This window comes from Verrucomicrobiia bacterium, assembly GCA_026414565.1.
Taxonomy (GTDB): Bacteria; Verrucomicrobiota; Verrucomicrobiia; order Limisphaerales; family Fontisphaeraceae; genus Fontisphaera.
The window spans coordinates 1-41,428 of record JAOAIT010000030.1; the positions used below are offsets into that span (position 1 = coordinate 1).

At 62.7% G+C, this 41,428-nt stretch carries 34 protein-coding genes; 18 read left to right on the forward strand and 16 right to left on the reverse strand.

The annotated features are described in order from the left end of the window. Window positions 1-542 precede the first annotated feature (542 nt). On the forward strand, window positions 543-1,526 hold the full coding sequence (gene cysK, locus N3J91_07780) for a cysteine synthase A (protein ID MCX8156329.1): 984 nt from the start codon (window positions 543-545) through the stop codon (window positions 1,524-1,526). A 195-nt stretch (window positions 1,527-1,721) separates the two neighbouring features. Next, entirely contained in the window at window positions 1,722-2,936 is a 1,215-nt protein-coding gene (locus tag N3J91_07785) for an aspartate kinase (GenBank protein MCX8156330.1), read from the forward strand. A gap of 24 nt (window positions 2,937-2,960) precedes the next feature. Here N3J91_07785 and pap read toward each other — a convergent pair whose 3' ends face one another. From pap to N3J91_07800, 3 genes are all read right to left on the reverse strand, one after another. Then, on the reverse strand, window positions 2,961-4,439 hold the full coding sequence (gene pap, locus N3J91_07790; GenBank protein ID MCX8156331.1) for a polyphosphate:AMP phosphotransferase: 1,479 nt from the start codon (window positions 4,437-4,439) through the stop codon (window positions 2,961-2,963). 190 nt (window positions 4,440-4,629) lie between these two features. Beyond that, entirely contained in the window at window positions 4,630-6,600 is a 1,971-nt protein-coding gene (locus N3J91_07795) for a sulfatase-like hydrolase/transferase (protein MCX8156332.1), read from the reverse strand. Between the two features lie 246 nt (window positions 6,601-6,846). Continuing rightward, complete coding sequence (locus N3J91_07800; GenBank protein ID MCX8156333.1) at window positions 6,847-7,902, reverse strand: Gfo/Idh/MocA family oxidoreductase; 1,056 nt, start codon at window positions 7,900-7,902, stop codon at window positions 6,847-6,849. Window positions 7,903-8,299: 397 nt separating this feature from the next. Here N3J91_07800 and N3J91_07805 point away from each other — a divergent pair, with 397 nt between their 5' ends. The 3 genes from N3J91_07805 to N3J91_07815 all read left to right on the forward strand — a co-directional run bounded on the left by N3J91_07805 (window position 8,300) and on the right by N3J91_07815 (window position 12,869). Then, a complete protein-coding gene (locus N3J91_07805; GenBank protein MCX8156334.1) occupies window positions 8,300-10,102 on the forward strand; it encodes an L-fucose isomerase in 1,803 nt (600 codons plus the stop codon). A gap of 510 nt (window positions 10,103-10,612) precedes the next feature. Next, window positions 10,613-12,268, forward strand: a complete 1,656-nt coding sequence (locus N3J91_07810) for a pilus assembly protein PilM (protein ID MCX8156335.1) — start codon at window positions 10,613-10,615, stop codon at window positions 12,266-12,268. Window positions 12,269-12,275: 7 nt separating this feature from the next. Next, a complete protein-coding gene (locus N3J91_07815; protein ID MCX8156336.1) occupies window positions 12,276-12,869 on the forward strand; it encodes a hypothetical protein in 594 nt (197 codons plus the stop codon). Here N3J91_07815 and larA read toward each other — a convergent pair. Continuing rightward, the gene (larA, locus tag N3J91_07820) at window positions 12,866-14,149 is read right to left on the reverse strand and encodes a nickel-dependent lactate racemase (protein ID MCX8156337.1); all 1,284 of its coding nucleotides are present in this window, start codon (window positions 14,147-14,149) and stop codon (window positions 12,866-12,868) included. The genes N3J91_07815 and larA overlap by 4 nt on opposite strands. A 104-nt stretch (window positions 14,150-14,253) precedes the next feature. Between larA and N3J91_07825 the strand changes: the two genes are divergently transcribed. Together N3J91_07825 and guaA are read left to right on the forward strand one after the other, a co-directional pair. Continuing rightward, window positions 14,254-14,616 (forward strand): hypothetical protein, encoded by a 363-nt coding sequence (locus tag N3J91_07825; protein MCX8156338.1) that lies wholly within the window; start codon window positions 14,254-14,256, stop codon window positions 14,614-14,616. A 164-nt stretch (window positions 14,617-14,780) separates the two neighbouring features. Then, window positions 14,781-16,319 carry a glutamine-hydrolyzing GMP synthase gene (gene guaA / locus N3J91_07830; GenBank protein MCX8156339.1) on the forward strand — a complete coding sequence of 513 codons (1,539 nt, stop codon included), beginning with the start codon at window positions 14,781-14,783 and terminating at the stop codon, window positions 16,317-16,319. A 12-nt stretch (window positions 16,320-16,331) separates the two neighbouring features. Here guaA and N3J91_07835 read toward each other — a convergent pair whose 3' ends face one another. Both N3J91_07835 and N3J91_07840 read right to left on the reverse strand, forming a co-directional pair. Next, on the reverse strand, window positions 16,332-18,149 hold the full coding sequence (locus tag N3J91_07835; protein MCX8156340.1) for an ABC transporter ATP-binding protein/permease: 1,818 nt from the start codon (window positions 18,147-18,149) through the stop codon (window positions 16,332-16,334). A gap of 118 nt (window positions 18,150-18,267) precedes the next feature. After that, window positions 18,268-18,435, reverse strand: a complete 168-nt coding sequence (locus N3J91_07840) for a hypothetical protein (GenBank protein ID MCX8156341.1) — start codon at window positions 18,433-18,435, stop codon at window positions 18,268-18,270. 128 nt (window positions 18,436-18,563) lie between these two features. Between N3J91_07840 and N3J91_07845 the strand changes: the two genes are divergently transcribed. From N3J91_07845 to lptE, 5 genes are read left to right on the forward strand one after another with little or no spacing between them, the layout of a single operon-like run. Further along, complete coding sequence (locus tag N3J91_07845; GenBank protein ID MCX8156342.1) at window positions 18,564-19,301, forward strand: radical SAM protein; 738 nt, start codon at window positions 18,564-18,566, stop codon at window positions 19,299-19,301. 8 nt (window positions 19,302-19,309) lie between these two features. Further along, entirely contained in the window at window positions 19,310-20,761 is a 1,452-nt protein-coding gene (locus N3J91_07850) for an aspartate aminotransferase family protein (GenBank protein MCX8156343.1), read from the forward strand. 40 nt (window positions 20,762-20,801) lie between these two features. Continuing rightward, entirely contained in the window at window positions 20,802-21,500 is a 699-nt protein-coding gene (gene can, locus N3J91_07855; protein MCX8156344.1) for a carbonate dehydratase, read from the forward strand. 17 nt (window positions 21,501-21,517) lie between these two features. After that, window positions 21,518-22,561 carry a tetratricopeptide repeat protein gene (locus tag N3J91_07860; protein ID MCX8156345.1) on the forward strand — a complete coding sequence of 348 codons (1,044 nt, stop codon included), beginning with the start codon at window positions 21,518-21,520 and terminating at the stop codon, window positions 22,559-22,561. 10 nt (window positions 22,562-22,571) lie between these two features. Continuing rightward, on the forward strand, window positions 22,572-23,093 hold the full coding sequence (gene lptE, locus N3J91_07865) for an LPS assembly lipoprotein LptE (protein MCX8156346.1): 522 nt from the start codon (window positions 22,572-22,574) through the stop codon (window positions 23,091-23,093). Window positions 23,094-23,110: 17 nt separating this feature from the next. Here lptE and N3J91_07870 read toward each other — a convergent pair whose 3' ends face one another. The 7 genes from N3J91_07870 to pyrE all read right to left on the reverse strand — a co-directional run bounded on the left by N3J91_07870 (window position 23,111) and on the right by pyrE (window position 30,951). Further along, window positions 23,111-24,280: a glycosyltransferase family 4 protein gene (locus N3J91_07870; GenBank protein MCX8156347.1), complete on the reverse strand. Its 1,170-nt coding sequence runs from the start codon at window positions 24,278-24,280 to the stop codon at window positions 23,111-23,113. Between the two features lie 16 nt (window positions 24,281-24,296). Then, window positions 24,297-25,061 (reverse strand): FkbM family methyltransferase, encoded by a 765-nt coding sequence (locus N3J91_07875; protein ID MCX8156348.1) that lies wholly within the window; start codon window positions 25,059-25,061, stop codon window positions 24,297-24,299. A gap of 21 nt (window positions 25,062-25,082) precedes the next feature. Beyond that, window positions 25,083-25,538 carry a response regulator gene (locus N3J91_07880; protein ID MCX8156349.1) on the reverse strand — a complete coding sequence of 152 codons (456 nt, stop codon included), beginning with the start codon at window positions 25,536-25,538 and terminating at the stop codon, window positions 25,083-25,085. A gap of 21 nt (window positions 25,539-25,559) precedes the next feature. Continuing rightward, complete coding sequence (locus N3J91_07885; protein ID MCX8156350.1) at window positions 25,560-27,653, reverse strand: PAS domain S-box protein; 2,094 nt, start codon at window positions 27,651-27,653, stop codon at window positions 25,560-25,562. Window positions 27,654-27,823: 170 nt separating this feature from the next. Then, window positions 27,824-29,224, reverse strand: coding sequence for a hypothetical protein (locus tag N3J91_07890; GenBank protein ID MCX8156351.1), 1,401 nt, complete (start codon window positions 29,222-29,224; stop codon window positions 27,824-27,826). Continuing rightward, on the reverse strand, window positions 29,221-30,363 hold the full coding sequence (locus tag N3J91_07895; protein MCX8156352.1) for a M20/M25/M40 family metallo-hydrolase: 1,143 nt from the start codon (window positions 30,361-30,363) through the stop codon (window positions 29,221-29,223). Before N3J91_07895 ends, N3J91_07890 begins: the two co-directional genes overlap by 4 nt. A 21-nt stretch (window positions 30,364-30,384) precedes the next feature. Next, a complete protein-coding gene (gene pyrE / locus N3J91_07900; GenBank protein ID MCX8156353.1) occupies window positions 30,385-30,951 on the reverse strand; it encodes an orotate phosphoribosyltransferase in 567 nt (188 codons plus the stop codon). Between the two features lie 156 nt (window positions 30,952-31,107). On the opposite strand from pyrE, the gene N3J91_07905 reads away from it, so the two are divergent. After that, window positions 31,108-32,859, forward strand: a complete 1,752-nt coding sequence (locus tag N3J91_07905) for a GAF domain-containing protein (protein MCX8156354.1) — start codon at window positions 31,108-31,110, stop codon at window positions 32,857-32,859. Between the two features lie 57 nt (window positions 32,860-32,916). Here the strand turns inward: N3J91_07905 and N3J91_07910 are convergent, their stop codons facing one another. Beyond that, on the reverse strand, window positions 32,917-34,542 hold the full coding sequence (locus N3J91_07910) for an AMP-binding protein (protein MCX8156355.1): 1,626 nt from the start codon (window positions 34,540-34,542) through the stop codon (window positions 32,917-32,919). Between the two features lie 184 nt (window positions 34,543-34,726). Here N3J91_07910 and rpmE point away from each other — a divergent pair, with 184 nt between their 5' ends. Both rpmE and prfA read left to right on the forward strand, forming a co-directional pair. Beyond that, a complete protein-coding gene (gene rpmE / locus N3J91_07915; GenBank protein MCX8156356.1) occupies window positions 34,727-34,975 on the forward strand; it encodes a 50S ribosomal protein L31 in 249 nt (82 codons plus the stop codon). A 61-nt stretch (window positions 34,976-35,036) separates the two neighbouring features. Then, window positions 35,037-36,113: a peptide chain release factor 1 gene (gene prfA, locus N3J91_07920; GenBank protein MCX8156357.1), complete on the forward strand. Its 1,077-nt coding sequence runs from the start codon at window positions 35,037-35,039 to the stop codon at window positions 36,111-36,113. Window positions 36,114-36,152: 39 nt separating this feature from the next. Here prfA and N3J91_07925 read toward each other — a convergent pair whose 3' ends face one another. Both N3J91_07925 and N3J91_07930 read right to left on the reverse strand, forming a co-directional pair. After that, window positions 36,153-36,491: a cupin domain-containing protein gene (locus N3J91_07925; protein ID MCX8156358.1), complete on the reverse strand. Its 339-nt coding sequence runs from the start codon at window positions 36,489-36,491 to the stop codon at window positions 36,153-36,155. An 8-nt stretch (window positions 36,492-36,499) separates the two neighbouring features. Next, window positions 36,500-36,940 (reverse strand): hypothetical protein, encoded by a 441-nt coding sequence (locus tag N3J91_07930; GenBank protein ID MCX8156359.1) that lies wholly within the window; start codon window positions 36,938-36,940, stop codon window positions 36,500-36,502. A 152-nt stretch (window positions 36,941-37,092) separates the two neighbouring features. Here N3J91_07930 and N3J91_07935 point away from each other — a divergent pair, with 152 nt between their 5' ends. The 3 genes from N3J91_07935 (at window position 37,093) to N3J91_07945 (ending at window position 40,897) form a co-directional block, all read left to right on the forward strand. Next, entirely contained in the window at window positions 37,093-39,240 is a 2,148-nt protein-coding gene (locus N3J91_07935; GenBank protein ID MCX8156360.1) for a formylglycine-generating enzyme family protein, read from the forward strand. 217 nt (window positions 39,241-39,457) lie between these two features. Next, window positions 39,458-40,384 carry an RHS repeat-associated core domain-containing protein gene (locus N3J91_07940; protein MCX8156361.1) on the forward strand — a complete coding sequence of 309 codons (927 nt, stop codon included), beginning with the start codon at window positions 39,458-39,460 and terminating at the stop codon, window positions 40,382-40,384. A gap of 339 nt (window positions 40,385-40,723) precedes the next feature. Then, complete coding sequence (locus tag N3J91_07945) at window positions 40,724-40,897, forward strand: hypothetical protein (protein ID MCX8156362.1); 174 nt, start codon at window positions 40,724-40,726, stop codon at window positions 40,895-40,897. Window positions 40,898-41,428 lie beyond the last annotated feature (531 nt).

The following is a 41,428-nucleotide window of genomic DNA, read 5'->3' on the forward strand; positions in this document are numbered from 1 at the left end:
GCCCACCACCTGGAACGTGCTGCGCGGCCTGCCCAACCGCAGCTAAGCCAGTGTTTGCGGGCAGATGGACGATCTGACGGCCCAATTGCCGTTCCCCCTGCGCGGGATCGACAGCGACTACGGCGGGGAGTTCATCAACCATCCATGGGTGACCTGGTGCGCGGGTAAGTGGACCGGCAGTTGCAGGCGATTGGAGCGGTGCGCCGCGCGCGTCCGACTTGACCTGGCCACCTGCCCTGTGGGACAAAAAACCCCCCAAGAAAAGGGAGCGAGGGAGGCCAGACTGGTCACGTCCTCCGGCGTTCGTCGTTCTCATTTTCAGGGGCAATTTGGGTAACACCCTTTTTGAGCTACCGGAACGCTTTCCGGCCCGCTCTTGGGTAACACCCCTTTTTGAGTTTAATCGAGAGGCTGGGTGGGACGTGCCGCCTGGGGTGAAGCTCAGGGTGAAAAGCTGGCGCCGCCGGGGGTAGAAATAAAGACTTGCCGGGTCGTTATTTTACGCCACTATTTTAGCGGTTAAACTGTCAACCATCATTTTTATGGGTCGCATTTACAACAACATCATTGAGACGGTGGGGCGGACGCCGCTGGTGCGGTTGAACAAAGTGACGGCCGGGCTGGAGGCCACCATTTTGCTCAAGTGCGAATTTTTCAATCCCTTGGGGAGTGTGAAGGACCGCATCGGGGTTTCGATGATTGAAGATGCGGAGAAGAAAGGCTTGATCACCAAGGACACCACCATCATTGAGCCGACCAGCGGCAATACCGGCATTGCGCTGGCCTTTGTGTGCGCCGCCAAGGGATACAAGCTGATTTTGACGATGCCGGAGACGATGTCGCTGGAGCGGCGGACGTTGCTGGCGATGTTGGGGGCCAAACTGGTGTTGACCCCGGGGGCGGAGGGCATGCGCGGGGCCATCAACCGGGCGGAACAACTGGCCAAGGAAATCCCCAATTCCTGGATACCGATGCAGTTTGAAAATGAAGCCAACCCGGAGGTGCACCGTCGCACCACCGCCCGCGAAATTTGGGAGGACACCGATGGCCAGGTGGACATCCTGGTGGCGGCGGTGGGGACGGGCGGCACGATCACGGGCTGTGTGGAAGTGATCAAGCCGCTGAAGCCCAGCTTCCAGGCGATCGCGGTGGAGCCCAAAGATTCCCCGGTCATTTCGCAAACCCTGGCGGGGCAGCCGGTGAAACCGGGCGCCCACAAAATCCAGGGCACCGGCGCGGGCTTTGTACCCAAGAATTTGCATTTGAAAGACAGCCAGGGCCGTCCGCAAATCGTCGAGTGCATCACGGTGACCAATGAAGACGCCTTTGCCATGGCGCGGCGGCTGGCCAAGGAGGAGGGACTGCTGGTGGGCATTTCCACCGGGGCCAATGTTTGGGCGGCCATTGAGGTGGCCAAACGGCCGGAGAACAAAGGCAAAATGATTGTCACCATTGCCTGCTCCACGGGCGAGCGGTACCTCAGCACGGCGCTGGCCGAGGAGGCCCGCCGCGAGGTGGGTTCGTAAGCCCGGGCGCAGAGGGAGGTTCATGGCGTTGGTGCGGGGCTGGGACGGCCGCCGCACGGCCTGATATTCTTTTATTTCGGCGCGTCCGGGCGGTCCGGGAGGAGGGGGCCGGGCAGCGCCCAGGGCTGAGCCGCTTAAAAAAGCCCGTTGCCAGAAAGGCGAATTTGTATAATATCCCGCCCGTTTAATTTTAACATGGCGCTAATTGTTCAAAAATACGGTGGCACCTCGGTGGGGAATACTGACCGCATCAAGAATGTGGCCCGGCGGGTGGCGGAGTACTACACCCGGGGTGATAAACTGGTGGTGGTGGTCTCCGCGATGAGCGGGGTGACGGACAGTTTGATCAAGCTGGCCAAGGAGATCATGCCGCTGCCCAGCGAGCGGGAGATGGATGTGCTGCTGGCGACGGGCGAGCAAACCACTATTGCGCTGACGGCGATGGCGCTGCATGCCCTGGGCATCAAGGCGGTGTCGCTGACCGGCGCGCAGGCGGGGATTGTGACCGACGGCCTGCACACCAAGGCCAAGATCATGAACATCACCCCGCGGAAAGTGCATGCGCTGTTGAATGACGGGAATGTGGTGATCGTGGCAGGCTTCCAGGGGGAAACGCCCGATGGCCAGATCACCACGCTGGGCCGCGGCGGTTCGGATTTGACCGCCATCGCGCTGGCAGCGGCGTTGAAGGCGGATTTGTGTCAGATTTACACCGATGTGGACGGGGTGTACACGTGCGATCCGCGCGTGGTGCCCACCGCCCGGAAATTGACGGAGATCGCCTACGACGAGCTGATGGAGCTGGCCGGCGCGGGCGCCAAGGTGATGCAGCTCCGCTCGGTGGAATTTGCGAAGAAATTTGGTGTGGTGTTTGAAGTCCGCTCCAGCATGAACGACAACCCCGGAACGATTGTGAAAGAGGAAACCAAAAGCATGGAAGGCGTCGTCATCCGTGGCGTCGCCCTGGACAAGAATCAGGCCAAAGTGACCGTGGTGGGAGTGCCGGACCGGCCGGGCACGGCGGCGCGGCTGTTCAAGGCGCTGGCCGAGGCGGCCATCAACGTGGACATGATCGTGCAGAACATCAGCCACGGCACCCAGACCACGGACCTGTCCTTTACGGTGGACAAGGCCGAGTTGTTGAAAGCCCGCAAGGTGATTGATGGCTTGAAGGCGGAGGTGGGCTTCAAGGATGTGCTGGCCGATGAGAAGATTGGCAAGCTCTCCATCGTGGGGGTGGGCATGCGCAGTCACTCCGGCGTGGCGGCGAAGATGTTTGACACGCTGGCGCGCGAGGGGGTCAACATCGCGATGATCTCCACCAGTGAGATCAAAATCTCGGTGGTGATTGACCTCGATTGCGCCGAGCGGGCCACGCGGGCGGTGCATGCCGCCTTCCTGGGGGCCTGACGGCCGGAGCCGGGAGGGCCGCGGTTAAAGCGCCTTTTCGAGCGCCTTGCAGAAGGTTTTGAGCACCTGGACGCGGGCGTAGTGCTTGTCATTGCCCGGGATGATGGTCCAGGGGGCCAGCTCGGTGCTGGTGCGCGTGATCATGTCGTGCACCGCCACCAGGTAGGCGTTCCATTTCTCCCGATTGCGCCAGTCTTCGTCGGTGATTTTGTGGCGTTTGTACTCGATCTGCTGCCGTTCCTTGAAGCGCCGGAGCTGTTCCTCCGGTGAGATGTGGAGCCAGAACTTGAGCAGCACGATGCCCCGCTCCACCAACTGGGCCTCAAAGTCATTGATTTCCAGATAAGCGCGGGACCATTCCTCCGGGGTGGCAAAGCCTTCGACGCGCTCGACCAGCACGCGGCCATACCAGGAGCGGTCGAAAATGGTCACCCGGCCGGCCGGCGGGATGTGCCGCCAGAAGCGCCAGAGGTAATGATGGGCGCGCTCCTCGTCGGTGGGTGCGGCGATGGAGATGACGCGCGTCAGTTTGGCGTCGGCGGCGCCAGTGACCCGGCGGATGGCCCCACCCTTGCCGGCCGCGTCCCATCCCTCAAACACGGCGACGGTGCTGACTTTTTTGCGGTGGGCCTCCCAGGTGAGGAGGTTGAGCTGGGCCTGATAGGTTTTGAGCCGGGTTTTGTATTCGCGGTCGCTGATGGTTTTGCTCAAGTCCACACGGTCCAGCACGGTGGGGGTGTCGAATTTTTTGGGCACGGGCGGCGGGCCTTTGGGCCGGGGCGGCGCCTGCCGCAGGGCGGCGAGCTTTTGTTGCAGGGCTTCGAGGAGCAGGCGGCCAGCTTCGAGTTTTTGATGGTGCGCATCGGCGCTGTCAATCAGGTGCCAGGGGGCTTCGGCCGTGTTGGTGACGCGGATGGCCTGCTCGCTGGCGCGGGCAAAGTCATCGTAGAGCTTGTGGAACTTCCAGTCCTGCGGAGTGACGCGCCAGCGGGTGGCGGGGTCTTTTTCCAGTTTTTTCAGGCGTTTGCGCTGGTCTTTTTTGGAGAGATGGAACCAGAGCTTGACGATGAGGGCCTGGTCGTCGGCCAGCATGCGCTCGAAGGCGGCGATGCGCTGCAGGGCGCGATCGTAGGCGGCGCTTTTGATTTTGCCGGTGGCGCGCTGGACGATGGGGTCGGTGTACCAGGAGCCGAAGAAGATGCCGATTTTCCCGCGCGCGGGCAGGGTGCGCCAGAAGCGCCAATATTCCGGGCGGGCCAGCTCTTCATCGGAGGGCGCCCAGAAAACGTTGGTCTCGACGCCGCGGGGATCCAGCCATTCAGTGAGGGCGTTGACGACGGCGGCCTTGCCGGCGCCCTCGACTCCCGAGACCACCACAATGACAGGCACGGGCGAATTTTTGAGCGCCTGTTGTGCCGCCAGCAGCTCGGCCCGCAGCTTGGGCAGGCGTTGCTCGTACTCCTCCTTGGACACTTTAAGTCCCAACTCGATGGATTTAAACATAAGCCGGCCTGGGTTAATGCAGTATCAACCTAGCAAAAAGAGGCGGCCTTGACCAGCATCGTTTTCGGCGGCAGAGACGGGTTGGGGGGGGCCGTGTCTTTGACCGCGGATGGGACGGCCTGCAACCTGTCAGCTCAGCGGGACCTCACGCCCGGCGAGAAGGCCTGGCCAGTTTAGTGCCCGTTCATGTTTAATGGCGCGCGGGAGGCGGGAGGCCGGCGGAAAGGCCTGAGGAGGTGGAGGCCGGGTCGGTGTGCACCCAATATCTTTGTTGCAGGTACAAGGTATCGGCGATTTGAAAGAGGCTGATGGCATCGCCGAGCAGTTCACGGTCGGCGGAGGTGGGCTGTTCCACCTTGTGAAATTCTCCGGCGGGAGTGTCGCGGTGATAGTATTCAATGGTCTTGTTCAACCCCAGCACCACCATGTGCTGGCCGCGAATCATGCCGATGTCGCGGTTGTGTTGCACAAGGGCGCGGCCTTGTTCGGGAGGGATGCGGCATAAATCCTGGCCAAAGAACACTGAGAGATAGGGCCGATGGATGAGCCCGAGCACGGTGGGCGCCACATCCATGGAGCCGCCCAGCACGCCGTTGCGCGCGGGGTGGGGGACGACCGCGGGCCCCACAATCAGCAGCGGGATGCGATAAGAATGCAAAGGGATGGTCTGGCGCCCGTACACGCGGGCGCCGTGGTCGGCCACCACCACGAAGATGGTATTCGTGTAGAACGGCTCCCGGCGGGCCTGTTCAAAGAACCGGCCGAGGGCATAGTCGGCATATTTCACGGCGTGATGCCGCCAGTGTTTGTCCGGGTCTTCCGGAATCCGGCCCGGGGGGTAGGTGTAGGGCTTGTGGTTGGAGACCGAGAGACTGGTGGCCAGGAAAGGACGACCGGCTTGGTGTAACTGTCGGCATTCCTGCAGCAAGCGGTCAAACAAATCCTCATCGCACACCCCCCAACTGGTGGTAAAAGTGGGGTGGGCAAAGTCTTTTTGCTCGATGAATCGCTGGTAACCATTTTGCAGGGCAAACTTGCCCATGCCATCAAACAGGCTGCGCCCGCCATAGATGAAAAAGGTCTCGTAACCGTCCCGGCGCAGGACACTGGCGATGGTTTCGATGTGATCTGACCGGTCTCGCGCCACAATCGAATCTCCCGGCAGCGGCGGGAAAGATGCCAGAACACCCTCCAGACCGCGAATGGTGCGGTTGCCGGTGGCGTAGAGGTTGGTGAACAGCAAGCCTTCGCGTTCGGCCAGCGCATCCAAACAGGGGGTAAAACTGTTGGTCATGCCGTTGTAGCCGGCACCCAAGACACCCCAGAATTCTGAGCCCAGGCTTTCTTCCAGCAACAAGACGACATTCAGGCGTGGTCTGGCGGGATCGCCCGGGACCAGACGTTGAAAGGAGCCGGCCAGCGTCCCGCCGGTTTCGGGGTTGGCGCCGACCAGTTGCAAGCTGCGCCGCCATGCCTCCTCCGGGGGCAGGGTGCGGTAAAAGGCGCTGAAATCCATGTGGCGGGTCATCGCGGCGTGGATAAAGGAGAGCTGGCCATTGTTGGCAATCTCGTTCAAGAGCCGGTCTGGACTGAAGCGCGCCTCCGAGAGGCGCAGTGGCAGTCCCAAGACGAGCAACAGTCCGGCCACGACGGCCCAAACCGCCCGCTGGCGGCGCGCGAATGGGTTGGCTGCCAGCGCCACGGCCAGGTTGCCGGTCCACCGCCAGACGGTGCGGGCCAGCAAAAATCCTCCCGCCAGACTGAGGACCACAATCAGCACCACCGGGTAGCTTTCCCAGATGTTGGTGCCGACTTCTTTGGGATATAACAGGTAGTCCACAGCCACGGTATTGAACCGGGACTTGAACTCCTCAAAGAAAAAGTACTCCACGAAAAAGAGAAATGTGGTGATGGACCAGCCCAGGGCGGCGAGCGCGGTTAAGGCCCAGCGGTGCCAGCGGGCCGAGACCCAGCGCCGCGGCGCCACGCTTAACCACACCAGCCAGGGCAGCGAGACCACCAAGGCCGTCACCAGGTCCAGATGCAGCCCAATGAGCAGACCCTGGGCCACCTGGGCCACCGAGCCGGCTTCAGGCTTGAATTGGAACCATAAGAGCAGCCGGAGAAAAGTGCAGGCGCCGAGGAAAATCAACGCATTCAACGCATAAAAATGCCAGGGTCGTGTGCCGTCCCACCGTCGGAGAGTCGCAGATGATTTGAACATTACGATGTCACTTGCTAAAGCCCGGATAAGGCTGGGTTACTATAGCGTGGTTGGCGCCTGCGTCAAATACCTCGCTGTCGAAAAAATGGCCCTGTTGAGTTAACTGACTGCGCCAGAGCATGATGCACCTGCGAATGACTTGTTCGACCGGCGGGCGGTTAATCAGGGGCAGGGGGGCGCATATCAGGGTTTGAGGGGCTGGGGTTTGCCCGTGGCAGCAGCCTGGACGATGGCATCCATGATTCGTTGCACGGCCAGGATTTCCGCAGGGGTAATCAAGGGTTTCTTGTTTTCCAACACACAATGAGCAAAGTGCTGGCCGCAATCCTCCACCTGCCCGGGTTTGGCGGCGTTGAGGAGGATGTTTTCCATGCCCAGGCTGCCGGAGCGGCTGAGATGTGCTGGAAACAGCCGCAAGCTGGCTTTGGTGCCCAAGATTTCCGCCCCGTGTTCCGGGACGTCACTTTGGAAATGGCCGCCCCAACTGGTTTCCACGCTCAACCAGCGATTGTTTTTCAGGACGAGGCAGGCCGTCCCGGTATCTTCCACGTCGAAAATGCCGGCAGCGGGCGGGGGTGGGCGATTGGGTTCTTGTTCCAGGCTGCCATGAGGGCCGAAGAGGATATGGCCGGTGGCGCTGACCTGCAGCACTTGAAAATCATTGAGCAGATGAAGCAGCAGGTCCACCAGAGGCTGACCCAAGTCCACCAGACAACCGCCCCCCGCCTGGCTGCGTTGCGCGCGCCAGGAGCCGGGCCGCGGCCATTGATGGCGGCGCCACCAGGCGCGGGCAAAGAACACCTCGCCTACTTCGCCGTGGAGCAGGCAGGAGCGGGCCAACTGGGTGGCGCGCGTAAAACGCAGCTCCTGCGCCGGCATGAGGAGGCATTTGGCGGCTTGGGCGGCCTCGATGAGCTTCCCGGCCTCTTTGGCGTTCAAGGCCAAGGGCGTTTCCATGAGCACATGCTTGCGCGCCTTCAACGCCGCCAGTCCCACCGGGGCATGCAGATGATTGGGGGTGGCCACCACCACGGCGTCCAAATCGGGTTGCTCCACCGTTTCCTCATAAGCAGCGTACAAGCGGGGAATACGATAACGCTCCTGCAGTTCCCGGGCACGCTGGGGATGCGAGTCGCACAAGGCCACCACCGTGGTGCGCGGGCCGCGGGTGAGCCGGGCCACCCACTCGGCCCCAGCCACACCAGCGCCAATTACCGCACACCGAAGTCGCTCAGCCATAAATAGATACGTGCCTGCGGTGGACCACACCACGCGACTCATTGAAGCCGCAGGTCACGGAAGGAATGGACTGTTTTATATGACAAAACGCGCACAAGGTCAACTGTTTATGAAGTTTTTGGATGCGAAACGCGAAAATCAGACGGCGGACAGCGGAGCTGAAGCGGTTGAAGACCCCTCCCGGAGGCCGCCGAAGCTGCATTGAACGTGGGCATAAGGGCTGCCAAGTCTGTGGGTTAAGCGGACTATTGGGCAGGCTCTGCGGGACAGATTATTGAGTTGGCAGGCGGCGGGTTTTTTTGGCAGGCTTCAACACAAGTCCAGCCCGGGGTGAAACGCACCGCCCAGGGTGACTTGGGATTTTCAATAACACTCAGACACAGAAAGCGGTTGATTTATGAAAGTGAATCGTCCTGCAGCTCGATTGATTGGCGCCCTGCCCAAGGTGGGTATTCGTCCGGCCATTGATGGCCGGCGCAAAGGGGTGCGTGAATCATTGGAAAAAACGACCATGGCGATGGCCCGCTCGGTGGCCCGGCTCATTTCGGAGCGGCTGCGGCACACCTGCGGCAAGAAGGTGGAATGTGTGGTGGGGGCCACGTGCATTGGAGGCGTGGCCGAGGCGGCGATGGTGGACGAGCAATTCCGGCAGGAAGGGGTGGGGGTGTCGCTGACGGTGACGCCGTGCTGGTGTTATGGGAGCGAGACGATGGACATGGATTTGCTGCGCCCCAAAGCGGTGTGGGGTTTCAACGGCACGGAGCGGCCGGGGGCGGTGTATCTGGCGGCGGTGAGCGCCGGCCACACGCAAAAGGGGCTGCCGGTGTTTTCCATTTACGGGCGGAATGTGCAGGACATTGGCGATGCGGAGATTCCGCCGGAGGTGCAGGAGAAAATCCTGCGGTTCACCAAGTCCGGGCTGGCGCTGGCCACCATCCGCGGCAAATCCTATTTGTCGGTGGGCGGGGTTTCGATGGGGATTGCCGGCTCGATTGTGAATCAGGATTTCTTCGAGGATTACCTGGGCATGCGGGTGGAATGCGTGGACATGACGGAGCTGGTGCGGCGCATCGAGGAGCAGATCTACGATGAACGCGAATTCAAGCGGGCGCTGGCGTGGGTGAAACAGCATTGCCGCGAGGGCAAAGACTACAACCGGACACCGCGCGACGCCGCCCGCAAGGCGTGGGAATGGGAGTTTGTGGTGAAGTGCGCCATGATCGTGCGGGATTTGATGTTGGGCAATGAGGCCCTGGCGGCCAAGGGGTTTGTCGAAGAATCCCTGGGACATAACGCCATCGTGGCCGGTTTCCAGGGGCAGCGCCAGTGGACGGATCATTATCCCAACGGCGACTTTCTGGAGGCCATCCTCAGCTCTTCCTTTGACTGGAATGGCATTCGCGAGCCGATTTTGGTGGCCACGGAAAATGACTGCCTCAACGGCGCCTGCATGTTGCTGGGGCATCAGGTGACAGATACCGCGCAAATTTTCGCCGATGTGCGCACGTACTGGAGTCCGGAGGCGGTCAAACGGGTGACCGGCCGTGAGCTGACCGGCGTGGCGGCTGGGGGCGTGCTGCACCTGATCAACTCCGGGGCGGCGGCGCTCGATGGCTGCGGCAAACTGAAGAAGGAGGGCAGGCCGGTGATCAAGCCCTGGTGGGAAATCACGCCGGAAGAGGCCCAGGCCTGTCTGGAAGCCACCACCTGGCCGCCTGCCATTTATGAGTATTTCCGCGGCGGCGGTTTTTCCAGTGCCTACGGCACACGGGCCAACATGCCGGCCACCATGTTCCGTCTCAACCTGGTCAAAGGCCTTGGCCCCGCTCTGCAAATTGCCGAAGGTCAACTGGTGGATTTGCCGGAGGAGATTTACACGGTGCTGGAGGAACGCACCAATCCCACCTGGCCGTCGCACTGGTTTGTGCCGAATCTGAATGGCACAGGGCCGTTCCGCGATGTTTATTCAGTCATGAACGCGTGGGGGGCCAATCATTGTGTGATCAGTTACGGGCACATAGGGGCGGACTTGATCACCCTGGCTTCCATGTTGCGCATCCCGGTGTACATGCACAACGTCGGCGCGGAGCGCATCTTCCGGCCCTCGGCCTGGACGGCCTTTGGCACGGCGGATGCCGAAGCGGCCGATTTCCGGGCCTGCGGGCACTTTGGGCCGTTGTACGGCAAGACGCGGGGTTGAGCCAACGAATGGCAGGGGCAGGGGGCGGGTAACGCTCCCCATTAATCCTCAGGAAGCTTCGAAGCCTGCCAGCCCCCGGGCGGGGAAGGATTGGTATGTCCTGCCTTTTTCCCCCTTCAACCGGGGTGACTTTGGGGACGAGGAATGACATGAGGAAGTGCCAGGCCTTGAGGTGCAGGAGGTGGCTTTTCCTCTTAAACTAAATGGCCCAAAGCCGGCCATGAGGGGGCGGCACCCCGCCCACCCCTGATTTTTCCGCCCCGGTTTTTTTTGCGGGCCCGGGCATTTCGATTAAATTTTAGGCAGCGGCCCCGGCCCGTGCATGGATGAGAACATGGCTTGCCAAAGCCCTTGGAATCATGGCAAAGTGCAAGCGCTGTCATTTTACATTTTATTCTGCGCGCATTCAAATTGGTCAGCACAGGTGGCAGGGGCTTGCAAAGGGCAAACACCTGAGTGAAGCAAGTATTAGCCATAGCGTTTGGCAACCGGCAAACTACCGCGGTGCTTATGGAAGCCTCGGCGGCGGGATTGTCGGTGGCGGATTTTTGCCTGCTAGAGGCTCCCTATAACCGGGGCAAGAATCACCTATTAACGGCGGAAGACTACGCCGAGCATTTCCGGCAGATTCGCCACGCCCTGGGCGGCACCAAGGTGCGGAATCTGGTGGTGGTGTTGCGCTGCCAGGAATCCTTGTTACAGCTTGCCGAGCTGCCGCCGATGCCGGTGTCCACGTTGCGCGAGGTGCTGCAGCGCAATTCCAAACTCTACCTCAAGGAAGAGTATCCCAACCACGTATTTGATTGTCATGTGCAGCAAACTCTGGCCAGGGACACCACGGCCGGAGCCGAGGGGAAGGACAGCAAGGCGCCGGCGGCTGACGCCGCCAAAACGGCGGCCGCCAAGGCAAAAAAGACTCCGGTCCTGGTGGGGGGCGCCCGGCGGGAGCTGGTGGATGCCTTGGCACGGGGGGCGCGGGCGGCGGGATTCAAGTTGATGCAGGTGGTGCCGGGGGGGATGGCGCTGGTGCAGGGGATGAAAACCCCGCAGAGCGGGGATTTGACGACAATTATCGCCAACTTTGACCTGGGGCTGGAGCAGACGCTGGTCAGCATTCTCAGTCATGGCGAGGTGGTGCAAAGCCGCATCATCCCCATGGGCGGTCGCAATCTGACCGCCGGTCTGGCGGAGGCCATGAATGTGACGCTGGAGGCGGCGGAGAGCGTCAAAGTGCTCCTGCCCAACACGGTGGACAGCAAGCTGGAATTGCTGCTGGCGCCGCTGGCCCAGGAATTAAAGGCCTCGGTGGACTTTTTTGAGTCGCAGTTCGAGCAGAAAGTCAGCACGGTTTACCTCTCGGGGGGGGCGGCGCGTTCGCCGCAGATTCTGCAAATCATTGAGAAGATGACGCATTTGCCCTGCCGTCCGTGGCACCTGCCGGACAATGTCACCTTGAATCTCAGTCCGGACCGGGCCGCGGCCTTCAAGCGGGACATGCCGCTGTTCATGGGGGCGGTGGGGGCGGCGATGGAGGCGCTGGAGGCCATTCCACGCGGTTTGAACCTGCTGGCCACGCAACTGGCTGAGGAGCTGCGGCGCCAGCGCAGCCCGGTGCGGATCGCCTTTGCCGTGGCGGGGGTGATTTGCGCGCTCATGCTGCTGTGGAGCGCCGTGCTGGGATGGAAGTTGGTGGCGGAAAACGCCTCGCTCAAATCGGACCCCCTGGCTTTGCTGCAACGCCGGGCGGCCGAGGCGCGGGTGCTGCAAAAGAGCGTGCAAGGGTATCGCAGCCGCATCCAGTCCCTGCAGCAGCAGGCGGCCTCGCGGTACTTGGTGGCGCCGCTGTTGGACGCTCTGCAACGCTCGCTGGTGGAGGACATCGTCATCACCCGCATCACCGTGCAGCGCACGCCGCTCACCGTTGCCAAGGGGAAAAAGCAGGAGCAGCGGGAGGCGATGGTGCTGAACATTCATGCCAAGGATTACTCGGAACTGGGCGCGACGGATGCGTTTATTGATGCGCTGGCGTCCAACCCCTATTTCAAGAAACGGCTGCCCGGCCCGGAAAGCGTGGTGTTGAAGCAGCGGTCCAGCCGGCAGCCGGACACCGCCAATCCGGGAGCGAGCTTCGCGCTGATTAACATCGAATGTTTATTGGTGGAATAACCTCTGCATGAACGATCGCGATAAACAGCTATTGCTGATGATTGTGGGCATCAGCGCTGCGGTGGTGGGGGCGTATTACTGGCTGGTGATCCGCACCGAGCAACACCTGCTGGCCCAGGCGCGGGAACAACGGTCCCACTGGCTGGAGCAGGCCGAGGAAACGCGCAAGCTGGCGGCCCAGTGGGATCAATTGCAGGCCCAATTGCTGGCGGCCAGCAACGCCTTGCGCGAGCTGGAGCGCGAGCTGCCGACGGGGGACGTCTACCGCTGGCAGCTTCAGCGTTTTTTGAACCCGCGGGCGCCGGGCATTCTGGTGTCGGATGTGGAGCCGCCCAAAGCGGCTGATCCTTTAATTCCCGGCACCAATACCCCCTATGCCACGGTGTCGTTTGGCTTGAACGGGCGGGCGCGTTTCCATGATTTCGGGCGGTTCCTGGCCGATCTGGAAAATCGTTACCTGCACATGCGGGTGGAGGCCTTGGAATTACAGCCGTCCATGCCTGATGCCATCCAGTCCGAGGAGGCCCGGCGGCTGTTTTTCCGGCTGGAATTGTTGAGCCTGGCGCTGACTCCGTCCGGCCTGGGGCGGAGTGGAGATTAGGGGGTGTCGGCCGCCTGGCTGAGGTAGGGAATGGTGAGCGGCCCGTGGGGCAGGACGGCCACCCGCGCGCCGGCGCCCGCCGCGCGCAGGCGCTCGCGCACCGTGGCGGCAATGTCCCGGCAGGGGCTTAGGAGGGCGGCCCGCACGGTCTCCGGGGGGAGCGCACTGTGGAGGAGCACCTCCGCCTTTTGTTGGATTTGGGCCTGGATTTGCACCTGCCACTGATCGGGTTGAACGGTGGGGCTGGCGAGCACCTGGGCCAGCAATTCCGCGGGGGAACAAGCTCCGCGCAGCCAGCGCTCGTACGCGCTGCCGGCCGGCAGGCCGTCGGAACATTCGCACGCCAGGAGGATGCAGCCGCCGGGACGAACAATGCGCGCCGCGGCGGCCATGCCTTTGACGCCCTGGTAGAGGTTGAGGTCGAGGGGGTAGCCGCTGTTGGTGGTGACAACGATATCAAAGGCTTGGGCCACCGGGCACATGCTCACGCGGCGCACAAACTCGATTCCGGCCTGATGCGCCGTTTCCAGGTCGCCGGCAAACACGCCGGTGATTTGCCGGTGGGTGTTGAGGGTGACGTTGCACAGAAACACGGGGCCGGCCAGTCGCGCGGCGGCGAGCAGCTCCTCCCACAAGGGATTGCCATGGGTGATGCCGAAGGTGGCATGGGGATGGCTGAGGTTGCGCGGGCCGTGATTGCTCAGGACGGTGCGCTGGTGGGCCACGCCCGGCACCAGCCCTTTGGGGCCGCCGCTGAAGCCGGCGAAGAAATGGGGCTCGATAAAGCCGGTGATGATGCGCACCTCCGCTTCCATCAAATGGCGGCTCAACAGCAGCGGGGTGCCATCGCTTAACTTGCCTACCTGGACATGCGCCGCCTCGTTTTCGGGGTCATTGTGTTCGATGCGGTAGCGGCGCACGATGTCCGCACCCAGCATTTGCTCCAGCTCGGCGGGGGTGTTGGGGCGGTGGGTGCCCAGGGAGTTCAGCAGCGTGATGCGTTCGGGGGGGACGTGGGGGTGCAAGTACTCCAGCAACCAGGGGATCAGGCGCTCATTGGGGGTGGCGCGCGTGAGATCGGTGAAAGTGATGCACACGCGCACGCCCGGTTTCAGCCATTCCCGCAAGGGCCGGCAGCCCAGGGGTTGCTCGAGTGCATGGCGCACGGCCTGGGCTTCGTCCGGCAGGCCGGGCACTTCGCGCGGCTCGATGACGGTGGTTATGTCATCGGGGAAATCCACCGTGAGTCCGTGCCGTCCGTAAGCCAGTTTTACCTGCATGGTATTGCGGCTTTGATTTGTAACGCGGGGACGGACCTGCCGCCAGTCGAATCCGCGGGCAAATCAGGATTGGCGGAAGCGACTGGGTGGCGTATGATAGGCGCATGAAAACGTTTTTAACGGGGCTGGCGGTGCTGGCATTGGTGGGGGCGGTGGGTTGTGAACAAAAAAGCCCGAATCAAAAGGCGCCGGCCACCAACACCGCCGGCAGCGGCAATCCGCTCACCGCGCCGGTGGATTATCTGGGCGCGGCGGCGCAGGCCAAAAGGGTCAGTGAAAAAACGGTGGATTTGGCGGCCTTGCGGCAGGCCATTCAGTTGTTTTATGCGCAGGAGGACCGGTATCCCCGCGATTTGCAGGAATTGGTGAGCGAGAAATACCTGGGCGCCCTGCCGCCGCCCCCGGCGGGCATGGAAATCAAATACAACCCGGCCAACGGCGAGGTTTCCATTGTGCCCAAGAAATAAGCGGCCCGCCGCCGTGGAAGTTCACGATTGTTTGAATTGCATCATGCAGGCGGCCATGACCACCCCTTGGGTTAGCTGGCCTGGCTGGCGGCTGCGGGATGGGGCTCAGCCCTGCTCCTGGTGATTGGCCTCTGAGGTTCAGCGTGATTACGGATTACTGATTCATGGAACACATTGTCATTTTGGATTTTGGCTCGCAATACACGCAGGTGATTGCCCGGCGCATTCGCGAGTGTCAGGTGTTTTGTCTCATCAAACCCTATCACACCCCGGCCGCCGAGCTGGCCGCCCAGAAGCCGGCGGGCATCATTCTGAGCGGCGGGCCGGCCAGTGTGTATGCGGAAAAGGCGCCGCTGCCTGATCCTGGCATTTTTGAGCTGGGGTTGCCGGTGTTGGGCATCTGTTATGGCATGCAGTTGCTGGCGCACTTCCTGGGCGGGCGGGTGGAGCGCGGCCAGCGGCGCGAGTACGGCAAGGGGGTGTTGACGGTGACCGACAACGAATGTCCGTTGTTTCGGAAGTTGCCGCCGGAGTTTCAGGTGTGGAATTCGCATGGAGACCGGCTGACCAAGCTGCCCACCGGCTTCAAGACGGTGGCGGTGACGGCCAACTCGCCGCATGCCGCCATTGAGCATCGCCGTAAAAAGATGTTCGGGCTGCAGTTTCATCCCGAAGTGGTGCATACGCCGCGGGGGATGGAGATCCTCAGCAACTTTGTGCACGGCCTGTGCGGGTGCGGGCGCGGCTGGACGATGCGCAATTACATCGAGCAGGCGGTGGAGGAAATCCGGCAGCAGGTGGGGCGGGAGCGGGTGATCCTGGGGTTGAGCGGCGGGGTGGATTCCAGCGTGGCGGCGGCGCTGATTCACCGGGCCATCGGGGATCAGTTGACGTGCATTTTTGTCAACAACGGCGTGCTGCGGCAGGGTGAGGCGGAGACGGTGCAGGAGGTTTTCGGGCGCCATTTCAAGATCCGGCTGCAATATGAGGATGCCAGCCGGCTGTTTTTGCGGCGGTTGAAAGGCGTGACCGATCCCGAGCGGAAACGGAAGATCATCGGGCGCACCTTCATTGAGGTGTTTGAGGCCGCCACGCAACGCGCTGGCAAGGCGCGGTTTCTGGCCCAGGGGACGTTGTATCCGGACGTGATTGAATCGGTGCCCATCGGGGGCAACCCGGCGGCCCTGATCAAGAGCCATCACAACGTGGGCGGCCTGCCCAAACGGATGAAGTTTCAGCTCGTGGAGCCGCTCAAATGCCTGTTCAAGGACGAAGTCCGGCGGCTGGGCGCCGAGCTGGGGCTGCCCAAGGAAATCGTGTACCGGCAGCCTTTCCCGGGGCCGGGTCTGGCGGTGCGGATCCTGGGGGAGGTGACGCCCAAGCGCCTGGAGATTGTGCGCCATGCCGATGCGATTGTGGTGGAGGAGATGAAGGCCACCGGGTGGTATTATCGCATCTGGCAGAGTTTTGCCGTGCTGCTGCCCGTCCGCAGCGTGGGGGTGATGGGGGATGAACGCACCTATGATTACACCATTGCGGTGCGGGCCGTGGAGTCGCAGGACGGCATGACGGCGGACTGGGTCAAGCTGCCCTACGATTTGCTGGAGCGGCTTTCCAACCGCATCATCAACGAGGTCAACGGCGTCAACCGGGTGGTGCTCGACATTTCCAGCAAACCGCCGGCCACCATTGAATGGGAATAGGCGGGCGGGGCCTTAATCGGCGCCGAGTTTGGCAAAACTTTCCTCGATGAAGGTGGTGTTCTGGATGCGCGCCAGGCGGGCGTAGAGGCCGTCGGCGGCCAGCAGTTCCTCGTGCGTGCCGCGTTCCACGATTTCCCCGTGCCGCAGCACCAGAATCTGATCGGCCTTGAGGATGGTGCTCAGGCGGTGGGCGATCACGAAACTGGTGCGGCCGGCCATCAACCGTTCCAGGGCTTCCTGGATGAGTTTTTCGGTGGCGGTGTCCACGCTGGCGGTGGCCTCGTCCAGGATCAGGATGGGCGCGTCCTTGAGCAGGGCCCGGGCAATGCTCACGCGCTGCTTTTCGCCCACGCTGAGTTTGACGCCGCGTTCGCCCACGTGGGAGTCATAGCCGCGGGGCAGGCGCGCGATGAAGTCGTGGGCATTGGCGGCGCGGGCGGCGGCGATCATTTCCTCCTCGGTGGCGTTGAGTTTGCCATAAAGGATGTTTTCCCGCAGGGTGCCATTGAACAAAAATGATTCCTGACTGACGACCGCGATCTGCCGGCGCAGGGACTCCAGCGTGACGGTGCTGAGGTCCACGCCGTCAATCAGGATGCGCCCCTCGGTAGGCTCGTAAAAGGCCGGCAGCAGGTTGACAAGGGTGGATTTGCCGGCGCCGGTGGGGCCCACCAGCGCGATCATCTGGCCCGGCCGGGCGTGGAGATGGATGTTTTTGAGGATCACCCGTTCGGGGCTGTAACGGAAGCCCACCTGCTCATACACCACCTCGCCCCGCACCCGGCCCAGTTCGCGGGTGCGGCCGGCGGTGCGCTCCGGCGGGGTATCGAGGATGTCAAAAACGCGCTCGCCGGCGGCGCGCGCGCTCTGGAGCATTTGATTCAGGCCATGCAGGCGGCCAATCGGCTCGTAAAAAAGGCCCAGGTAGAAGACAAACTCCACCAGTTGGCCGAGGGAAAGCTCCCCCTGCATGACCTGGCGGCCGCCGGCCCACAACACCAGGGCGATGCCCAGGGAGGAGCAAAAGGCCATGGCGGGGGAGTACAGGGCCCAGGCCAGCATGACCTGCAACATGCCGCGGCGCATGGCCTCGGCGCGCCGGGCGAAACGCTCATCTTCATGGGGCTCGCGGCCGAAGGCCTTGATCTGGCGCACGCCCTGCAGATTGTCCATGAGCAGGGCATTCATGGCGCTGGCGGCCTCGCGCTGGGCGCGGTAGCGTTGATGGGCGGTGAGCGTGTACCACAAGGCTCCGGCCACCAGCAACGGCAGGGGCACCATGGCCACCAGGGCCAGCGTGGGCGAGGCCAGCCACATGATGATCATCACCCCCACCACGCTCAGCAGCGCCACCGTGCCCTGCTCGGTGCCGTCAATGAGCACGCGCTCCACGCTGTTGACATCCTCGATGACTCGCGTCATCAAGTCGCCCGAGGCCCGCTGATCAAACCAGGCCGCGGGCAGGCGTTGCAGGCGGCCGTACACGGCGCGGCGCATGTCGTAAATCACGTTTTGCTCGAAGATGTTGTTGATGCGGATGCGCAGGCTGTTGAAGACCTCCCGCAGGAGAAACGCCCCGGCCAGCGCCAGGCAGACCCAGCCCAGCCGGGCCGTCTGGTTTTTGGCGATGATTTCGTCAATGATATAGCGGGCCAGCTTGGGGTACACGAAGGCGAAGGCCAGCGAGAGCACCGCGCATCCCAGATTGGCCGCCGCCAGGCCGCGGTAGGGGCGCAGAAAGACCCAGACGCGGCGGATGACCTCCCAGGTGGTGCGCGGAGGAACGCGCAACGAGGGGTCACTCAATGCCCGGACAGGATGATGCCGCATCATCTGATGTTAACGACGTCCGAAAGGTAGAGGCGCCGGCTCGCTTTGCCAAGGGGGAACCCAGACTGCCGCGGTTTATACCCCCGGCGGACCGCGCGGGGGACTGCGGAGTCAGGGTTTAATGGGCCGAGGACTGGCCGGCTTCCGGGGGATGGCCTTCGGCAGTGCCGTCGGCCTTTTCGCTGTTTTGGAGCCAGCGGCGGATGACGTACAAGAAGGCTGCCGGCAGCGCAAAGGCAAACAGCACGATCAGAATCAGGTCTATACCAAGCCACGCCAAAATCATAATACGACATCCGCAAGGTGTCTCATGCGTGGCGCGATGTCAAGGCGGGCCGCCGGGCCACGGGGGCCGCCCGCGGGCCGGGCGCGATGGCGAGTTGCCGGTTGGTTAATTTGCCGTATGATGCGGGCATGGCGGCGGCATCGCTGGTGGTGAACGAAATCTTTTTGAGTGTGCAAGGCGAAAGTACTTTCGCCGGGCTGCCGTGTGTTTTCGTGCGCCTGACCGCCTGTCCGCTGCGGTGTTCCTATTGCGATACCGCTTATGCGTTCACGGAAGGCCGGCGGCTGGAGCTGAAGGAGATTATGCAGGAGGTGCGAAGGCTGGCGGCGCCGTGGCGGGAGCGGGGCGGTCTGCTGCCCCTGCCCCTGGTGGAGGTCACCGGCGGCGAGCCGCTGGCGCAACCCCAGAGCCTGCCCCTGCTGGCGGCCTTGTGCGATGCCGGGTATGTCACGCTGCTGGAGACCAGCGGCGCGCTGGACATTGCGCCGGTGGATGGCCGGGTGCGGCGCATTGTGGACCTTAAATGCCCCGGCAGCGGGGAGGCGGCGCGCAACCGTTGGGAAAATCTCAAGCATCTTAAAGCCACAGATGAACTGAAATTCGTCATCACTTCCCATCAGGATTATGAATGGGCCCGCGAGCAGGTGACCAGCCGGCGGCTGGCGGAGCTTTGCCCGGTGCTGTTTTCATGGGCGGCCCCGTTGACGGAGGCGCAGCGGGATCCTTCGCTCAAGCCGTTGCCTGCAGGCCATGTGCCGCTCAGCCGGCAGGAGCTGGCGGGGCGCATTCTGGCCGACGGCCTGCCGGTGCGTTTCCAAACCCAGTTGCACAAAATCATTTGGGCCCCCGATCAGCGGGGTGTCTGATCCAGACCATGCCGCGCAAAGATTATGCCTACGGGTCGGTGAGCCGCAAAACCTTGGAGCGGCTTCACCGCTATGAATCGCCCAACGTCACCTTCATTGCCCCGGATGGTTCGTGGCCCATCGTATGGGAGCGGGCGCATGGTTTGCACGTGTGGGATGCGGAGGGGCGAAAGTATCTGGATCTGACGGCTGCGTTTGGGGTGGCGGCGGCGGGGCACGCCAACAGGCGCGTGGTCAAGGCGGCTCAACAACAACTGGAACGGCTGCCCCACGCCATGGGCGATGTGCATCCCCATCCCCTCAAAGCGGAGCTGGCCCAAACCTTGAGCCGGCTGACCTTTGAACGCTGGAAAAACAAATGTTCCCATCCGCTCAAAAAAATCCGCTCCTGGTGGGGCAAAACCATTTTTTGCAACTCTGGTTTTGAGGCTGTGGAAGCAGCGCTGAAGACCGCCCATCTGGCCACGGGCCGGCGCGGTATAATTGCCTTTGAAGGGGGGTATCATGGATTGGGCTACGGCGCGCTGAATGCCACGCATCGCCCCTTCTTTCGGCAACCCTTTCTCTCCCAGTTGGCGCAATTTGGTCAATTTGTGCCTTTTCCCATCGGGAACGAACATGATGTGTTGGGCAGTCCGCCGGTCGTGCTGTCGGTTATGCCCATTTCGACAGCACGCGGCAGGGAAGGAGCCAAACAGAGCCCGCTGGGACAGGTCGAAGCCCTGCTGGAGAGTGGCGAGGTGGGGGCGGTCTTGGTTGAACCCATCCAGGCCCGCGGGGGCATTCGCCTTCCGCCCTGGCATTTTCTGCCGGACTTGCGGCAGTTATGCGATCGTTACGAAGCGCTCTTGATCGTGGATGAGATCTACACGGGTTTTGGCCGCACGGGGGCGTGGTTTGCGTGTGAGCACAACTGGGTGGTTCCGGACTTGATCTGCCTGGGCAAAGCATTGACCGGGGGATTTCCCTTGTCGGCGTGTGTGGGCCATGCCGGGTTGATGAACCGGGCATGGCCGCCCAGCCGGGGCGAGGCCATCCACACCAGCACGTTTCTGGGCAATCCGGTGGGATGTGCCATGGCCCTGGCCCATCTGCGCGAGATTGAGGAGAAAAATCTGGTGCAGCACAGCGCACGAGTGGGGGCGGCGTTCCTGGCCGAGCTTAAAACCTTGGAGCCGCGCTGCGGGGCCTTGGAAGTGAAGGCCCGGGGGTTGGGATTGATGTTGGGCCTGGAGCTGCGCCGGGAGGGCCAGCCGGCGGGGGCGGAGGCGATGCAGGTGGTCAAGCAGATGTTGCACCGCGGATTTATCGTCCTGCCTGAGGGCGAGCATGGGGAGGTCATCAGCTTCACGCCGCCCTTGATCATCAAGGAGGAGCACGCGCGCAAAACCGTGCGGGCCCTGCGCGAGATTCTAGAAAAATTGCCGGTGGCGGCAGGGAAGGGCCGGCCGGCTGCATAAAAGTTTTGGCGTTTGGGGCGTGGTTTATTAAGTTGTGGCCATGCGCACGCTTCAGTCCCTGCTTGTCAACAATCAAAAATGGGCCCGGCAAATGGAGGCCCGCCAGCCCGGTTTTTTTGCCACTTTGGCCCGGCAGCAACGGCCCAAGTTCCTGTGGATCGGTTGTGCCGACAGCCGGGTGCCGGCCAATGAAATTACCGGCCTTCTGCCCGGCGAGATGTTTGTGCATCGCAACATCGCCAATGTGGTGGCTCCCAGCGACATGAACAGCCTGGCGGTCATTCAATTTGCCGTGGAGGTTTTGAAGGTGGAGCACATCATTGTATGCGGCCACTACGGTTGCGGCGGGGTGCAGGCGGCCTTGCGGGGGGACCGGCTGGGACTGGTGGATCACTGGCTGCGGCAGGTGCGGCAGGTGGCGGAGCAGCATCAGGCGCGCCTTGCCGCCCTGCCCGACGACGCCGCGAAAGTCCTGCGTCTGTGCGAGCTGAACGTGCTGGAGCAGGCGTTGCATGTGAGCCAGTGCCCGGTGGTGCAGGATGCCTGGCAGCGTGGCCAGGTGCTCTCCGTGCATGCCTGGATTTACGCCCTGGAAGATGGCCTGCTGCGGGACCTGGGGTATTGCGTCACTCGCAGTGACGAGGTGGGGCCATGGCATGCCACCGCGCTGGCCGCGGCCGACCAGCGGCCAGCGGGCCAGCCGGCGCCCGTGCCGCCCCTTGACTTGGGTGCGCCGTAACAGTACGGTTGCGCTTTATGAATTGTTGGACAATGCGCTGGTTGTGGGTGGTGGCAGTGCTGCTGGCCTTCACCTTTGAATCACCGGCTCCGCTGGTGTACAAGCCGGGGGAAGGATGGTATTACGAGCCGGTAGGCTCGAAGGGGGAATGGGTCAAAGGCCGCGCCAAAGACCAGCTCGAGGTGGCCAAACAGGCGTTTGAAAAGAGGGATTACAGCCTGGCCCTGCGGGCGGCGCGCCGCACGGTGGCCCAATGGCCGCTGTCAGATTATGCCCCGGAGGCTCAATATTACGTGGCGCGCTGCTATGAGGCCAAAGGCAACGGGGAGAAGGCCTTTCGCGAGTACCAGAAGTTGTTGGAAAAATATCCGAAGTACGAAAAGTACGAGGAGGTGATGCAGCGGCAGTTTGAGATTGCCAACAGCTACCTGGCGGGCAAGTGGTTCCGGGTGCTGGGTTTGGTGCCGTTGTACCGGTCCATGGACAAGACGGCGGAGATGTACGAGAAAATCATTCAGAATGGGCCGTACACGGACATTTCTGCGCAGGCGCAGATGAAGATCGGGCAGGCGCATGAGAACAAGCGCGGGTTGTTCAAGAAGGCGCCGGACAACTTCAGCGCCGCCAAGGCTTATGAGCGCGCCGCCGATCGTTACTACGATCGGAAGGAAATCGCCGCCGATGCCACCTTCAAACAGGGGCTGGCCTACATGCGCCAATCCCAAACCTCCGAGTACGATCAAAACGCCGCCAACATGGCGGTGGCCACGTTCACTGATTTCATCACGCTGTTTCCGGATGATCCGCGGGTGCCGGAAGCGCGGAAGAACATTGAATTATTGCGCACAGAGCAGGCGCGGGGAAGCTTCCAGGTGGCCCGGTTCTACGACAAACGCAAGCGCTACGAGGGCGCGCGCATTTACTACAATGAATGCCTGGCCATGGATCCGAAGTCGCCTTTCGCTGAGACTGCCCGCAAACGCCTGGAGGTTCTGAACAAGATGCTGGGGCCGCGCCAGGAAAGCGCTCCGGCCGAGAAACCGGCGGCGGAAGCCAAGTAACAGGGAAGGTATGAGGTCCCGCAGCCGCGTATTTTGGGCAGGGTGGTGCATTCTGGTGGTGGGCCTCACCGGGTGCGCGGGTTATCGGTTGGGCCCCAGCAACGGGCTGGCCGCGGGCGAGCGCAGCATCTTCGTCAAACCTTTCCAAAATCAAACCATGGAACCCCGGCTGGGTGAGCCGGTGACGCACGCGCTGCGCAAGAGCTTGCAGCAGGACGGGACGTTTCACCTGAACACGGATGGTGACGCCGACATTGTGGTCACGGGGACGGTGACGCGATTTTCCCGCTCGCCGGTGAGTTTTCAACCGCAGGATTTGGTCAGTGTGCAGGATTACGCGCTTTCCATCACCGCCCGCGTCAAGGCGGTGGAAAGGGCCTCCGGGAAGGTCATTTTGGATCGGGAAGTCACCGGCACCACCACGGTGCGGGTGGGCGCGGATTTGAACAGCACGGAGCGCCAGGCCACGCCGCTGCTGGCGCAGGACCTGGCGCGGCGCATTACGGCGCTGCTGACGGATGGGGATTGGTGAGGGGCGCCGCCCCGGGATCAATCTCGCCCGGTGATTTTTTCCAGCAGGGCGCGCATGCGTTGCGCCGCCCTGGGCCAGTTGAGGCGGCGCTGGTATTCGAGGAAGGCGTTGCGCGCCAGCAAGCGATATTCGTAATAACGCCGCATGAGCCGTTCAATCTGGTAGGCGTAGAGGTCGGGCCCGGCGCTGGCCGGAAAGGTGTGGCCGTTCAAACCTTCGCGGATAATGGAGGGTACCCCGCCCACTGCCGTGGCCAGACTGGGCAGGCCAAAGGAGGCGGCCTCACAAAACACGATGCCATACGCTTCGGCCCGCGTGGGGAGGAGCAAAAAATGCGATTCGGCAAACAGCCGGTCCAATTCCGCCCGCCCGGCAGCGGTGCTTTTGTCAATAAAACCGCGAACCTTGACGTAGGCCGGCACGGCCTGACCGTGCGGCGGACGGCTGCCCACCAACGTCAGCTCGGTGGGCAGGCCCAGGGCGTTCAGGCGGGCGGCCACAGCCATGGCGAGATCGCCGCCTTTGCGCTCCCAGAGGCGTCCCACAAAGAGCAGGCGGCAGGGGGACTCCGGCCGGGCGGCGATGAGGGCTTCGATGTCCGCCAGCGTCCGATGGCACTCCAGATTGGCGCCGAAGGGGATGACATGCACCTTGTGGGGGTCCACACCGTAATGCCGCAGGGCGCTTTCGGCGGCCCAGTCCGTGGCAAAGACCGCCAGGCGGCAGCGTTGCAGCACGGTGCGATCAATCCATTCGCCGGCCTTGAGGGTGGCGGCGCAAAGGTTTTGATAATCGGGGTAAAAATTGCGCATGCGGATGAACGTGCCATCCGTCCAGACCACCAGCGGCAGGTTGGTTTCCAAAAAGGCGAGGTGGTCGCCAAAAGAGCCCAGGACGACGTCCGCCGGTTGTTGGGCCACCGCCGCGGTGACCGCCCGCCCCAGTGCTTTGGCCCGGCCCAAATCGTACAAGGCCAGATAATTTTGGCGCAGGAGACGGCGGTAGAAGTGGTATTTAAAGTGCCGCCACCAATGGCCGGGGACGTGAAAGGGGCCCAGATGCCGCACGTTCAGGCCGGCCTGGGCCAGCGACTGGCCCATGAAATGGGTGGTGCCGGACCAGTGCCGCACATCCCCGGGGGCGCAGCCCGCCACGTACGCGACTGTCAGAGGAGAGGAGGAAGCCATGCGCGGGTGGAGGTGGTTAAGAGGCTGGGGAGGGTGGATGGCTGAGGAAAAGGGCATCGGCCCATTTGGCAGTGCCATCTGGCGCCCGGTTTATCTCATAAAGCCCCACCAGGTGGTAATGTCGTTGCCACAGGAATTCATAGATTTCATGGAAATAGGCCTGGTCTTCATAAAGCGGAACGAACAACACTTCCACCAGCAGGCATCGGAGACGGTGTTCTGCCAACAATCCGCCTGCTCCCTGCAATATGCGCAGGTCATACCCTTGGGCGTCCACCTTCAGTAAATCAATGTGGGTAAGGGCATGTTCTCTGCAAAAGGAATCCAGCCGGCGCACGGGCACTTGCTGCGTGCCCAGCGTCTCCTGCCAGCCGCCCGGCTCATATTGTTTGGCTGCCGGGGCGGTGGCCAAAAGCGAATTGGTGACGTCCACCTTGTTCAAATAAAAAGTTTTGGTGCCGTCCGTTTCCCCCAGGGCCAGGCAGTGCGGCGTAACGTTGGGGTGGGCTGCCGCCCGCTCCTGCAAGGCGGCAAAGACCTGGGGGAAAGGCTCGAAGGCGTGGATGCGGGCCTGGGGAAATTTCTCCAAAAGCCGGCCCAGGAACTGGCCGCGGTTGGCGCCGACATCGAAAATGAGCTGGGGCGGCCGCGTGCGGCAGATGGTTTGTACGTCATTGAGAGGATCGCGGCCCCATTCGCGCTGGTTGACCAGGTCATAGCCCAGGCGGGCCAACCCTGCCCGCAAGGCGCGACGCACAGCGGGCGGGATGAGGCGTTTCATGGGCGGGGGGTGCGGAATTTTTCAGACGGCGGTGCCCGGTGCGGTTCCTTCCTGGGGGCCTGCGGGGGGCGGATTCACCGCGTTTTCCGGGACTGCGGCCACCTCGGGGATGTGCCGGGCAATGCAGGCTTCAAGCTGTTCGAGCGTCACCGGTTTGGCCAGAAAGAACAGCCCGCCGCGGGTGCCGCCGGTGTCGCCCACCTCGCGTTTGGAGACGGTGGCGGTCAGGAAAACGATGGGGACATCCTTGAGACGGTTGTCCGCCTGAATGTGGGCGGCAACTTCGCCGCCGTCGGCATCGGGCATGATGACGTCTAGGAAAATCAGATGCGGCTTGAACTCCCGCGCGGCGGCGGCCCCCCGGCGTCCCCGGTTTTCCTCGCGCACCTCATATTTGCCCGTTTTTTCGAGGTTGAGGCGCACCATCCGGGTGAACGTCGCTTCGTCATCAATGATCAATATGCGTTTTTTTTCCATACGGGCCGCCGGCGAGGCGGGTCATATTTTGAAGGTGATGACCACCTGCACGCCGCCTTCCTGACGATTAGAAATGTGGAGGTCAGCTCCGTGCATTTCAAGGATTTTCTTGGAAACAGCCAGTCCCAGGCCGGTGCCTTTGCCGGCGGGTTTGGTGGTGAAGAAGGGCTCGTAGAGGCGCGCCATCATTTCGGCGGGAATGCCGATGCCTGTATCCTCAATCAGCACCTCCACCACCTGGTTGCCGGGGTGAAAACGCTCGCCGCCGCGCACGCTCATGGCGGCGCCCTCCCGCGGGGCCAGGGTGCGGGCCCGCGTGGTGACGGTGAGCACGCCGCCTTCGGGCATGGCCTGCAGGGCGTTCATGAAGAGATTGACGAGCACCTGCTCGATTTTATTCCGGTCCATGGGCACCGGGGGGAGGTCGGGCGCCAGGCGCTTGACCACCTGCACCCCCACTTTGGAGAAATCGTGGCGCATCAAGGCCAGCGGCTGCTCGATGACGGTGTTGAGGTTTTCCGGTTTCACCCCGAGTTCCTGGGCCGCCGCGAAGTCCAGCAGGCTGCGGATGACGCCATCGGCCCGCGTCAGGGCCACGCGCATGTCCTCCAGCACCAATTTGACGTCCTCCAATTTGCCGGCCGGGGTGCCTTCCAGGTATTCGATGCCGGAGAGCAGGATGGCGAGGGGATTTTTGACTTCATGGGCCAGGCCGGCGGCCAGGCGGCCCACGGTTTCCATTTTCTCGGCGCGGATGAGCAGCATTTGCGCGGCCTTTAATTCTTCGTGGGACTTGTTGAGGTCCTGGAGCGCCCGCATCAACTGATCGCGGCTGGCGGAGAGCTCCAGGTTGGCCTGGCGCAGTTTTTCCTCGGCTTCCTTGCGCTCGGTGATGTCGGAAATCAGGCCGTCATAAGCCACCACCTCGCCCTGCTCATTTTTACGGGGCACCTGGGTGTTGCGGACCCAGCGCACAGAGCCATCGCGATGGATGATGCGATGCTCCAGAGGCTCCGTATGGCCGGCGCGGATTTGATCGAGCATTTTCACCACCTTTTCCCGGTCCTCGGGGTGGATCATCAGATACCAGAGATACGGCGCCTCGGCGTAGTCCTCCGGGGAGTAGCCGGTAACGGCCAGACAGCCCGGGCCGTGGCGGGTGGCGAAAGGTTTCCCATCGCGAAATTCCACGGTGTAGATGTAATCGGTGACACTGTTGAGCAGAGTGCGGTAACGTTCTTCGCTCTGGCGGAGGGCTTCCTCGGCCTCGCGGCTGGCGGTGATGTCCCAGAAAATGCCTTGAACACCGATGATTTTGCCCGAGGCATCGCGGATGGGCGTTTTGCACACGTGCACGTAAATCTTGCGGCCGCCGGGGGGCTGGTTGATCTCCACGGTTTCAAAGGCCTCCCCCGTCTGGATGACGCGGCGGTCATCCTCCTGATATTTCGCCGCCAGCTCAGGCGGAAAAAAATCATAATCGGTGCGGCCAATCACCTCCTCGAGCGGGCGGCCGAGGAGTTGACAGAAGCGGTGGTTTGCAAATGAAAACCGCAAATCCAGCTCCTTGCGAAAGATGTTCTGGGGCAGGTTTTCGACCAGGCTATGGTAAAACGCCTCGGATTGACGCAGTTTTTCCTCGGCCCGTTTCTGCTCGGAATTGTCGCGGGCGATGATGGCGGCGCCGCGGACTGGCAGATGGGGGCGGGTGCGGATGGGGGAGAGGGTGAGGGCCACATGCAGGGGCGGACCCTCCTTGCGGGGCAGCTCGATTTCGTAGCGGCTGAGGTGTTCACCACGTTTCAGGCGTTCGAGAATGACGGCCGCTTCGCCGCGGCGGTTGGGGGGAAACAGCGATTGAAACGGCTGTCCCAGTGCCTGCGCCGCGGTCAGTCCGAAAATGCGTTCGGCGGCTGGATTCCAACTGTTGATGGTGCCGTCCCGGCGCAGGCTGAAAATGGCATCGTCGCTGTGCTGCACCACGATGGCTAGTTGGTGCCACAAGGCGTTGCCGGCTGGTCCAGTTTTGCGAGCGGAGGAGACGTCACGGCGCCGGCGGGTTTTGCCGGGCGGCGGCAACTTGGCAGGAGGGGACTTGGAACGGGAGGAGGCCATAGGGGTGGAGCAGTCAGGCAGGGGGCGGCGGTGGGGGCCGCAGCCCGGGCCGGGCATTCGTCCGCGCTGGATGCATATCAGAGGGCACAACGCCTGGCGCGAAGCATAATGGATTGGCGCAGGGATGCAATCTTTGGCCCGCGCCAGGGGGTGGTGGGAATGGCGGCAGCCTAGTACTGGTCTCCGGAAATGGGGCCGGGGGCCAGATCAGCCGGGCTGGTGTCCTGGCCGCGAAAAGTGAACCAGGCGCAGATGCCCAGAAACAGAAGACTGAACCAGCCCAACCGCTGAATGACCCATTTGAAATGGTGGTAGGAGCCGTCCGCCACTGGGGCGGGGGCCCCGGTGGCCAGCATGGCGAAATAGGCGGTGATGAGCAGCAGCAGCCAGGGGACGACGCGGTACTTTTGGCGGGCCAGCAGGTTGTTGAGCAGCACATTGCCCAGGGCTAAGGGCAGCATGCACCAGACAAACCAGGGGATCAAGGTGGCCAGGACGTGGACGCTGGTGGCGCTGCCACGCAAAGCTTTGAGCATGCCGGCCGGCAGCCAGGCGGGATTAAATTCAGGGTGTGCCACCACATACGCCATGCCCCAGGCCAGCAGGGTGCAGGCGGTGGCTGCCAGCACCCCCAGCGCGGCCACGGAGGCCAGGGTCACGAGCATCACCTGGCTGCGCCGGCCCAGAGCCTGGCTGCGCACCACCTTGGGAAACATGACCACAGCCAGCGGGGCGGTGAACATGACCAGGCCGCGCCCGATGGTGCCGGCGGCATTGTAATTGCCGGTTTGGTCTTCCAGGTAAAAAGTGCGCACCAGCAACACATCCACACTGAACAAAAACTGAAAGGCCCCCAGCCCCAGGGTCAGCGGAATAACCACCCGCAGCCACGGCCCCCAGACAAAAGGCGCCCGGGCCTTGCCGGCCCAAACGTGGCGGGTGCGCCATCCGGCCAGCACGACGGAAGCGGCAATGCCCAGCAGGGCGCCCAAGAGTGCCGCCGTGGCAGTGGGCGGCGGGCTGAGCCAGACGGCCAGAAACACCAGGGACAGGGCGGTCACCAGTCGGCCGGCGCCATTGGTGATGAGCGCCCAGCCGAGCCAGAAGAAGTCCTGGCGTCCCTGCAGCACCCCAAAGAGGACCGGCTGCCAGAGCAGGCACAGGGTGAAGAGCACCACAATCCATAATGCCAGGGGTTGATGAATGGCCCAGGTGCTTTGAATCCAGTCACGGAAAACAAACACTCCCCCCGCAAAGATCAGCCAGGCCACCAACGCCCAGCCCAGCACCGTGCGCACGGTGCCCGCCAGCCGCGCCTCGTCCTCGGGAGTGAGGGCGGCGGCGGTTTGGTGGGCGAAGGTGGTTTGCAGCCCCAGCGCCGGAATGGTCAGCACATTGAGCATGGCCAGCAGGGTGGTGAACAGGCCATATTCCCGGGGGCCAAGGATGGGGTAGATGACGTGCACCGCAAACATGCAAACGCCGCCCAACAAAGTGGCACTGACCATCCAGCCGCTCTGCCGGAAGAAGTTGGCGCGCGATTCCTTGCCGGATGGCTGGGCGGTGCTCATGGCGCCAGGGAGGAGAGAAAACGGCGCAAAACCGCCGTGGCCTGCCGGACCTGGGCCAGGCTCACGTATTCATCCACCGTGTGCGCCTGCGCCACGTGGCCGGGGCCAAAGACGACAGCGGGAGTGCCGGCGGCGGCGAGGATGGCGGCATCGCAAAAGAAAGGCGCGCCCGTAGGCCGGGCACAGCGGGCGGCCTGCATCAACTGCCGGACGAGCGGCAGGGAGGCGGGCGTGCAGAGGGCGGGGCAGGGGACGGGCTTCAGGTTGGCCACCGTCACTCCGCGCAGTCCCGCCCGGCGGAGCCACTCTTGCATTTCGCGGGCGGCAGTGGCGGCGGTTTCGCCGGGCAACAGGCGGCGGTCCAGTGTGAGGGTGCAGTGGTCAGGCACAATGTTGGGCTGGGTGCCGCCTTCAATGCGTCCTAGGCTCAGGGTGGGATGACCAAGCAAAGAATGGCAGCGCCGGCGCAGGCAGTTTTGGCCGGTGGTGCTGAGCACTTGTATGACCCGGCCCATGGCCTCCACCGCGTTGCGGCCCTTTTCGGGGGTGGAGCCGTGGGCGGCCCGGCCGCGGGTGGTGATTTGCAGCCAGGCGTTGCCCTTGTGGGCGGTGACCACCCGGCAGGCGGTCGGCTCGCCGATGATGGCCAGGTCGGCCCGGCGGCCGCTGGCGGCCGCGGCGCGTGAGCCGGCCTGATGGTATTCTTCATCCACCAGGGCCAGCAGAACCATCTCCACCCCGGCGGGACGCGGCCCATGGCGGGCGATGTCGAGCAGGGCGGCGAGCATGGCCGCCACCGAGCCTTTGGTATCGCAGGCCCCGCGGCCATACAACCGGCCGTTGCGCACCACTGGCCGCAGTTGCGCGGGGTCTGCCGGCGGGACGGTGTCCAAATGCGGGGCCAGCCAGACGCGCCGGCGCACGGGGCCGGAGGGGGCAAGGCGCAACCAGAGGTTGAAGCGTCCGGGGGCTGCCTCCTGTCTTTCCACCTCCAACCCCCCGGCGGCGGCCACGGCGGTCAGGAAATCCGCCACCTGGCGCTCGCCATCCGCCGGACTCCCTGGGGGGAGCAGCGAGGGATTCACGCTGGGAAGGGCCACCAGCTCGCGCAGCAGGAGGATGGGATCAGTGGGATTCACGAAAAGCGGTAAGCGGCGCGGTTACTTGCTGCCGGGCTTCACTGGTGGGATGGCGGCCAGGTCGGGCGGCAATTGCTCCGGAGCAAACGTTTCCACGTGCATTTTGATCAGGCTGTGGAACGGCACCCCAAAATCCACCGTGCCGTTGGAACGATCCACCAGCACCGCCACGGCCACCGGCACGCCGCCGTGCTGGCGGACGATGTCGAGGGTCTCCTGCACCCGCCCGCCCTTGGTGACCACGTCCTCCACCACCAGGAGGCGCTCGCCGGGGGAGATGGTGAAGCCGCGGCGCAGGACGAGTTTGCCTTCTTCCTTTTCGGCAAAAATGAAACGGCAGCGCAACTGGCGGGCAACCTCCTGGCCGATGACCAGCCCCCCCATCGCCGGGGCGATGACCGTGGCCGCGTTCAGGTGACGGACTTGGGCGGCCAACGCGGCGCCGAAGCGCTCCACGGTCGGCATGTATTGCAGGGCCAGCGCGCATTGGAAGTATTGGCGGCTGCGGAGGCCGCTGCGCAAAATGAAATGGCCTTCGAGCAGGGCGCCGGTCTCGCGAAAAATCTGTAAGGCTTCCGTTGCAGTCATGGCGTGGCATGGTAAGGGGGCCGGACGGCTTTGCCAAGCAGACCTTTTTCCACCAGCCAAGCCTGCGCGCCGGCTGCGGCGGGGTCACCGGGTCCCTGCCCTGCGGAAATCTTTATTGGCCTGCCAATCTGCGTTTTTTGTGGTTTATTGAAGTCCGTGAACGAGGCCTCGGATGAATGGCGACGGCGTTATGAGCGCCTGCAACGGTTGTATCAGGTCAGCCAGGTACTGCACTCCACCCTGGAGCCGCAGCGGGCCCTGGAGCTGATTGTGGAGCAGGCGGTGCAGCTTACCGGCGCCACCAGCGGCTCGCTGGTGTTGCTCAATCCCCACACCGGTTTTCTGGAGATCGAGGCCGCCTGCGGCCTGCCGCCCGAAGCGCGCCGACTGAAGTTGCGCGCGGGCGAGGGGATCACGGGCTGGGTGGTGCGCACCGGCCAGCCGGCGCTGGTGGGTGATGTGCGCCAGGATCCCCGTTATGTGATGGCCCACCCGGCGGTGCGCTCTGAGCTGGCCGTGCCCCTGGCCATGGGCGAGGAGGTGCGCGGCCTGCTAAATGTGGATTCGGAAAAACTCCACGCCTTTACGTTGGAAGACCAGTCCCTGCTGGAGGAGCTTTCGGCCCATGCCGCCCAGGTGATCCGCCAGACCTGGCAATACGAGCAATACCGCCTGAAGGCGCGCTTGTTTGAGAGCCTGGTGGCGGTGAGCCAGATCATCAACTCCACCGTGAATTTGGACGAGGCGCTGGCCGCGATCACCCAACAGGCCTGCCAGCTCATGCAGGCCCGGCTCAGCTCGCTGCTGTTGCTCGACGAGACGGGGCGCTGGCTGGATTTGCGCGCGGCGCACGGCGCCGGGCCGGACTACGTCAACAAGCCGCGGTTAAATGTGGAGGACAGCCTGGTGGGCTCGGTGGTGCGGCGGCGCAAGGTGTTGCAGGTGGAGAACGTGCAAATCTCCCAGCGTTACCAGCATGTGGAGGTGGCCGCCCGCGAAGGGCTGGTCTCGCTCCTGAGCGCGCCGTTGATGTTTGGCCAGCGGTGCCTGGGGGTGCTGAATGTGTACACCAGCCGGCCGCACGTGTTTTCCAACGAGGAAATCCGCATCCTCACCGCCCTGGCCGGTTTGTCCGCCGTGGCCATCGAAAAGGCGCGGCTGTACGAGCGGGTGGTGGACCTGGAAGAGGCCCTGCGGCAGGCGGAAAAATTCAGTGCCCTGGGGTTACTGGCCGGCGAGGTGGCCCACGAAATCCGCAATCCGCTCACGGTGATCAAGATGTTGTTTCATTCGTTGAATCTGCGGTTTCCCCCGAAGGATCCGCGGGCCACGGACGTGCGGATCATCACCGAAAAGATGGAGCAGTTGGATCGCACGGTGGAGCGGGTGTTGAGCTTTGCCCGGAGCGCCGAACCGCAATTTGGCCCGGTGTCGCTGGAGCAGGTGCTGGACGAGCTGGCGTTGCTGGTGCGGCACAAGCTGCGGCAGCAAAACATTGTCTGGCAACGCCAGCTTGAGCCTGGTCTGCCGCCCATCTGGGCCGATGCCACGCAGTTGGGGCAGGCCCTGCTCAATCTCGTCCTCAACGCCGTGCAGGCCATGCCGCAGGGGGGTGAGCTGACCGTGGCGGCCCGCCGGCTGCCCCGGGACACCGCGCGCCCGCCCACGCACGTGTGCCTCGAAGTGACGGATACCGGCGAGGGCATGAGCGCTGAGCAATGCCGGCGCGCTTTTACGCCCCTGTTGAGCACCACCCGCGCCAAAGGCACCGGTCTGGGGCTGGTGTTGGTGGGACGCATTGTCGAAGCGCATCAGGGACGCATCCAGGTCACGTCGCGGCCGGGCAAGGGGACGCGCTTCCGGCTGACCCTGCCGGTGGCCCACGCGGGGCCGGGGGAAAAGGCTTGAGTTTTCCGCCACCGCGCGCGGGTGGCGGCCGGTTTCCTCTGCGAGGCGGGGCGCTTCTCAAGCCGTGGGGGCGGAGGGGGCGGCGCCTTCCTCGGCAGCACGCTGGCGCAGTTCCAGGCGGCGGATTTTGCCGCTGATGGTTTTGGGCAGCTCCGGCACAAACTCAATTTCGCGGGGATACTTGTAGGGAGCGGCGAGCTGGCGGCAGTGATGTTGAAGCTGGTGTTTCAATTCCTCGTTGGCGGAATAACCGCGGCGCAGGACGACGTAGGCTTTGACGATCTGCCCGCGGATGGCGTCCGGTTTGCCCACCACACCCGCCTCGAGCACGGCGGGATGCTCCAGCAGGGTGCTCTCCACTTCAAACGGGCCGATGCGGTAACCCGAGCTTTTGATGACATCATCCTTGCGGCCCAGAAAATAGTAATAACCCTCCTCGTCCCGCACCGCCTTGTCGCCGGTGAGGTACCAGTCCCCCTGAAACTGCCGGGCCGTTTCTTCGGGGTTGTTCCAGTACTCGACAAACAGACCCAGCGGGCGGCGGGGCTTGACGCGGATGGCAATTTCGCCCTCCTGATGCGGGCCGGCCAGCGGATGAAGGTGGTCATCCACCAGCGCCACTTCAAACCCCGGTGTCGGCAGGCCCATCGAGCCGGGCTTCACGGGGCGGCCGGAGCATCGGAGATTGGCAATCAAGGCCACAGTTTCTGTTTGTCCATAGCCTTCATAAAGCGTCAGCCCGGTGGCCTGACGCCAGAGATGGAGTACCTCCGGATTCAGCGGCTCGCCGGCCGTGACACAATGCCGCAAATGCGGAAAACGCCAGCGGCTTAAATCTTCGCGCACCAAGAGCCGCAGGGCGGTGGGTGGGGCGCACCAGGTGGTGACCGGATAACGCGCCAGCGTGTCGAGGATGGCATGTGGCTCAAAACGCCCGTGGAAATCATACACAAACAGGCTGGCCCCCTGATGCCAGGGCCCGTAAAAACTGGACCAGGCCGCCTTGGCCCAGCCCAGGTCCGAGAGATTCCAATGCAAATCGCCGGGCTGCAAATCCAGCCACAGCTCCCCGGTGACCTTGTGGGCCAGGCCGTAGGAGACCTGGTTGTGCAACACCATCTTGGGCTCGCCGGTGGTGGCGCTGGTGAAATACATGATGGCGGGCGAGGCCGCCGGGGTGGCGGGGGCGGTGAAATCCGGCCGGCCTTTTTGCACCCCTTCATCGAAGCCAATCCACCCGGCCGCCTCGCCGCCGCACAGCAGGCGCAGGCCGTCAAAGTGCGCGAACTTCTCCACCTGCGAGGGACAGGTGATGACGGCCCGGATTTGGGCCAGGGCCACGCGGTAATCCACCTCCCGCGCAGTGAGCTGCAGGGTGGCGGGCACCGGCACTGCGCCCAGCCGCGTGAGGGCCAGCATGGCCAGCCACCATTGGGGCATGCGGGGCAGCATGAGCAGCACCCGGTCCCCCGGCGCGATGCCGCAGTGGGCCAGGAAATGGGCCGCCTGCCGGCTGAGGGTGGCCAGTTGGGCAAAAGTCAGGCGGGTTTCCTCGGAGGAGCCGGCTTGCACGTGCCAGAGGGCGAGGGCTTCGGGTTGCCGGCAGGCCCAGGCATCAAAAACATCCGTCGCAAAATTAAAACAGGCGGGCAGTTTCTCCCCGCCCTCCGTAACGGCGCGCATGCGCAGCATCCTGCGTTGCGGGAGTCTTTTTGTAAAGCCGGCAGGCATCTGCGCTGAATTGGGGTGGGGGCGGCGGCGGTTGCCCGGCCGTCCGTTGCCAGCGGGGGGGTGGGATTTTCCCAAAAAAACCGCTTGTCAAAGGCGGGCTTCGTGGTATTTTTCGCGGCTCTATTGGATTTTGAATATGAAGTCGGAAATTCATCCGAAGTATGTGGATGCGGAAATCCGTTGCGCCTGCGGCAACGTGATTAAAACCCGCTCGACCAAGCCGACCATCATCATCGGCATCTGCAACAAGTGCCATCCGTTTTATACGGGCCAGCAGAAGTTTGTGGACACCGCGGGGCGTGTGGACAAGTTCCAGCAGCGTCTGGCCAAGACGCAGGCCGCGCAGGCCGCGGCCGCCGCCGCCAGCAAGAAGAAGCGGAAATAGCTATTTCCCACCGGCGCGCCCGCAAGGCTCAACCCTTGCGGGCGTGGTGTTTTTACCGGCCATGGACTTGCGGCCTTTCATTGAGAAATTTGGTCGCCGGCTGGCGGAGGTGGAGGCCCAGCTCAGCGATCCCCGGGTTTTCGAGCAGGCGCAGCGCGCCCAGGAGCTGGCGCGTGAGCATGCCCGGCTCAAGGAGCTGACCGCCGCGGGCGCGGCGTGGCTCAAGGCCACGGCGGACCTGGAGGCCAGCCGGGAGCTGTTGCGGACGGAGCCGCCCGGCTCCGACCTGGCCCTGATGGCGCAGGAGGAAGCCGCCCGCCTGGAGCAGGAAATCGAGCGGCTCACCCTGCAAATTCAGCGTGGCCTGCTGCCTCCGCATCCGGCGGATTCCCGCAACACCATCATGGAAATCCGCGCCGGCGCGGGCGGGGCGGAGTCGGCCCTGTTTGCGGCCGATTTGTTTCGGATGTACACGCGCTACGCCGAATCCCGGGGCTGGAAGGTGGAATCACTGGACTCCAATCCCTCGGATCTGGGCGGCTTCAAGGAAATCATCTTCAGTGTGAGCGGCACGGATGTTTATCAGCGGCTCAAATTTGAGAGCGGTGTGCATCGCGTGCAGCGCGTGCCGGCCACCGAGGCCCAGGGCCGCATCCACACCAGCACGGTGACGGTGGCCGTGCTGCCGGAAGCGCAGGAGGTGGACATTGAAATCAAGCCGGACGAGCTGGAGATCAATGTGTGCCGGGCCTCCGGCAAAGGGGGGCAGGGAGTGAACACCACCGACAGCGCGGGGCAGATCATCCACAAACCCACCGGCCTGATGGTGCGTTGCGCTGATGAACGCTCGCAGCAGAAAAACAAGGCCAAGGCGCTGACCGTCCTGCGCTCGCGCCTGTTGGAGCGCAAAATGGCCGAGGAAAACGCCAAATATGCCGCCCAACGCAAGGAGCAGGTGGGCACCGGCGAGCGCAGCGAAAAGATCCGCACTTACAATTTTCCCCAGAATCGGGTGACCGATCACCGCATTGACCTGACCATCTACAATCTGCAGGTCATCATGGACGGTGAACTGGATGTGTTGATTGACGCGCTGCTGCGCGACGAGGTCCAACGCAAGCTGGCCGCCCTGGACTAGAAGCTCGTGGCCGCCCAGGGCTGAGGCCCTCCTGCCGGCTCAATCAAACCATTCATCCGCCGGATCAAAGGCGGGAATGGGGAGGTTGAGCAGGGTCAATTTCCCCACCGCCCGATGCCGGCAGCCGGGCTGGATGTAAATGGCGGTCAGGGGTTTCACCGGATAAAGCTGCCCGTCCAATTCCACATGGCCTTCGCCCTCCAGAATGACGTAAATTTCCGTCATCTTTTTGTGATAATGCGCCCGGGAATCAGCCTCGATGTTGACGATATGCACACTGGCGGCGTGGCCCGGGTCGGCAAAGGCGCGGCGGGCATGGCCGCAGGGGCAGCGCACGGCAGGCAGGGCATCCAGTTGGGCGATGTGAAAGTTGGCCATGGGCGGATTCAGGCGGCGGGGGTGGTGTTGCGCTGGCGCAGCACGAGGTCCACGTGCCGGCAAACATCCAATAATTCACGGGCTTGAATGGCCCCCGCCACATAGTGCGCGGCAGCGGTGCGCAGCATGGTGGCCTCCAGCGAGGGCAGTTGCTGGCACACCGGCTCCAGGATTTTGGCCAGCACGCGGGCAAAGGTGTTGCCATTAAAAAAGGCAAAGGGATTGGCCGCATGGCAGCGGCGGCACAAATCCAGAAACTCGCGAAAAGTCATCCGCTGTTGGCGGGCTGTTTCCCAGATTTGGCGGGTGGCCTCATACCCCGGCCCGGGGCGGTGCGGGGTTTCCGGTTTGGCACACAGTTCGCGGTTGATTTCCACCACGGTTTCCCATGGGTGATTCGCCAGCCAGGCTTCTTTGGCATTTAGTTCCACGGCAACGTCTTCGGTCAAAATTGCATTCCCGCGACCTCAGCTTGCGGGGGCGCCCCCTAACTTAAGGGCCATCGGGCCGCAGGGTCAATACGCTTTCGTTTGACAAATGAATGTCCCTTGGGGACATTCGTCCAACTTTTAGCATGAACATGAATGTATCAGTTCTCGGAATGAGCGGAAAAACTTCCGCCACCTGGGCGGCATTGCTGTTGGCCGCGGGTGTTCTGTCCGCCGCCACCGCCCCGGTATGGGTGTATGAGAATAAATATGAGCTGGTGGTGAACGGGGATTTCGACGGGGACGGGCGCCAGGACGTGGCCCTGGTGGACCGGCCCACCGGCAACTATCGCATCGGCTACCAATTGCAGGAAGGCCAGATGACCTGGGCCATGGCCCGCCCCAGCCGCATCTTGTACGTCACCGGCCTGAGCGCCGGCCGGCTGCTGGACGCCAACAAGGATGCGCTGGTCTTTTCCAGCGCTGATGGGGCCACCGTGCACATCGTGGAGGCATCCGATGTGAAAGTGGCCGGGCGCATGACCGTGTTGAAACCCGACTGCCTGGGGCCGGCGGCGGTGGTGGCCATTGACATTGGCGGAGCGGGCAACACCCCGGAAGCCGACATCTACCTCAACAGCATCTACAACGTGGACCCGGTTAATCTTTCCACGCTCTTCCGCAACACCGGGGGCAAGTTCAAACAGATCGAGGAGGTGGAAGCCCCCGGCGCCTTGAGCGGCGCCCAGCGCGTCGCCCTGCAGGAAGGCGGGCCGGAGCTGATTGCGGCGGTGGTGGCGGGCAAGGACAAGTCCGCCTTGCTGTTTCTCTCCCTGGCCTCCGGCAAGCCCGAGGTGGTCGCCAAATCGGACGACCTCCCGGGGGGCGCAGCCTTTGCTCTGGGCCGCCATGGCAACACCCTTGGCGCGTTGATTTACAAGCCGGGCGACACCGCCTTGCACTACCGTCCCATTGAAACCACCGGCGGCAAGCCGGCCCTGGGCAAGGCGGCCACCTTCAACCTGTCGCGGGCCATTCACCAGGTCTTTGTGGCCGGCCAGCACCTGATGGTGGTGCATGGCACCAATGACCCGGCGGTCATTTACTCCTTCGACGGGGCCAAGGCGCCTGTCGAAGTCCTCAGCATTAATCCCAAGCCGGGCGAAATGGTGACGGGCGGTTTTGTGGCCGGGCCAACGCTGGGGGTGTTGTTCCGCGTGGAAAAAAGCCGCTTCAAATATTCCACCCGCTATGAGCTCTACCGCCAGACGGCCGGTAAATTTGCGCCCGCCGGCGGCGGGGATTTGCCTCCCTGCGAAGTCACCGATGCCTTCCTGGTGCCGGAATTGCACCGGATGATTTCCGCCAGCCTGGAGGTGAAGGACGAAGCCGCCATGGCCCCCTACACCAACACCATCCCCGGCAGCCCCGTCAAATATGTCATGCTCCCCATCAAGAGCGGCGAGTTTATCATGGGCAGCCCCGCCAACGAAAAAGGCCGCAAACCCGATGAAAGCCCCCAACACAAGGTCAAGGTGGACGCCTTCTGGATGGGCAAATTCGAAGTCACCTGGAACGAGTACGAGCTGTTCATGTACCCGGATGACGAAAAGAAACTTCGCAGCGATTATCCCACCAATCCGGAGCGGGACCGCTTGTCGGACCAAATCACCCGGCCCTCCAAGCCGTATGTCGAAATGAGCTTCGGCATGGGCAAGGATGGTTTTCCGGCCATTGCCATGACGCAACACGGCGCCAACAAGTATTGCATGTGGCTCAGCTCCAAAACGGGCCACTACTACCGCCTGCCCACGGAAGCCGAATGGGAATACGCCTGCCGCGCCGGCACCACCACGGCCTACTCCTTTGGCGATGATGAATCCAAGCTGGAAGAATACGCCTGGTTTGAGAAAAACAGCGAAGAGGGCGGCGACTGGAAATACCACAAAGTGGGCTTGAAAAAACCCAACCCCTGGGGCCTGCATGACATGCATGGCAACGTTGCCGAGTGGTGCCTCGACCAATACCTGCCGGATTACTCCGCTCGCGCCAATGGCGCCGTCAACCCCTGGGTGGTGGCCACCAAGCCCTACCCGCACGTCGCCCGGGGCGGCAGCTACGACTTCGAAGCCGCCGCCTGCCGCAGCGCCGCGCGCATCGCCTCCACCCCCGACTGGAAGGCTCAGGACCCCCAACTGCCCAAGAGCGTGTGGTACCTGACCGATGCCAAGTTCATCGGCTTCCGCCTCGTGCGCCCGCTCAAGGTGCCTCCGCCGGAAGTGATGGAAAAAACCTGGATCAGCGGCGTGGAAAAGGATTAAACGTCCTTCCTTTCCTCTCCGACAACTTTTCCCTTCTCGGGCAGCGCGTGCGTTACCTCCATCTCGGGGAGCGCACGCGTCCCGCGTGCCGGCTTCGGCGTCCCCGCCGAAGCCAAAGCTATGCTCCAATGATTAACAAATTGGCATGATGCTCCCCATTTTGCACCTTCGGCTGCGACTATCCGGCTTTGCATTTTGCATTTCCCTATTCCCCTAAATGGCCTTGAAGGAAGTGAGGTTTTGGAGAATATTAGCTGCGGGTCAGCCGGAAACCATGCAAGCGTGGGGAACCATCGGCATGTATGAAGCCAGGGAGGAGGCAAAAACCATCCCCCAGAATCCCTCTCCTCTGAACGACGCTTGCAAAGTGGGTGGTTTGCTGGCGACGGTGATTCATAATGGGCCGGATGCGGGGGTGTATTTTCCTTTTTATGATGGGAATGGGAATGTGATGGGGTATGTGCGGGGGGCGGATGGGTTGTTGGTGGCGCAATACGAGTACGGCCCTTTTGGCGAACTCCTCCGCGCCACCGGCCCCCTCTCCCAGAACTTCAACTACCTTTTCTCCACCAAATACCATGACTGGGAAACCGGCCTCCTCTACTACGGCTACAGGTATTACAACCCCACCACCGGCCGCTGGCCAAACAGAGACCCCATCGGGGAGCTTGGTGGATTGAACCTTTACGGATTCGTTGGCAACAATCCCATAGGCCGTGTTGACACTGATGGGAGGGCCTGGTGGCCGCCGTCTCAATGGCCGATTTGGCCGAAGCCAAAACCTAAGCCTCCTGGCCAACCTCCTCAGAAGCCGAAGGAAAAATGCACGGACTGCGACATGCAGGACAATCCAGCGAAGGAGCTTTTCAAGACGGCGGCAGACACATTGGCTGGCGAAGTTGGCGGAAAAGCTGGTGGAATAGTGCGGCTGCTCCTGCTGGCAAGTGATGCAAAGAAAGGTTGCGGTGACATGAAAGGGGCTGCCGATACGTGCGGGGATTTTGCGCGGAGACAAGCTGCCGACCCTGGATACCCCGGTGCGGATACCGACTGCCAATTTTGTTGCCAAGCAATTTTGGGAAGCTTCCCGGGTCTTGGCGGTTTCGATTACTATGCGTGTCTCAACATGTGTCGGAAATTTTAGGAGGCACGCATGAGAAAAAAAAGCGTCATTGTAGCAATGGTTTGTTCCCTGGTGACTGTATGGGCTATGGCCCAACAAACCCGAACCAGTCCAGCCAAATCAGAACCGCGAATCGAAACGAAAGTTTCGGAGTCCACAAAATACGGGAGGCACGCTCGCACTACCGAAGTTTTTCACGGTAAAGTCCTTCTATCGAGGAAAGTGGAAATCAGCAGTGAGGATGGCAAGTTGAAATCCGTCTCTACAAAACTCTTTCGAGATGGCTAACTGATCTTTTATTCCACCTATTTCGCTGATGCGAACCGCACGATCCGAGCTTACTACCATCAAGACAAGTTAGTGATGCAGGAAGGAGACGAGGACGGCGACGGCTTCTTTGAAACCGTGATCCTGTTCGATGCGAAAGAGCAACCGACCGAAGCGTTTTCAAAGAGCAAGGATGGAACGGTTACGCAGTTCACGAACGAAAAGCTCGCTGAACTCAAGAAGTCGTTTGCGAAATTCCAAGAGTAATCGGCTGTCCCGCACAAACGGTGAGAAGGAATCTGGCTCGCCTGATACCGTTTCCAAAGTTGTTCACAAGGGCGCGGAGCGACGCCCCGGGAAGCGGGAGCGCCGCGGCCTTGTGAACAACTGGGCGGCTGGCCAAACTCCCACCGGCAGTCGCAGCTTTGCCCCGCCGCTTCACGGTCGTAGCGGCGCCGCCCCCACAAGGGCCCGCCGGAGATCACCGGTGGCGGCAGGTGCGTCCGGTGCCCGTCAGCCGCGCTCTGGCCGGTGGCCGTCTAGTCGCTCCGTGACGCCCCATTCCAGGTGACCGGAACAAGGTGATCCTGGGTGCGGCTGTGCTTGGTGGCCAAGCATGCAGCAGAGCTACACGCCACCTGGGTTGCCCATGCCAGGTAAAACCCGGCAATCGCTTCTTGCTCAACTGAGCAGATGGGATTAGGCCGGGGTGATCGCGGACGACGGCTCTTTGGCTTCGTCAAGAGCAGCGTTACCTGAACTGGCTGGAACTTGACGTGGCCAAGGCGCTCACCTGGA

Excerpts from the sequence above, each read along its gene's own strand:
- N3J91_07940 (MCX8156361.1), top strand. The coding sequence starts at position 39,458 with ATGGCCTTGAAGGAAGTGAGGTTTTGGAGAATATTAGCTGCGGGTCAG.
- lptE (MCX8156346.1), top strand. The coding sequence starts at position 22,572 with ATGAGGTCCCGCAGCCGCGTATTTTGGGCAGGGTGGTGCATTCTGGTG.
- N3J91_07910 (MCX8156355.1), bottom strand. The coding sequence starts at position 34,542 with ATGCGCGCCGTTACGGAGGGCGGGGAGAAACTGCCCGCCTGTTTTAAT.
- cysK (MCX8156329.1), top strand. The coding sequence starts at position 543 with ATGGGTCGCATTTACAACAACATCATTGAGACGGTGGGGCGGACGCCG.
- pap (MCX8156331.1), bottom strand. The coding sequence starts at position 4,439 with ATGTTTAAATCCATCGAGTTGGGACTTAAAGTGTCCAAGGAGGAGTAC.
- N3J91_07885 (MCX8156350.1), bottom strand. The coding sequence starts at position 27,653 with ATGGCCTCCTCCCGTTCCAAGTCCCCTCCTGCCAAGTTGCCGCCGCCC.
- N3J91_07860 (MCX8156345.1), top strand. The coding sequence starts at position 21,518 with ATGAATTGTTGGACAATGCGCTGGTTGTGGGTGGTGGCAGTGCTGCTG.
- N3J91_07815 (MCX8156336.1), top strand. The coding sequence starts at position 12,276 with ATGAACGATCGCGATAAACAGCTATTGCTGATGATTGTGGGCATCAGC.
- pyrE (MCX8156353.1), bottom strand. The coding sequence starts at position 30,951 with ATGACTGCAACGGAAGCCTTACAGATTTTTCGCGAGACCGGCGCCCTG.
- guaA (MCX8156339.1), top strand. The coding sequence starts at position 14,781 with ATGGAACACATTGTCATTTTGGATTTTGGCTCGCAATACACGCAGGTG.
- N3J91_07850 (MCX8156343.1), top strand. The coding sequence starts at position 19,310 with ATGCCGCGCAAAGATTATGCCTACGGGTCGGTGAGCCGCAAAACCTTG.
- N3J91_07935 (MCX8156360.1), top strand. The coding sequence starts at position 37,093 with ATGAGCGGAAAAACTTCCGCCACCTGGGCGGCATTGCTGTTGGCCGCG.
- N3J91_07835 (MCX8156340.1), bottom strand. The coding sequence starts at position 18,149 with ATGCGGCATCATCCTGTCCGGGCATTGAGTGACCCCTCGTTGCGCGTT.
- N3J91_07925 (MCX8156358.1), bottom strand. The coding sequence starts at position 36,491 with ATGGCCAACTTTCACATCGCCCAACTGGATGCCCTGCCTGCCGTGCGC.
- N3J91_07870 (MCX8156347.1), bottom strand. The coding sequence starts at position 24,280 with ATGGCTTCCTCCTCTCCTCTGACAGTCGCGTACGTGGCGGGCTGCGCC.
- N3J91_07810 (MCX8156335.1), top strand. The coding sequence starts at position 10,613 with ATGGAAGCCTCGGCGGCGGGATTGTCGGTGGCGGATTTTTGCCTGCTA.
- N3J91_07785 (MCX8156330.1), top strand. The coding sequence starts at position 1,722 with ATGGCGCTAATTGTTCAAAAATACGGTGGCACCTCGGTGGGGAATACT.
- N3J91_07825 (MCX8156338.1), top strand. The coding sequence starts at position 14,254 with ATGAAAACGTTTTTAACGGGGCTGGCGGTGCTGGCATTGGTGGGGGCG.
- N3J91_07875 (MCX8156348.1), bottom strand. The coding sequence starts at position 25,061 with ATGAAACGCCTCATCCCGCCCGCTGTGCGTCGCGCCTTGCGGGCAGGG.
- N3J91_07880 (MCX8156349.1), bottom strand. The coding sequence starts at position 25,538 with ATGGAAAAAAAACGCATATTGATCATTGATGACGAAGCGACGTTCACC.
- N3J91_07890 (MCX8156351.1), bottom strand. The coding sequence starts at position 29,224 with ATGAGCACCGCCCAGCCATCCGGCAAGGAATCGCGCGCCAACTTCTTC.
- N3J91_07845 (MCX8156342.1), top strand. The coding sequence starts at position 18,564 with ATGGCGGCGGCATCGCTGGTGGTGAACGAAATCTTTTTGAGTGTGCAA.
- N3J91_07805 (MCX8156334.1), top strand. The coding sequence starts at position 8,300 with ATGAAAGTGAATCGTCCTGCAGCTCGATTGATTGGCGCCCTGCCCAAG.
- rpmE (MCX8156356.1), top strand. The coding sequence starts at position 34,727 with ATGAAGTCGGAAATTCATCCGAAGTATGTGGATGCGGAAATCCGTTGC.
- prfA (MCX8156357.1), top strand. The coding sequence starts at position 35,037 with ATGGACTTGCGGCCTTTCATTGAGAAATTTGGTCGCCGGCTGGCGGAG.
- N3J91_07800 (MCX8156333.1), bottom strand. The coding sequence starts at position 7,902 with ATGGCTGAGCGACTTCGGTGTGCGGTAATTGGCGCTGGTGTGGCTGGG.
- larA (MCX8156337.1), bottom strand. The coding sequence starts at position 14,149 with ATGCAGGTAAAACTGGCTTACGGACGGCACGGACTCACGGTGGATTTC.
- can (MCX8156344.1), top strand. The coding sequence starts at position 20,802 with ATGCGCACGCTTCAGTCCCTGCTTGTCAACAATCAAAAATGGGCCCGG.
- N3J91_07840 (MCX8156341.1), bottom strand. The coding sequence starts at position 18,435 with ATGATTTTGGCGTGGCTTGGTATAGACCTGATTCTGATCGTGCTGTTT.